This is a genomic window from Klebsiella sp. JB_Kp031 (assembly GCF_040064295.1).
In the GTDB taxonomy this organism is placed as follows: Bacteria; Pseudomonadota; Gammaproteobacteria; order Enterobacterales; family Enterobacteriaceae; genus Klebsiella; species Klebsiella quasipneumoniae.
Genome location: NZ_JBEAJW010000001.1, coordinates 1 through 57,671 on the forward strand (window position 1 = coordinate 1; position 57,671 = coordinate 57,671).

Sequence of the window (57,671 nt, forward strand, 5' to 3'; positions counted from 1 at the left end):
TCGGGTGGCGCTTCGCTTACCCGACCTACGATTCGTGCGACCTGCCGTTAATTTACCCACTTGCGGCGACTGAAACTGCCAGTTTTCCCCCTATCCCTATGTATGAAGGGCCGGAGTGAGGCTCGGTTTTCCCCCTCTCCCTGTGGGAGAGGGCCGGGGTGAGGGCAACAGAGCGCACCCTGTCCCGCTCACCCGGCGCCTTAGCCCGATGCGCCGTTGCTTTGTCGGGTGGCGCTTCGCTTACCCGACCTACGATTCGTGCGACCTGCCGTTAATTTATTCACCAGCCTTGCTGAAACTGCCGGGGCTGGCGGCCTCAAAATCGCTGAGACGTTCCCGGAAGGCCGGGGGTACAGGGGGCGGCGGCGACTGGCCGCCCCCTGTGCGCTCCTTGCGCCATGATTGACATAACGCAGAAGAAATATTGGGAGCGCAATCTGCCCGGAATTAACACAGAAGCTGTAGCCCTGCCAGACGCAGCGCGAACAGGGAAATATTCAGTTGTGACGTTATTTCGCCGGGTGGCGGCTGCGCCTTACCCGGCCTACGGGATCCACACACAGGATCATACCCCGTAGGCCCGTGCAAACGCAGCGCCGCCGGGCAACAGTATCCGGCCCCCTCCCCTACTTCGCCAGGCTGGCAAAGCGGGCGAATACCGCATCAAAAATCGCCAGCCCCTGCGCCACCTGCTCAGCAGTAATGGTGCACGGCGGCACCACGTGAATGCGGTTCTCCACCACAAAGACCAGCAGCCCGGCCTCGGTCAGGGCCCCTTTGATCGCGGCCATGTCGGCGGCGGTCAACGGCGTTTTTTGTTTACGGCTGCTTACCAGCTCCAGCGCCTGGAACAGGCCGCGACCGCGCACCTCGCCGATAATGGCGTGCTTCTCCGCCAGCGCCTCGAGGCCGGGTCGCAGCACCTCATTGCCGATATAGGCCGCGTTCTCAACCACCTTCTCCTCTTTCATCGCGTCGATGGTGGCGACAATCGCCGCCATCGCCAGCGGATGGCCGGAGTAGGTCAGCCCCCCTGCAAAGAAGTGGTCGTCAAAGTAGCGGGCAATCGGCTCGCTAATCAGCACCCCGCCCGCCGGCACGTAGCCGGCGTTAACCCCCTTGGCAAAGGTCACCAGATCCGGCACCACGCCATCCTGTTCGAAGGCGAACCAGCTGCCGGTGCGGCCAAAGCCGGCCATCACCTCATCGAGGATCAGCACGATGCCAAACTCGTCGGCCAGAGCGCGCACGCCCTGCATATAGCCTGCCGGCGGCACGAGGATCCCGGCGGTGCCGGGGATGGACTCCAGCAGGATCGCCGCGATGGCCGTCGGCCCCTCGCATTCAATGATCCGCCGCAGATGCGCCAGCGCGCGCTGGCACTCCTCTTCCTCAGTCGCGGCGTTGAACTCGCTGCGGTAAAGGTAGGGGTTGAAGAAGTGTATATGGCCGCGGGAGAACTCATTCGGCACCCGGCGCCAGTCGCCGGTGGCGGCGATCGCGCTGCCGGTGTTGCCATGGTAGGAACGATAGGCCGAGAGCACCTTGTCGCGCCCGGTATAGAGCCGCGCCATGCGAATCGCGTTCTCATTGGCATCCGCCCCGGCGTTGGTGAAGAACACCTTGCTGAAGCCCGCCGGTGCCAGGTCGACGATGCGCTTCGCCGCTTCGCCGCGGGCAAGGTTGGCGGTGGCGGGCGCGATGGTGACCAGGGTCTCCAGCTGCGCCTTCATGGCCGCCAGCACCCGGGGATGTTGATAGCCTATGTTGACGTTCACCAGCTGGCTGCTGAAGTCGAGCCAGGTATTCCCCTCATAATCCCACAGCTCGCAGCCTTGCGCCCCGGCGATGACCAGCGGGTTGAGATTGCCCTGCATCGACCATGAATGAAACACATAGGCGCGATCCAATTGCCGAACTTCGTCATTGCTTACCGCGACCTCGTTGTGAATTGCCAGCTTCATACCCTGCCCTCTCTCATGTCGTAGTGGTTGGCTTCATCATTGGCCGCGGCCGCGCAAATCGGATAGAGCCAGTGCGCGCAAAACGATGTGACACGGTGTCACATCCCCGCCCGTCGTCTGGCCCTGTGCCTTGCCGTCCGGCGTTTTTATAGTGAAGAGACAACCGCACAGGAGAATGAGATGGCAACGAGCAACGTAGTGTTTATCACCGGGGCGACCTCGGGTTTTGGCGAAGCGGCAGCGCAGGTGTTTGCCGACGCGGGCTGGTCGCTGGTGTTGAGCGGGCGCCGCTATCCGCGACTGAAGGCCTTACAGGACAGCCTCGCCGCTAAGGTGCCGGTGCATATTATTGAGCTTGACGTTCGTGACAGCGAGGCAGTGGCTGCCGCCGTGGCGTCGCTGCCCGCCGATTTCGCCGATGTCACCACCCTGATCAACAACGCCGGGCTGGCGCTGTCGCCGCTGCCGGCGCAGGAGGTGGCGCTGGAGGACTGGAAAACGATGATCGACACCAACGTCACCGGTCTGGTGACGGTCACCCACGCCCTGCTGCCGACGCTGATTCGCCATGGCGCCGGAGCGAGCATTATCAATATCGGCTCGATCGCCGGACAGTGGCCCTATCCCGGCAGCCATGTCTATGGCGCCAGCAAGGCCTTCGTGAAACAGTTCAGCTATAACCTGCGCTGCGATCTGCTTGGCACCGGCGTGCGAGTCACCGATCTGGCGCCGGGGATTGCCGAGACCGAATTTACCCTGGTGCGCACTAAGGGCGACCAGGCGGCATCGGATAAACTCTATCGCGGCACCACGCCGCTGAGCGCGCGCGATATCGCCGAGCAGATGTTTTATATCGCCACGCTGCCGGCGCATATGAACATTAACCGGGTAGAGGTGATGCCGGTGCGTCAGGCGTGGCAGCCGTTCGCCATCGATCGGGATTAAGAGAAGCCCGACGCTTCCCCTGCCGCGTTGCCGGCAGGGGGGACAGGCCGGTCTAGCGGCTGCTTTGCAGAAACTGCCTGACGCGTTCGGAGTCAGGTTGCGTGAAGAACTTCTCCGGCGGCGCCTTCTCAATCAGCAGCCCCTTCTCCAGAAACACCACCTCATTGGACACCTGGCGGGCAAAATCCATCTCGTGGGTCACCACCACCATGGTGTAGCCCTCGGCGGCAAGGGCTTTCATCACTCCTAACACCTCGTTCACCAGCTCCGGATCCAGCGCCGAGGTCGGTTCATCGAAGAGGATGACTTCTGGCGACATCGCCAGCGAACGGGCGATCGCCACCCGCTGCTTCTGCCCGCCGGAGAGGGTGATCGGGTAGACATCGGCTTTGTGCGCCATGCCGACTTTCTCCAGCTGCCGCATAGCCATGGCCTTAGCCTCGTCTCGTTTCATGCCCTTAACGCGCAGCAGCGCCTCACTGACGTTTTGCTGCACGGTCAGATGCGGCCACAGGTTAAAACTCTGAAACACCATCCCCACCCGCTCGCGGATTTTGGCCAGCTGGCGGTGCGACATCGCCCGGCCGCGCTGTTCATCAATCCCCAGCCGCTGACCGCCGATATGAATTTCACCGCGGTCCGGCTGTTCCAGCCAGTTCATACAGCGCAGCAGGGTGGATTTTCCCGACCCGGACGAGCCGAGAATACTCACCACGGTCCCCTTCTCCACCGTCAGGTTAATATCCCGCAGGACTTCCACATTATCGAACTGCTTGGAGACGTTTTTGACGCTTACGGCAATAGACTCAGGCATGGCTCATTCCTCGTTTGGCTCCCCAGGCGGTCAGGCGCTTAATCAGCAGTTCCAGCAGAATGCTGATCGCCCAGTAAAGCCCAATGGCGACGATAAAGGCGTTAAACGGAATAAAATAGGTCGCCTGGACGCTGTTGGCGGCGGCGGTGATCTCCTGAACGGTAATAATGCTCAGGAAAGCGGTGTCCTTCAGGCAGATAATCAGCTGATTGCCGATCAGCGGTAAGGCGGAAGAGACGATATTGGGTAAAATAATCCGCCGAAAAATGGCATAGCGAGAAAAGCCCTGAGCAATCGCCGCTTCAATATACCCGCCGGAAAATACCCGCCGCTGGCTGCGCAATATTTCAAAGAAGTAGGCGCCATGATAAATAATCAGGGCCAATAAACCGGCGGTCCACGGCTCCATGCTAATACCGAGCTGCGGCAGTCCGTAATACAGCAGATAGGCGAGGATCAAAAAAGGGATCGCGCGCATCAGGCTGACAAAGCCAATGATAACCCGGTTAAGGACTTTCTTTTGATATTCACTCAAATAGCACAGCGCAATACCGATAATAAGGGCCGCCAGGGCGGCGGTAATAAACAGTTCGAGGGTCGCGAATAACCCGGCAATAAAGCTATCGCGTACCGACCAGATAACGCCCCACTGATTCATAATACCTCCCGTTGCTAGCGCGCCAGGCGCCTGGCTTTCCGTTCCGCGATCCCCTGCAGCTTCAACAAACAGCCGATGATCGCCACATACAGCAGGCCGGCGGCAAGGATCGGCGACAGCGGCTCGTAGGTGACCGAGGAGATACGGTTGGTCACCCGGGTAAGATCCACCACGCCAATCACGGCGATCGCCGGGCTACCTTTGATCAAAAACGACATCTCATTGACCAGCGCCGGCAGGCTCTCGATCCACATCTGCGGCAGCATGATGTAGCGGAAGTAGGTCCAGCGGCGCATTCCCACCGACTCCGCCGCCTCCCGCTGTTCGCGCGGAAAGGTACGGAAGGCGTTGCGCCAGATCTCAGCGTTAAACGCCGACGTGTTGAGCGTCAGCGCCACAATCGCGGCCACGTTCTTGTCGAGGTTAATACCCATCGTGGGCAGCGAAAGAAACAGAAACAGCACCAGCGTCACCAGCGGCGTCGCGCGGGCCAGGCTGATATAGACCACCAGCAGCTGGTCGATAACCGGCAGACGCAACATCCGCACCAGGGCGATCAGCAGCCCCGCCACCACCCCGAAGGCGATAGCGATGGCCGAAATCCAGAGGGTCGTCCATGCGCCTTCGATTAATAACTGCCAGGAAATTGCATCCATGAGGCCCTCCTTCTCAGCAACAGGCGGCGGTCGCCCGCCGCGGAACATTACAGACCGGCAAGCTTATGAAACTGTTCCGGGCTGGTGATCGCCTCGGTGGGCAGGTTGTCATAGGTTTCGCCGAACCATTTTTTCTGCAGCTCGGCGAGCTTGCCGGTCTCCTTCATGTGGTTCATAAACTTGGTCATATAGGCCAGCAGCTGCGGCGAGTTTTTCGGGATCGGCCACGCCATATAGCCCGGTCCGGAGACGGCCAGCCCTTTGGCGAAGACCTTCGGTTTGGCTTTCGCCAGGTCGTTTACCGAGATAACCACGTTAATCACGTAATCCAGCCGCTTATTCGCCAGGTCGGCGTAGGCCTCCGGATAGGAGGGGTACTCCACCACCGGTCCCAGCTTGCCGCCGGTCTTCTCCAGCATCGCCTTCAGCTCCGGCAAACGCGCCAGCAGCGCGCTGCCTGCCTGCACGCCCACTTTTTTGCCGCTGAGATCGGCAATGGTATTTAGCGAGGTATCGCCAGCGCGTTTGACGAAATAGTGCTGCGCGGAGGCCCATGGTGGGGTGAAATCAAAGACTTTCAGCCGCTCATCGGTAATAACCGCCCCGGTTAAGGCCATATCGTATTGTCCGGTGGAGACAGCCGCTAATAATCCGGTCCACGGTAATATGCTCTGGTCGACATGAAATTTGGCGTATTTACGTAACTCCTCAAGCATATCTTTGTTAAAGCCATCGGCCTGGCCATTATTCATAAAGTTAAACGGCGCATAATCATCTTCCGTCGCCACTTTCAGGGTGCCGGATTTTTCTATTTCCGGCAGATCGGCCGCGACGGCGTGATAAGAAAAAGCAACCGTTAATACAGCGCTCAGACATATTGATGCCAATGATTTTTTCATTATTTCACCCCTGATGGATTGGCCAGACGGGTTCATTCCAGAACGCGAAAAGGTTTATGCAAAATAGAGGCCGGGAGGTTCCGGTCCACGGCGGCTGAATGCGTTTTTAATGTGGGAGCGTTTTGCAATTCCGTATAGAGCCAGATGGGCCGCATCGCTGTGTCAGATGGCGGAAGGGTGGTATGGAATTTGCTGAGCTTAGCGGGTGGTCGCGATGCGTTATTGCCAGAGGAGCCCCGTATGATCCGTCACCTGTTACACGTTGATTTTGAGCCTGGCCGCGGTTTGCAGGAACAGGTGCGAGAGACGCTGGTGAATGCCATTCTCAGCGGGATCTTCGCCGCCGACACCCCGCTCCCCTCCTGCCGCCAGCTGGCCAGCCAGCTGCGCGTCTCGCGCAACACCACCGCCCTGGTGTTCGAAAGCCTGGTCAACGAGGGCTACCTGATTAGCCGCCCGCGAAGTGGTTACTACCTGCACCCCGACTATCACGATGCTTCGCCGCCCGCGGTCGAGAGTGCACCGCAGCGCGAAGCGGCTGCACCACGCTGGGGCGACCGGCTGCAGATGACCCCCAGCCAGCAGGAGTCGATCCTCAAACCGGCGGGCTGGATGCACTACCGCTACCCGTTTATCTACGGCCAGCCCGATACCCGGCAGTTCCCGCTGGCCACCTGGCGCTCGGCGGCGAACTGGCTGCACGGCGGGGTGCGCGACCCGGCGTGGGTCATCGACCATATTGACCAGGATGTGCCGATGCTCATCGAGCAGATCCGCACCCGGGTGCTGCCCAAGCGCGGCATTGTCGCCGCCCCGGACGAAATTCTCATTACCCTGGGCTCGCAAAACGCCCTCTACCTGCTGACCCGGCTGCTGCTCTCCTCCACCACCCGCATTGGCGTCGAAAACCCCTGCTTTCGCGAAGCCATCAACACCTTTCTGCTCGCCGACGCCGAGGTGGTGCCGCACCCGGTGGATGAAGAGGGGATCGTGCTTAACGAACGTCCCTGCGATTACTACTATGTCACCCCCGGCCACCAGGTGCCCACCGGGGTGGCAATGAGCAGCGCGCGCCGCCGCCAGCTGCTGGATCATGCCGCCCGCCATGACGCGGTGATCATTGAAGATGATTATGACTCGGAAAGTAACTTTACCCTCAACCCGCTGCCGGCGCTGAAGGCCAGCGACCGCAGCGGCCGGGTGGTGTATGTCAGCAGCCTGTCAAAGGCGCTATCGCCGGGGCTGCGGCTGGGATTTATGGTCGCCGACCCGGACCTGATCGACGAGGCGCGCGCCCTGCGCCGGTTGGTCTATCGCCATCCGCCGACCAACATTCAGTACCAGATGGCCCATTTCCTCGCCCAGGGACATTATGAAACCCATCTGCGGCGCTACCACTACGACTCCGCCCAGCGCTGGGAGCGTCTACACGCCGCCCTGCAGCGCTATCTGCCGTCCTGTCGCGCGCTGGCGGGGAGCGAACACGCTAATGCCTTCTGGCTGCAGACCCCGGCGCAGATCAACACCCAGCAGCTCACCTGGCGCGCCGCCCACGCCGGCGTGCTGATTGAGCCCGGGGCGCGCCATTTTCTCAGCGCCGCGCCGCCGGATAACTACTTTCGCATGGGTTTCCACGCCATTAACCCCGACGCCATCGCCCAGGGGGTGGAGGTCCTGCGCGGCCAGCTGGAGCAGATGGGTTAGCGAAATTGTTCGTACTCAACGGCATCGCGCACGCTGAGCATCGCCGGGCGCAGACTGTCGAAAGGCACCGATCCGAGCGCAACGCGCAGCGCCTGTGGAATCGTGGCGGAGACGCAGAACGGCTCGGCGGTCGACACCGAAATACGCCGTTCCATCAGCGCGTTCGCCAGCCGATCGGCCCGGCTCTCTTCCCCCAGAGGCAGCCAGACGAAGTACGAATCGGGATGACTGACGACGGGAAGCCCACAAAGCACCTCGCGGGCCACCTGCTGCCGCTGTCGCGCATCCTGGCGTTTCTGTGTTTCAAAGCGGGCCACCGTGCCATCTTCAATCCAGGCGCAAATCAGCGAACTTATCAGCGTCGGCGTATTCCACGTCGTGGCCCGGATGGCGCGCTCAATCTCCGGCCGATAGCGCGGCGGAGAAATCACCACCCCCACGCGCAGCCCGGTGGCGATATTTTTCGAAAATCCGGTGACATACACCGTTCTTTCCGGCGCATAGCTGACCACCGGCGGCGGCGGGCGGCTCACCAGCCTGGCGTAAGCCGCATCTTCAATAATCAGCAGATCGTGCTGGCGCGCGAGGTCGGCCAGCGCCTGCCGCTGCCCGGCGTTGAGCACCCAGCCCAGCGGATTGTGCAGCGTCGGCATGGTATACACCGCCCGCACTCGCCGCTGCTGGCACAGCGCATGAAGCACCTGCAGGTCCGGCCCCTCGGCCCCACAGGGGATGGCCGCCAGCTCCAGATGATAGAGCGCCGCCAGAACCTTGAAGCCCGAATAGGTCAGAGCATCAACCGCCACCACATCGCCCGGACGTAACAGCCCCATAACGGTCACCGCCAGCCCGTGCTGTGCGCCGTTAACGATCAGGACATTTTCCGCGGCCGGCGCAAAGTGTCGGCAGGTCAAATGGCGGGCGATAATGTCCCGCTCGGCGAGCCGCCCGGCGTGAGGCTGATAGCGCAGATGCGAATCAATATCGCCCGCCATCGCCAGCTGCCTGAGCGCCTCGCGCAGCGCATCGCCCTGCGCCGGCAGCGAAGGGTAGTTGAAGTTAAGATCCACGACGTCAGCGGCCACCACCTGCTGATCGACCCCATGCCCCGGCGGCAGCGCGAGGTCGCGCACGAAGGTGCCGCGGCCGGTTTCGCCGCTAACCAGCCCCATCTCTTCCAGTTCACGGTAGACGCGGGTGGCGGTGGCCAGCGAGAGGCGTTCATCGGCGGCAAGGGTACGGTGAGTTGGCAGACGGCTGCCGGCGGGCAGCTGCCCGCTGCGGATCGCCTGCGCGTATCGGTCGACAACGGCTTTGTATCGAGCTTTCATCGTGAAATGTATCTATGACAATAATTTGATTGTATCAGATTGGCCACATTACCATCGCCACTGACGATGCTCAAGCGGGCGCAGCCCAATCAGATAACGCGAGGTTAACGTGGTAGATTCAATATTGGATAAATCGGCGCCCGGTCCCTGGTCCGGATGGTTTCATGGTTTACTGGGGGTGATTATTTTTAGCGGTTCCCTGCCCGCGACGCGGCTGGCGGTGCAGGATATGGATCCGTTGTTATTGACCTTTCTGCGCGCCTCCATCGCCGGGCTGCTTGCCGTCGCCCTGCTGGTCGGCTTTCGCCAGAAACGCCCGCGCCTGGTGCAGCTTGTCCCCCTGATCATCATCTCATTAGGGGTGGTGATCGGCTTTCCCCTGCTCACGGCGCTGGCCCTGCAGCGCATCACCTCGGCGCATTCGATTGTGTTTATTGGTCTGCTGCCGCTGATGACCGCTATTTTTGGCGTGCTGCGCGGCGGCGAGCGTCCGCAGCGCGCTTTCTGGATCTTTTCGCTGCTGGGCAGTCTGCTGGTGATGGGATTCGCCCTGACGCAAAGCGCGGCGACGTCGCTCAGCGGCGATCTGCTGATGCTGGCGGCGGTTATCGCCTGCGGCCTCGGCTATGCGGAAGGGGCGAAGCTGACGCGGGAGCTCGGCGGCTGGCAGGTGATCTGCTGGGCGCTGGTGATTGCCCTGCCGTTGATGCTCCCCGCCTCGCTGATGGTTCAGCCTGCGTCCTGGCATGCCATATCGGCCTTATCCTGGGCCGCACTCGGCTATGTGTCGCTCTTCAGTATGCTGATCGGTTTTATCTTCTGGTACAAAGGGCTGGCCGCGGGCGGGATCGCCGCCGTCGGCCAGCTCCAGCTATTGCAGCCGTTCTTCGGGCTTGGCCTGTCGGCGGCGCTGTTGCACGAAACCGTCAGCCCCTTGATGCTGGCGGTTACCCTCGGCGTGGTGCTGTGCGTGGTGGGCTCGCGCAAATGTGGCCGCCGGCGGGTTAGCGCAGAGAGCAGGAGCAGTGATTGACCGCCCCTACATCCGCCGTCCCGGGTTTCGGCGGCGTAACCGCTGACCCGGGCTACCACATGACAAACGGCTGGAAACAGGTCGCCCCGCCGGGGAGGGCGACCGCCTACAGCGGCCGCGCGTACTGGAGCATCACCTGCAGCAGCACGTTGGCGCCGGCGGCGACGTGCTCCGGCGAGGCATACTCCATTTCGTTATGGCTGATCCCATCCTTGCAGGGGATAAAAATCATCCCGGTCGGCGCCAGGTAACTCATATACACTGCGTCATGCCCGGCGCCGGAGACGATCGGCCGCGCCGGGTAGCCCAGCCGCTGCGCGGCATCGGCAATGGCCTGCTGGCATTCGCCATCGAAGGGCGCCGCCGGATAGTGGCTCACCTGCTTCAGGGCCACCTGCAGACCGCTTTCCCGCTCAACCTCCGCGATAAACGCCCGCAGCTGGCGATCCATTTCATCCACCAGCGCATCGCTGAGATTGCGCATATCAATGGAGAAGGTGACCTCTCCGGGCACCACGTTGCGGCTGTTGGGCCACACCTGCACGCTGCCGACGGTGCCGCGTCCCTCTTCGCTGCGTCCGGCAATGGCTACCACCTCCTGCATAATGCGGGTCGCCACCTGCAGGGCATCCTGACGCAGGCGCATCGGCGTGGGCCCGGCATGCGACGCCTGACCGGTCACCACGCAGTCGTACCAGCGGATCCCCAGCACGCCCTGCACGATACCGATGGTTTTCGCTTCATCTTCGAGAATCGGCCCCTGCTCAATGTGCGCCTCAAAATAGGCGCCTACGGGATGCTCTCCCGGGGTCTGCTCGCCGATATAGCCGATCTGCGCCAGCGCCTCGCCGACGCTGACGCCCTCTTTATCCGTGACGGCCCAGGTCTCCTCCAGCGGGAAGACCCCGGCAAAGACCCCGGAGCCCATCATCACCGGCACAAAGCGCGACCCCTCTTCGTTGGTCCAGAACACCACCTCAATCGGCGCCTCGGTGGCAATCTGCAGATCGTTGAGCGTGCGCACCACCTCCAGCGCCGCCAGCACGCCGTAGTTGCCGTCAAATTTGCCGCCGGTGGGCTGGGTGTCGATATGGCTGCCAGAGACGATGGGCGGCAGGCTGGGGTTGCGCCCTTCCCGACGCATAAACACATTGCCGATTTTATCGATGGTGACGCTCATCCCGGCCTCCCGCGCCCAGCCAATCACCCGGTCCCGCCCCTGACGGTCGAGGTCGGTGAGGGTCAGACGGCGGCAGCCACCCTTCGGCGTGGCGCCGATCTGCGCGAGATCCATTAACGACGCCCACAGGCGGTCGCCATTGATGCGCCAGCCGGTGGTGTCGGTGGCGGGGGTAAAAAGTACATCACAGCTCATGGTGGTCTCCTGACATCAAGGTCGCCGCCAGCGCAACCGGCGGTGGGAAAAAAGGCATCAGCGCCTGGTCTTCATCGTGGTGTGTTGCCGCCGGTCAGACGGCCAGGGCCTGCGCGTTGGCGTCAATCGCCAGCTCGCGCCAGCGGTGGCAACTCACCGCATGGCGCTCCGCGACGGATTCCGTCGGCGGCAGGCTCTGCTCGCAGACCGGGCGACGGTGCGGGCAGCGCTCGGCAAAGGCGCAGCCGGGCGGCAAGCGCGCCAGATCCGGCGGCGCGCCGGGAATGCAGTGCAGGGCATCGCCTTTCTTAAGCCCCTCTTTCGGCCGGCTGCCCAGCAGCACCCGGGTATAAGGATGGCGTGGGTGGCGCAGGATCTCACTCATAGAAGCCTCCTCGACGATCCGCCCGGCGTACATCACCGCCACCCGGTCGGCGATCTCCACCGCGGCGCCGATGTCGTGGGTCACAAACACGATCGACAGCCCGCGCTGCTTTTGCTGCTCGCGCAGCAGGATCAGGATCTGGATTTGCACCGTGGCGTCGAGGGCGGTGGTCGGCTCATCCGCCAGCAGCAGCTGCGGGTTACAGGAGAGCGCGAGGGCGATCATCGCCCGCTGGCGCATCCCGCCGGACATCTCGTGCGGGTAAGCGTCCAGCCGCCGCTCGGGGCTGGGAATGCGCACCTGGCGCAGGGCCTCCAGTGCCCTGTCCCGGGCCGCCTGGCGCGACAGCCCTTCGTGGCGACGCAGCCCTTCAATAATCTGCTGCCCAACGGTGTAGACCGGGTCGAAGGCCAGTAGCGGCTCCTGAAAAATCATCGCGCAGCGCCCGCCGCGGTAGCGCCGCAGCTGGCTGGCGCTCATCGTCAGCACCGCGTCGTCACCCACCCGCAGGGTGCCGGAGAGCTCACTGCTCCCCGGCGGGTGCAGGCGCATCAGCGCCCGCAGGGTCACGCTCTTGCCGGAACCCGACTCGCCAATCAGCGCCATCACCTCCCCCTTTTGTACGTCAAAGGAGACCCCGTTGACCGCGTTGATGGTCTGCCCGTCGCGGCGAAAGACGACCCGCAGGTCGCGCACATGGACAAAGGCGTTATCCGACATGGCTGACCTCCTTAAGGGGGATGCTCTGATGCCAGAGCGAGGCCGGCTGCGCCATCAGGCAGGCGCTCTGGTGCCCCTCCCCGACCGCCTCCAGCCGCGGTTTCACTTCGGCGCAGACCGCCTTCGCATGCGGGCAGCGGGTGTGAAAGCGACAGCCGCTCGGCGGCGCGATGGGGCTGGGGGGATCGCCGCTCAGCGGCGAGGTCAGGGTGCGGTGTTCCGGGTCCATGGAGGGCATGGAGCTTAACAGCGCCCGGGTATAGGGGTGGGCGGAGGCGGTAAACAGCTGCTCCGCCGGGCCGATCTCTACCACTTCGCCAAGGTACATAACGAGGATCCGATCCGACAGCCAGCGAACCACGTGCAGATCGTGGCTGATAAACACATAGGTCAGCTCGAGGGTGCGTTTTAGCTCCTGCAGCAGCTGCAGCACCTGGGCTTCCACCGATTTATCCAGCGCCGACACCGCCTCATCAAGAATGACCAGCCGCGGCTTCATCGCCAGCGCGCGGGCGATATTCACCCGCTGCCGCTGGCCGCCGGAGAGCGCATGCGGGTAGCGGTCGGCAAAGCGCGCCGGTTCAAGGCCGACGTGCGCCAGCAGATAGCGGGCGTATTCGCTGGCCTCTCTGGCGCTGACGCCGTGGACGCGCTGGCCGAAGGCGATGCTCTCCTCCATGGTCATGCGCGGATTGAGCGAGGCATAGCTATCCTGGAAAACCATCTGCACCTGGCGACGGTAGGCTTTCATGGGCAGACGCGACGAGCCAACCTCCAGCCCGTCGAAGATCAGTTCGCCGCTGTCCTGGGTGAGCAGCTGCATCAGCAGTCGGGCGGTGGTCGATTTGCCGCAGCCCGACTCGCCGACCACCCCCAGGGTTTCACCTTTCATCACCGTGAAGCTGATATCGTCCACCGCCTGGACCACCTCCCGGCCTTTGCCGCCGCGGAAGTACTTCAGCAGATGATTGACCTTCAGCAGCGGCTGCGCCGGCCCGCCGAGATCGATATTGATAAAGGGTTGCATCGCTTACTCCTTAATCGCCATTGCCGCACGCAGGCGGTCCGCGAGGATATTGAACGAAATGGAGGTGATAAAAATCATCAGGCCCGGCAGGGCGGCCACCCACGGCTGGGTATAGATTGCCGTGCGCAGGGTATTGAGCATCAGCCCCCACTCGGGCTCCGGCGGCCGCACGCCGAGGCCGAGAAACGACAGGCCGGAGGCGAGGATCATGCACACCGAAATCAGCCCGGTGGAGAAGACGAAGATCGGCCCGAGCACGTTACCCAGCACCTGGACGCGGATAATGGTCAATGCGCTGGCGCCGGTGGCCCGGGCGGCGTCGATATAGTCCATATGCCGTACCTGGGCGGTCACGCTCTCGGCAATCCGCGCCACCTGCGGGACAAACACCAGGGTCAGCGACAGCAGCGCATTGCCGATGCCCGCCCCCAGCGCCCCCGACAGCGCAATCGCCAGCAGGACCGAGGGAAAGGCATAGAACACATCCACGGTGCGCATAATCACGGTATTGATTTTGCCGCCCATGTAGCCGGCGATGATCCCGATGGCGCCGCCGATAAAAAAGGCGAACACCACCGGGACAATCCCCATAAACAGCGACAGCCGGGTGCCGAGGATCAGTCGCGACAGCATGTCGCGCCCCAGCTCATCAGAGCCCAGCGGGAAGCCGTCGCTGCCGATGGGCTTCAGGCGCAGGAACATCGACGTTTGATAGGGGTCTTCGACGATAAGCCATGGCCCTAACAGCGCCAGGGCCAGCAGCAGGAGGATCACTACCCCCACCACCACGCCGCCGGGATCGCGCAGTAAGCGGCGCAGCACGCCGCGCCAGTAACCTTGCCGGGAAGCGTTGGCCGGCGCGGCCGGGACCGCTTTCGTCGTTGCCGTATCCACCATGGTCAGCTCCTCTTAATGCGCGGGTCGAGGGTGGTCTGCAGAATATCCACCAACAGGTTGAGCAACACGAAAAACAGCGCCAGCACCCAGATGGTGCCCTGCAGCAGGGGCAGGTCGCGCTGAAAAATGGCGGTGTTGAGCAGCAGCCCGGTCCCCGGCCAGGAGAAGACAGTCTCCACGAGGATCGAGCCGCCCATCAGATAGCCCACCTGCAGCCCCATCACCGCCAGCGCGGTTGGCGCGGCATTTTTCATGACGTGGACAAAGATGCGCGATTCGTTAAGGCCGCGGGCGCGCAGGCCAACGATAAACTCCTGGCTGAGGATATCGGCTACCTGCGAGCGCACGGTGCGGGCGATAATCCCGGTCGGGATCACCGACAGCGTGATGGCCGGCAGCAGCATGAACTGCAGGTGCGCCCAGTCCCATTGCCAGCCCACCTCGCCTATCGGCCCGCCGCCGGTGGCCGGCAGCAGCGCGAACTTGACGCTGCAGAGGATCACCAACAGCATCCCCAGCCAGTAATGCGGCACGCTGACGCCAAACACCGACAACACCGAGGCCAGACGGTCAATGACGCTGTTGCGAAAATAGCCGGCGACAAAGCCAAACAGGCTGCCGAGGACGAAGCCGATCGCCGTCGCCAGCAGCGCCAGGCGCAGGGAGTAAGCCACTGCGGTCATCACCTCGTCTATCACCGGGCGGCCGGTGGCGACCGACATACCGAGGTCGCCGTGCAGTGCCCGCCACAGCCAGTGGATAAACTGCAGAGGCAGCGGCTTATCAAAGCCGTAGGCCTGCATCAGCGTCTGGCGCAGCGCCTCCGAGGCGTCCGGCGGCATCACCGACACCAGCGGGTCGCCCGGCGCGATCTGCACCAGCATGAAACAGATCACCGCCACCCCAAGCATGGTGGGGATAGCCAGCAGAATGCGGTATAGCAGCGTATTGATCATCGGTTGCCCCTTTCGCGATTACTCTTTTTTGCTCACCAGGCTGAGGTCGATAAACCAGCTCTGCGGTTGCACCACTCCGGTCACCGCGGGCGAAATCGCGCGCGGCCCGACGTCGTGGGCGACAAACAGGAACGGCACCTGATCCACCAGCGCGGCGTGCAGATCGCCGGCGGCTTTATTCATCGCTTCCGGGGTAAAGGCGTGCTTGACGGCGGCGGCGAGTTTTTCCGTCTCCGGAGTGGCGAAGTAGCCCCAGTTAGTCGCCACCGGCGGAAACGCTTTGGCGGTCGAGAAGCGGATCAGGCCAAAATAGGGATCATTGACCGCGGCGCTGACGTTGATCGCGTCGATCCCTTTTGCCGAGGGATCCCGGGCGCCCAGGCGCCAGTTGGTGAACAGGGTGTTCCATTCCACCACTTTAATATCCACATTGAAGAAGCAGCTCTTCAGGCTCTGCTGGATATACTCGTTCATTGGCAAGGGCTGCATCTGCCCTGAGCCGGAGGCCGAGGTGGCCACCGTGACGTGCAGCGGCTTGCCGGCGCTGTATCCAGCCTCGGTCATCAGCTGACGGGCGGCGTCCGGGTCATATTTGATCTGGAAGGTGGGTTTGCCATGCCACGGGCTGTCGGCCTCGTAGACCCCGGTGGCCTCGGTCATGTAGCCGCCGAGGTAGCTCTTCAGCTCGGCGCGGTTCAGACACAGGTTGGCCGCTTTGCGCACCCGAATGTCCTGCCACGGCGATCCTTTTTCAAAGGAGAACTGCCAGGGCCACAGGTGCGGCTGGGTGTTGGCGTAAAGGTGAAAACCCTGAGACTTGATCTGATCGATGGCGTCCGGCGCCGGGGCTTCAATCCAGTCCACCTGCTTCGACAGCAGCGCCGCGGTGCGGGCGTTGGCCTCCGGCAAAGGGATCAGCACCACCTTATCCACCCGGGGAATGCGATCTTTGTTCCAGTAGTCGGGGTTTTTCGCGAGGATCAGCTGCTGCCGCGGCACCAGCTTCTCCAGTTTGAACGGGCCGCTGCCCACCGCATGGGCGGCGAAGACGGTCCACGCCTGTTTGCTGCGCGCGGCGCTATCCCCCGCGCTGGCCGGCACCGCGTCATACTGCTTCTGCCACGCCGTGGGCGAGACAATAAACAGGTTGGTGATGTTGTACGGCAGCAGCGCGTCCGGTTCCGAGGTGGTCAGCGCCACAGTGTGGTCGTCAATTTTCTCCGCGCCGGTGAGGGTCGGCATCCGCGACAGGGTGTTGCCGATCTGCCCCGGGGCGTACTGCGGCGCTGCTTTATTGAGCACCTTATCCACGTTCCAGACGATGGCGTCGGCGTTCACCTCCGTCCCATCATGAAACTTCACCCCCGGACGCAGGGTGAAAATCCAGCGGCTGGTGTTCTGCGGATCGATGTGCCACTCGGTCGCCAGCCCCGGCACCAGACCGCTGGGCTTTTCACCTTGCGACAGATCCCACTCCACCAGCGCGTCATACAGCGGGATGCCGGTAAAGCGGTTGCCCTCATAGCCCTGATCCGGCTGGCCGAGGGTTAACGGAATATCCGCGGCGGTCATGGCGATCCGCAGCGTGGAGGCGTTGGCAGGTAAGGCGGCGCCCGCCAGGGCCAGTGCGCCGCTCACCGCCACGGCGAGACGACCGGCACGCGAAAATAACGTTGTTTTGTGCATCACATGATCCCTGTTAAATAAAGTGTCACGAATTAACAGGCAAAATGCGTACCAGCTCTTGCGCGGGCGGAAATAGGCCGAAACCGACCGATAAAATAAGAAGGACTTATATTATCACCATGATAATTATGGGAAAATAATTGCACCTTATTCCGTCGCACCGCCAGCGGGAAATATGTTGCAGAATTGCACCAGTCGCTATATGGCAAATTTCAAATAATCACTCTGCGTCACTTTTTTATTCATCCCCGTCCTCCGCCGCGGCGTATTCTCCGTCGGGATCAATCCCTTCTATACTTCAGGGAACACATCGACCGGGAGAGACTATGCCTTTAGCCGATTTTCACCGCTCCGATCCTTTTACCCTCGGTATCGAACTGGAGCTGCAGGTGGTTAACCCGCCGGGTTACGACCTCAGCCAGGATGCCTCGACGCTGATTGCCGACGTCCAGCATGAGCTGACCGTGGGAGAAGCCAAGCACGATATCACCGAGAGCATGCTGGAGATCGCCACCGGGGTGTGCCGCGACATCAGCCATGCGCAAATCCAGCTCAGCGCCATCCAGCAGGCGGTCCAGCGCGCGGCGCTGCATAATCATCTGCAGATCTGCGGCGGGGGTTCCCACCCCTTTCATGCCTGGCAGCGCCAGCAGATCAGCGACAATCCGCGCTATGTCAAAACCGTCGAGCATTTTGGCTATCTGGCGCAGCAGGCGACGGTCTTTGGCCAGCATGTGCACGTCGGCTGCCAGAGCGGCGACGACGCCATCTATCTGCTGCACGGCTTGTCGCGCTTTGTGCCGCACTTCATCGCCCTCAACGCCGCCTCGCCGTGGTTCGACAGCACCGACAGCCGCTTCGCCTGTTCGCGCCTCAACCGCTTCTCCTCTTATCCCGACAACGGTCCGATGCCGTGGGTGGCCGACTGGCAGGGGTTTCGTCGCCTGTTCCGCCAGCTGAGCTACACCAGCATGATCGACAGCATGAAAGATCTGCACTGGGATATTCGCCCCAGCCCGCAGTTTGGGACCGTCGAGGTGCGGGTGATGGACACTCCCCTGACCCTCGCCCAGGCGATCCATATCGCCGGCTTTATACAGACCCTGGCCTGCTGGCTGTTGACGGAGCGCCCCTTTAAGCACCAGCCTGATGATTATCTGCTGTACCCTTTTAACCGCTATCAGGCCTGCCGCTACGGGCTGGACGGGACCCTTACCGACGTGCGCAGCGGGGAGCAGCGCAGCATCCGCCAGGAGATCCTGCAGCTCGCCGACCGGCTGGCTCCTTTCGCCCATCAGCTGAAGGCGACGGCGGCGCTGGAGGCGGTCGTTCGCCAGGCGAAATCGCCGCACAGCGAGGCGCAGCAGATGCGCGAGTTTATCGCCAACGGCGGTTCGCTTTCCGGGCTGGTGCAAAAACACTGTGAGATTTGGGCGGCATAAGACAGCGAGGCGGGTATACTCGGCGCAGACCATAGAAAGGATTGCCCATGTTATTACGCTGCCTGCTCCCCCTGGCGCTGCTGCCCCTGGCCGCCGTCGCCAGCGCCGCCTGTACCCTCACCGACCCGACGCTAACCCTGCAGAGCTATCGGGTGGATGCGCAGAAAGAGCGCATTGCAATGTACTGGCTGGATCGGCACGGTAAAGCCTGGGGTTCCCTGCGTTCGCTGCTGGCGGGTATCGATGGCGATGGCCGGGTGCAGATGGCGATGAACGGCGGCATTTACGATAAGGCCTACGCGCCGCTGGGGCTGTATATCGAAGACGGCAAACGCCTGACGCCGGTAAACCGCTCCGCCGGCGGCGGGAACTTCTTTATCCGCCCCGGCGGCGTATTCCTGGTGGAGAACGGCCGGGCAAAAATCGTGCCGCTGCCGGCGTACAAACGCTCTCCCGCCATCCGCTATGCGGTGCAGTCCGGCCCGATGCTGATTGAGAATGGCGTCATCAACTGGCGGCTGAAGCCCTCCGCCAGCTCGCGCAAACTGCGCAACGGGGTTGGCATCGATAAGCAAGGCCGGGTGGTGTTTATGCTCAGCGATCGCGAGACCAACTTCTATGATTTTGCCTGCTATGCGCAGTCAAAGCTTGGGGTGCGGCAGATGCTTTATCTCGACGGCACCCTGTCGAAGATGTACCGCAAAGGCGGCAGCGTGCCGTGGCAATATCATCCGTTCGTGACCATGATAACGGTGGAGAGGAAATAGCGGGCGCGTTTGGGGGCGGCCATTCCAGCCAGGAGAGTGAATAAATTAACGGCAGGCCGGGCAAGGTATTGCCGCCGTGCCCGATGTCCTTGCCCGGTGGCGCTGCGCTTACCGGGCCTACAGAGTCTGTTCGCTATGATATGGCCCCTGAAATCTACGGGCGTGCAGCAGGGCCGATTCCCGCTGAAATCGGCTAACCGGAGGTCGGCAGATAAGGCGGGGCTCACGCCCAAACGCAACGTGAACGCAAAACCCCCCCTCACCCTCCCCCTCTCCCTAAGGGAGAGGGGACCGCCCGGTAGTCGTTGCAGCCTGGAGTATCCCCGTTACCGACCGGTAACGCCGCGCTTACCCCCGCCGATGTGCCCACTCGCGCATACGCTGAAACAGAACATACAGCGAAGGAATAAACAGGATGCCAACCATCGTCGCCACCAGCATTCCGCTGAACACCGTGGTGCCGATGATCCGCCGGCTCTGCGCCCCGGCGCCGGTAGCGAGCATCATCGGCATGATGCCGATAATAAACGACACCGCGGTCATCATCACCGCGCGGAAGCGGCGGGTGGCGCCCTCGCGCGCGGCGTCGACTATCGACAATCCCTCTTCGCGCCGGCTGCGGGCAAACTCAACGATCAGAATCGCATTCTTCGCCGCCAGGGCGATCAGCAGCACCAGTCCTATCTGGACATACACATCGTTGGCATAGCCCGCCGTCCACAGCCAGAGCAGCGCTCCGCCGATGGCGAACAGCACCGAAAGCATGACGCTCGCCGGCAGCGTCCAGCTCTCATACTGCGCCACCAGGAACAGCCACGCCATCGCCACCGCCGCCAGCACGATCCACACCGCCTGATTGCCGGTCTGCTGCTCCTGCCAGGAGATGCCGCTCCAGGCGTAGTCATACCCCGGCGGCAGATGGGCCTGCAGAATCTGCTCCATAGCCGCCATCGCCGTACGGCTGCTGACCCCCTCGGCCGCTGAACCGCTCACCGACACGGACGGGAACTGGTTGTACTGCTGAATAAACGGCGCCCCCACCGTCGGCGTAATGGTGACCAGATTGCTCAGCCGCACCCGCTCGCCGTCGCGGCTGCGGACGTACAGCTCGCTAATCTGCTCAGCCCGCTCGCGCCACTGCATCTCATTTTGCATCACCACATGATAGACACGGTTGTTAAGGCTGAAATCACCGGCGCGCGTGCCGCCGAACGCCGTCTGCAGGCTGCTGAAGATCTGCGCCACCGGCACATCCAGCAGCGCCGCCCGATCGCGGTCGACCGTCAGGGTCAGCTGCGGCACGTTGCTGCTCCAGGTGGTAAACACCCGGCTCAGCTGCGGATGCTGGTTCGCCAGTTGAAGGATCTCCCGCGTCACCTGCTCCAGCTCCGCCGACGACTGACCGGCCTGCGCCAGGATGCGCAGGTCAAATCCCGAGGCATTGCCCAGGCCCGGCAGGGTCGGCGGCGCGAAGGTCATGATCGTCGCCTCCGGCAGCGACAGCAGCTGGCGCTGGATATCCGCCATCACCGTATCCAGCGGCGGCCGCTGATGCCAGTCCTTGAGCATCACTGAGATAAACCCGCCGTTAGCGGCGCTGGTGCCGTTGAGAATGTTAAAGCCGGACACCTGAATCACATCCTCCACCGCCGGATTAGCCGTCAGCAGCTTGCGCGCCTGGGCCATCACCGCTTCGGTGCGCTCCAGCGACGCCGCTTCCGGCAGCTGCACGCTGGCAAACAGGTAGCCCTGATCCTCCTGCGGCAGGAAGCCTTTCGGCATTGAGCTAAAGCTGAACGCCACCAGCGCGCCCGCCGCGACCGTCGCCGCCAGCGCCAGCCAGGGGCGGCGGTTCATCCAGCCAACCAGCCGGCCATAGCCGTCGCGGGTGCCGTCGAGGAGACGGTTAAACGCCCGCCACACCGCCGCCGGCCGGGCGGGACGCGGGCGCAGCAGTAGCGCGCAGAGGGCCGGGGTCAGGGTTAACGCCACCAGGCTCGACAGGGCCACCGCGGTGGAGAGCGTCACGGCAAACTGCCGGTACAGCTCGCCGACGATCCCCGGGAGCAGCGCCACCGGCACAAACACCGCCAGCAGCACCAGGGTCGTAGCGATCACCGGCCCGGCGATCTGCCGCAGCGCCTGGGCGGTGGCCTGCAGGCGATCCAGCCCTTCCGCCATTTTGGTTTCCACATTCTCCACCACCACAATGGCGTCATCCACCACCATCGTCAGGGCGAGAATGATCGCGAACAGGCTGAGGGTGTTGGCGCTGTAGCCCAGCAGATAGAGCACCGCAAAGGTGCCGATCAGTGACACCGGGATCGCCAGCACTACGATCAGCGTCGCCCGCCAGCTCTGCAGGAACAGCGACACCACCACGACCACCGCCAGCAGGGTCAGCGCCAGCGAGACGCCGATCTCTTTGATCGTCGCCGCCACAAAGCGGGTGGTATCGAACTTCACCTCCCAGGTGAGATCCGCCGGAAAGCGGGTATGCAGGCGGTTAAGCTCAGCGCGCACCGCGCTGGCGACCTGCAGGGCATTGGCGGTGGGCGTCGGGTAGATCCCCAGATAGGCCGACGCTTTACCGTTCAGCTGCGCGCCGGAGCTGTAGCTGCGGGCGCCCAGCTCGATGGTCGCCACGTCGGTGAGGCGCACCAGCTGTCCCTGCGCGCCGCGACGGAGGATAATCTCGCCAAAGCTGGCCGCCTCGTTCAGACGCCCCAGCCCGTTGATGGTCAGCGTCTGCTGCTGGCCGTTGAATACCGGCGGGGTGCCCACCTGCCCCGCCGCGCCCTGCACATTCTGCTCGCGCAGCGCCTGGGCAACGTCATCCGTGGTGATGTTGAGGGCGTTCATGCGGTCCGGACGCAGCCAGATGCGCATACTGTAATCCCGGGCGCCAAACATCTGCACCTCACCGACGCCGGGCAGGCGCGCCAGCGCCTCGCGCACCTGGGTGCTGGCGTAGTTACTGACAAACAGCGGCGACAGCGTGCCCAGCGGCGAATAAAGGCTTACCCCCATCAGCAGGTTGCTGGCGCGCTTGCGTACCTGGACCCCATTCTGCTGCACCTCCGCCGGGAGCTGCGCCAGCGCCTGCGACACCCGGTTTTGCACGTCGATCGCCGCCAGGTCGGCATCGGTGCCCGCCGCGAAGGTGATACTCAGGCGGTACGTTCCCTCATCCGAGCTGGTGGACTCCATATACAGCATATGATCGACGCCGTTGAGCTGGGTCTCCAGCGGGGCGGCGATAGCCTCCGCCACGTCTGACGCGCTGGCGCCTGGCCAGCTGGCGGTAACGTTCACCACCGGAGGCGTGATCGCCGGGTACTGCTCCACCGGGATCAGCTTCAGCGACACCGCGCCGACAAAGGTCAGCAGCAGCGCGATCACCATGGCAAATCGCGGACGACGGATAAAAAAGGTCAGCATCCCTTCTCCTTACTTAGTTCAGCACCTGTACCGCGGCGCCTTCGCGTAAACGCTGCGCGCCGTCGGTGATCACCTGCTCGCCCGCCTGCAGCCCTTTCTCAACCGCAAACTGCTGCCCCTGCTGCCCGGCGAGGGTCAGACGACGCTGCCCGGCGGTATGGTCCGGCTTCAGCACCCAGCTGAAAAAGCCCTGCGGATCCTGCTGCACGGCGGCGGCCGGGATCATCACCCGTGACTGCAGCTCCTGCGGACGGAACAGGATTGTTACGCTGCCGCCCGGCAGCAGACGGTGCTGCGGATTGGCGAACTCCGCCCGCACCGCCACGCTGCCGGTGCGGGCGTCAATCCGGTTATCGATGGAGGTCAACACCCCATCGCGCCGTTTGCCATCCACGTCAATCTGCGCCAGCCACGCCTGCTTCAGAGCGTGGATGTCGGCATGCTGGCCGGTTTTGCTGAAAAACGCGGCTTCGTCGAGGGCGAACGAGACCCGCACCGGATCCAGCTGCACAATGTCCACCAGCACTCCGCTGGATGGGTTAATCAGCGTCCCGACGTGAAAGGCGCTGTGGCCCACCCGTCCGGTCACCGGCGCCGCAATCCGGGTATAACTGAGCACAATCTGCTGGGCCTCGACGCGGGCTTTCGCCTGCTGCACGGCGGCGGCGGCGACGTCGCGCTGCATCCGGGCTGTGTCGACGTCGTTGCGGCTGATGGAGTGGTTGTTGATGAGTCGCTCGTAGCGAGTGAGCAGCTGTTGCGACTGGCGTAATGAGGCCTCTGCGCTTTTCAGCTCGGCCTGCGCCAGGGCCAGCGCCGCGCGGGGCTGTGCGTCGTCGAGGGTAAACAGCAGGTCGCCCTCGGTCACATACTGCCCGTCCTGGAAGTGGCGCTGAACAATCACCCCTTCGGTGCGCGCGCGAATGTCGACGGCGCGGATTGCCTCGACCCGTCCGGGGATGGCGCGTTCTTCAGCATGAGGAGCCAGTTCGGCCGTGGCGACGCGGACCGGCACCGCCGGCGCGGCGGTGGCCGTCAGGGCGCTGCTGGCCAGGGCGCTAGCCAGCAGCGCAAAGCGGAAGGTTTTAATCATAGGGGATCCTTGCGACAGTAACGCGCGCCTGCGGCGAGGCGCGCGAGATCGATCAGGCCGTTTTGCGGAACCGGCGCGTCAGACGCTTCTCGATTTCCACCACCAGGAACATGGCGATGCCGATGACCAGGGTGACAAACCAGTAGCGCAGCGGCAGCGCTTCCGTGCCAAACATGTTCTGCATCAGCGGGACATAGATAATCACCAGCTGCATCAGCAGCAGGACACCGGTCACCAGCCAGATGCCTTTGTTACGCAGCAGGCCCATGCTCAGGGAGAAGCTGTCGCTGCTGCGGCAGTTGATCATGTAGACCCACTGCGCCGTCACCAGCATCTGCAGCAGCACGGTGCGGATAAACTCCGGACTGTGACCGCGCGGTGCCAGCCAGGCCTCAAGGATAAAGGCGGCAATAGCAATCATAGACCCGACAAAAGCCACCCGCCACACGGCGAAACCATCCATCACGTGCTGGCCGGTTTTACGCGGCGGGCGGTTCATCACGTTGCGCTCCGCGGCCTCAAAGGCCAGGCCGAAGGAGAGCGTCGCCGACGTCGCCATGTTCATCCACAGGATCAGCACCGGGGTCAGCGGAATCATGTTCCCCGCCAGCAGGGCGATGATGATCAGCAGCCCCTGCGCCAGGTTGGTCGGCATGATGAAGAGGATGGTCTTCTTCAGGTTGTCATAGACCCGGCGCCCCTCTTTTACCGAGCTGGCGATGGTGGCGAAGTTATCATCGGTCAACACCATGTCAGCCGCCTCTTTGGTGACTTCGGTACCTTTGATACCCATCGCGATACCCACGTCGGCCTGGCGCAGCGCCGGCGCGTCGTTGACGCCGTCGCCGGTCATGCCGACCACTTCGCCGTTATCCTGCAGGGCTTTCACCAGGCGCAGCTTATGCTCCGGACTGGTGCGGGCAAAGATGTCGTACTCCACCGCCGCCTTCGCCAGCGCCGCATCGTCCATGTGCTCCAGCTGGTAGCCGGTCATGGCCTGGCTGCTGTTGGTGATCCCCAGCATCTGGCCGATGCTCATCGCCGTCTGCGGGTGGTCGCCGGTGATCATCTTCACGCGGATGCCGGCGGTCTGGCAGGCGTGGATAGCGTCAATGGCTTCCGGACGCGGCGGATCCATCATCCCGGCTATGCCGAGGAAAATCAGTCCCTCCTGCAGATCCTCATGGTTCAACGTGGTGGCATCAAGGCTGGCCGGCTTACAGGCCGCCGCCACCATGCGCAGTCCCTGACGGGCGAAGCGCGCCATCTCCTCTTCCCAGTACTGCGCCTCGAACGGCACCGCGCCCTGGCGGCTCATCTGCTCACGGCACATGCCGAAGATGACGTCCGGCGCACCGGTGATTAACACCCGGGCATCGCCATCGATGTGCTGCAGTGTGGACATATATTTGTACTGCGAGTCAAAGGGGATCTTGGCCACCAGACGGGCCTCCACCGCCGGGAGCTGCGCTTTCGCCGCCAGCACCTTCAGCGCCCCTTCGGTTGGCCCGCCGGTGATCCCCCACAGGCCGCGCTCATCCTGGATAAGCTGGCTGTCGTTGCACAGGTCGATGGTGCGCAGCCAGGTCTCCAGCACGGTACCCGGCTGAACCTGCACGGGCTCATCGCTCCCCTCAAGGAAGATCCGCCCCTGCGGCTCATAGCTGTCGCCTTCCACCCGGTAGCAGCAGTCGGCGGTGATGATCGCCTTGACGGTCATTTCGTTCATTGTCAGGGTGCCGGTTTTATCCGAGCAAACCACGGTCATGGCGCCGAGGGTTTCCACGGTCGGCAGCTTACGAATAATCGCCCGCTTGCGCGCCATCGTCTGCACGCCGAGCGACAGAATAATTGAAATGATCGCCGGCAGCCCCTCCGGTACCGCGGCCACCGCCAGGCTAATCAGCGACAGCAGCAGCTCGCCCATCGGGATATCCCGCAGCGCGAGGCTGAAGATAAACAGCGCCACCATCATGGCGAGGATAATGACGAAAATCGCTTTGCCGAGCTTATCCATTTGCACCAGCAGCGGGGTGCGGTGCTTCTCAATGCCCGCCATCATCTGGTTAATGTGGCCGAGTTCGGTCTGCGCGCCGGTGGCGGTCACCACGCCGACGCCGCCGCCGGCGCTGACGGTGGTCCCGGAGAAGACCATGTTCACCCGGTCGCCCAACGGCAGGTCGCCTTCCAGCGCGTCGGTGATTTTATCCACCACCGTCGACTCGCCGGTGAGGATCGCCTCTTCCACCCGCAGGTTGTGCGTTTCAATCAGCCGCATGTCCGCCGGCACGCGGTCGCCGGCGCGCAGGATAACGATATCTCCCGGAACCAGGTCGCGCGTCGGGATAGTCTCATGTTTGCCGTTACGCTGGACGCGGGCATCGCTGGAGAGCATGTTGCGGATCCCCTGCAGGGACTTTTCGGCGTTGCTCTCCTGGATATGGCCGATCAGGGCGTTAATCACCGTCACGCCGAGGATCACCAGGGTATCGACCCAGTGCCCCATGATGGCGGTCAGCGCCGCGGCGGCCAGCAGCACGTAAATCAGTACGTCGTTAAAGTGGGCAAGAAAGCGCAGCCAGGCCGGTTTCCCTTTCTTTTCCGGCAGCGCGTTCGGCCCACAGCTATTCAGGCGCTCGGCGGCGTCTGCGGAACTTAACCCAGCGGCCTGGCTTTTGGTCTGCGCCAGCACTGCGTCAACGGTCTGCTGCCAGACCTGCCGTGGCGCGGTGTCGCCCGAGGGCGTCGTAAACTTTGGGTTATTCATCTTGGTCAAATTACATTTTCCTTATAAATTCCGTGAGTCGGAAAGCCTGAAATCATTCCTGGCCAATGCAGTAAAAGGTGGCGAAAAAGCCGATAAAAATGTGAACCAATACAAGCCTAAATTTTTCGCAAAATAAAAAATATGTGGTAAGTTAATTCCACGAGACAACTATTACAGAATATTAATAAACCAAAACTAAACGAGGTTAAATATGTTTGGAATCTACCGCGGACGCCGTCTGGCGCTGTACATCTTGCTGGCCATCATCGCTGCCACGCTGGTGGGATATAGCACTTATAGTTTTGTAAAAGCGCTGGCATAATAATGACAGTAATTTACAGGAGACTGATTTTAATTTAATTACAAATTATTTCAGATTAATTAACATGGGAATAAAAGGCAGGCCATAATATTAAACAGAAGCGCATTAAGGCGAGTAAAATACAAAGCATATTGCGTTAGGGATTATTTTGCCGGACAATATGTTTTTTAACTGATGATTAACATGACATGAAACATCCGCTGGAAACGCTCCTCTCCGCCGCCGGGATCCTGCTCCTGGCTCTGCTCTCCTGTCTGCTGTTGCCCGCGCCGTCGCTGGGCCTGACGCTGGCGCAAAAGCTGGTTGAGACATTCCATATGATGGATCTCAACCAGCTTTATACGGTGTTGTTTTGTTTGTGGTTCTTAGCACTGGGCGCCATTGAGTATCTGGTGCTGCGCTGGGTGTGGCGTCGCTGGTTTTCGCTCGAACGCTAAACCAGGAAGGGCGCGCCTCAGTGGGCGCGACTGTGGTTCTCTTTACGGTAGGCGCCCGGCGGCAGATTGAAGGTCCGGGTGAAGACGCGGGTAAAGGTCTGTTGCGAATCGAAGCCATACTTCAGGCAGATATCGTAGACCCGCTGATCGGTGTCACGCAGATCGCGGGCGGCCAGCAGCAGCTTCCTTTCGCGAATATAGCGCCCCAGGCTCTCCCCTTTATACTGTAAAAACAGCCGTTGCAGATGCCATTTCGAATACCCGGCATGGCGAGCGATATCATCAATACGCAGCGGTTGATGCAGGTTGTCATCAATCCACTCGACGATAGTATCAATCACCTGAGCGGAAATCGTCATATGCTCTCTCCTCTGATACTGCACTGGCGCTTAGCGCCACCAGGCGTTAAATGATTGCGTCTTATCGGCGACCCACACCGGCTCGCCCTGCACAGGCGTCAGCAGACGCCAGGCCCTTCCTTCGCTGGCAGCCGCCAGCCGTTGATACGGTTCATCCCAGCTGTGTTTCGCCAAAACGAATCGTCCTGCATGCCCAGGCAGCACCGCGCGAGCGCGCAGGTCGTCGGCGGCCTGAGCTGTTTCATCCGGCATCATGTGAATATATTTCCAGTCCTGGTCATACTGCCCGTTCTCCATGATCGCCAGATCGACCGGACCAAATTCATCGCCTATCGCTTTAAAGTGCGGCCCATAGCCGCTGTCGCCGCTGTAATAAATCTTTTGCTGCGGGGTAACGAACAGAAAACTGGCCCACAGCGTCTGGTTGCGCTTCAGCCCACGGCCGGAAAAGTGCCGCGCCGGCAGGACGTGGACGGTGAGCTCGTCGTTAACCGGAATCGCCTGCTGCCAGTCCGCTTCGGTAATCAGCGCCCCGTCCATCCCCCAGTAACGCAGGTGCGAGCCAACCCCCAGCGGCGTAATGACCCGCTTAATTTTCGGCAGCAGAGCGCGGATGGTGGCGTAATCCAGATGGTCGTAATGATCGTGGGAGATGATCAGCAGATCGATCTCCGGCATCCCTTCCGCCCGCCACGGATAGTCGCCGGGGAAAGCTTTATTAATAAAGGAGAACGGCGCCGCGTAATCGCTGAACACCGGGTCGATCAGGATGCGTTTTCCCGCCAGCTGCAGATACCAGGAGGAGTGGCCGAGCCAGACCATCACGTCCTGCCCGAGGGGCAGCGTCGCCAGATCGGTCTTCACCAGCGGCAGCGGCTGCGCGGGACGGGCGTTTTCCCGTTTAGTCATCAGGAAATCCCACCATGCCGCCAGCATATTTTTTTGCCCGGTGAACCCCGGCGTGGGCAGCTGGTTATGGAACTGGCCATCCCGGTAGTGGGGGGACGCTTCCACCTGGCTAAGCTGTGCCCCCTGCGGCGCCTTACCAAAACCGGCATTGAGGACAAACGGCAATGTCGTTGCTGCTGCGAGTAACATGATGGCGACCACGCTGAAAGTGACACGGTTCATATCCTGACCAGACAAAAGCCCCCATCCCGGAGGCTTTATGATATAACTTGATTATGAGTGAGTACGCACTCATTATTAGGAATGTGATGAAAGTCGTCAAGACGATTTTCAATTTTTGCGTTCCGCCGTTGCAGCAACCAGGTCAGACGTGCAAAGATCGGCGGTTTGTTTAAACCTGCATGAGGAAAAAAGTAGTGGCTCGTCCAAAGAGTGAAGATAAAAAGCAAGCGTTACTGGAAGCTGCCACCGCGGCTTTCGCCCAGTCCGGCATCGCCGCCTCGACGTCGGCCATCGCCCGCAGCGCCGGTGTGGCCGAGGGGACGCTGTTTCGCTATTTCGCTACCAAGGATGAGTTGCTCAACGAACTGTACCTCGCCATTAAGCTGCGCCTGGTGCGCACCATGATCGCCGGGCTGGATCCGGACGAGAAGCGCCCGAAAGAGAACGCGCGCAATATCTGGAACAGCTATATCGACTGGGGCGTGCGCAACCCGATGGAGCACAAGGCGATCCGCCGAATGGCGCTCAGCGAGCGCATCACTGACGAAACCCGCCGCCAGGTGAAAGAGAGCTTTCCGGAGCTCAACGAAATGTGCCAGCTGTCGGTGAAAGAGATATTCCTCAGCGAGGCGTATCGCGCCTTTGGCGACGCCCTGTTTTTGTCGCTGGCGGAAACCACCATCGAATTCGCCAGCCACGATCCGCAGCGCGCCCGGGAGATTATCGCCCTCGGTTTTGAAGCCATGTGGAACGCCCTGCATGAGGCGGACGCCTAATGACGCCGGAAACGCTGCATCCCTGCGCTCACCGTATCGCCCTGACCTACCCGTTTACCGAACATTGCTGGCCCTTTGGGCCGGAGTACGATGTGTTTAAGGTCGACGGCCGCATCTTTATGATCACCATGACCATTCGCGGGCGGGCGCTGGTCAACCTGAAGGCCGAGCCGCAGAAGTCGCTGCTCAATCAGGAAATTTATCGCAGTATCGAACCCGGCTACCATATGAACAAGAAACACTGGATCACGGTGGTGCCGGGCGACGACATCAGCGAGGATCTGCTGGCCGAGCTGATTGACGATTCGTGGCACCAGGTGGTGAACAAGCTGAGCAAAAAGGCGCAGCAGCGCCTGCGTCCGCGCTGATTTTCAGCCAAACGCGATAAGTGTTATCGCATTTTTCACCCTTATCATTTTGCGATCTTCGCTGTACTCTTCCTCTCCTGAACGCACCGGTAAGGTGCTGTAAACTGTGAGGAAGAGTTATGGATATCGTATCGGTCGCTTTGAAGCGCTATTCCACCAAGGCCTTTGACGCCACGAAAAAGCTGACTGCCGGGGAAGCGGAACAGCTGAAAACGCTGCTGCAGTACAGCCCGTCAAGCACCAACTCCCAGCCGTGGCACTTTATCGTTGCCAGCACCGATGAAGGCAAAGCCCGCGTGGCGAAAGCCGCCAGCGGTACCTACGTGTTCAACGAACGTAAAATTCTTGACGCCTCGCACGTGGTGGTGTTCTGCGCGAAAACCGCGATGGACGACGCCTGGCTGCAGCGCGTCGTGGATCAGGAAGAGGTCGATGGCCGTTTCGCCACTCCTGACGCAAAAGCCGCTAACCACAAGGGTCGCACCTTCTTTGCCGATATGCACCGCAAAGAGCTGAAAGATGACGATCAGTGGATGGCGAAGCAGGTGTATCTCAACGTCGGCAATTTCCTGCTGGGCGTAGCGGCGATGGGCCTCGACGCCGTGCCGATCGAAGGGGTTGATTTTGCGATCCTCGATGAGGAGTTTGACCTGAAAGCCAAGGGCTACACCAGCCTGGTGGTGGTCCCGGTTGGCCACCATAGCGTGGAAGATTTCAACGCTACCCTGCCGAAGTCGCGTCTGCCGCAGTCGACGACCATTACCGAGATTTAATTCCCTTCTGCCGGGAACGCCCGGGCCATGGCGCAGCAGCGTCTCGCCCGGGACTTTCTTCCCCCACTCTTTCCCCTCTTTTTCTGCCGTTTGTGCCAGGTTTCTGGCGCTAATGAGCCCGCTTGTGCCAGGAATAACGCCTTTAGTGTGAACCAGCTGGTTTAATTAATTGATAAATAATATTTTTTATTTCTGGCACGCCCTTTGCTCTTAACAGATACCGCTATCTGGATGAAGGAGAAACCGGGTGAAACATATCTATGTGGCCAGCCACGGCCATTTTGCTCGCGGACTGGTGAACAGTTTGTCGCTGCTGATTGGCGATGAACACGGCGTTATCCCGGTCTGCGCCTATGACGAAGATATCGTGACCACCGAACAGCTGGAGCAAACCCTGGAGCATCTCATCGTCCAGGCGAATGGTGATGAAGTGGTGATCTTCACCGACCTGCTTGGCGGCAGTATTAACAATAGCGCCGTGAGCGTCTTGATGCGACATCGCAACGTTTTCGTGGTCGCCGGCATCAATCTGACTCTGCTGCTGGAGTTTCTGCTGTGCGAAGAAGCCACTACCGAGGCCGCGATTATCTACGCCACCAGCGCGGCGCGTGAATCCATTGTTTTCATCAATCCTCTAATAACACAACCATCCTCTGACCCACAGGGAGAATCTCATGATTAAACTCGTGCGCATTGATTATCGGCTGCTGCACGGCCAGGTGGTTTTTGCCTGGACCCGAGCGCTGGATATCGACCATATCATCGTCGCCAACGCCAAAGCCGCGGCGGATGCCTTCATTACGATGTCGCTTAACCTGGCAAAGCCAGCGGGCGTCACGCTGGACATCGCCACCGTTGAACAGGCGGCGGAAAAGCTTAACAGCGGCAAGTTGGATCATAAAAAAGTCATGGTGGTCCTTGGCAATACTGCGGAAACCCTCGCGCTAGTGGAAAAAATCCCGGAAATTAGCGCAATTAATTACGGTGGTCTGCCACAGAAGGAAGGGGCAAGACAATTCGGCAAGGCCATCTATCTGACCGACGAGGAAATCGCCCATAGCAGAGCGCTAAAAGAAAAAGGCATTCGGCTGGAGATGCGTCAGGTACCCGCCCACTCGGCTGAACTCCTTAACGACCAACTTTAACTTCGGAGGTCACTATGTTGCTCACCGCAACGTTACTCGGCCTGATCGCCGCCCTGGGAATACTTGATGGCCGCCTGCTTGGGGTATCAATGATCGATCGACCGCTGGTGATGTGCGCCCTCACCGGTCTGGTCTGCGGTAATTTGCATGAGGGGATTCTGATTGGCGCTACGCTGGAGCTTATTTTCCTCGGCAACGTCGCCATCGGCGCCGCGCACCCGCCAGATATCGTGACCGGCTCCGTATTGGCCACCGCGTTTTCGATCATGTCCGGCCGCGGTCCGGAGGCTGCGCTCACCATCGCCATCCCTGTCTCAATGCTGGCGCAGACGCTGGGCATCCTGGTGCGCGTGGTGAACGCCCGCTTTGGTCATCTGGCGGATCGCTATGCGGCACAGGGTAATACACGAATGGTCGGCCTGATGCACCTCGCCGGTCCGACGCTACTCTATTTTTTAAACGGATTTCTACCGGTTTTTTTTGCCATTCTGCTTGGTTCTTCGGCGGTAAGCTGGTTCCTGGAGGCCATTCCACCGGTGATAACCAACGGATTGATCGTCGCCAGTAAGATCCTGCCAGCGCTCGGCTTCGCCCTGCTGATCAGCATGATGCTCAGCAGCAAACTGATGCCGTACCTCGGTCTGGGATTTCTGATAGCGGCATATACCAAACTGGATATCATCGCCATTGCGCTGTTCGCTGTGGTGTTGGCATTTATCATCAGCCAGTTCCTTAATCTTAAGCAGCAGGAGAGCTAATCATGAGCGAAATGACGCAAACTGTGACTGGCGCTACCCAGCCGCAAAGCGATGACGCAAGCCGCATCACCGCCCGCGATTTACGCAGCGTGTTCTGGCGCTCCTTTACGCTACAGGGCTCGTGGAACTTCGAGCGCCAGCAGCATATGGGCTACGCCTTCGCCATGTCGCCAGCCCTGAAGCGTATCTATCAGGACCCAACGGAGCTGGGGCGCGCCCTGCAGCGTCATCTGGTGCTGTTTAACACCACGCCCCATCTCTCGACCTTTATCTTCGGCCTGTCGATTGCCATGGAAGAAGAGAACCAGCGTAACCCCGAATTTAATGAGGAGTCGATAAACGCGATTAAAACCAGCCTGATGGGACCGCTGGCGGGCATCGGCGACTCCATTTTCTGGGGATCATTAAAGGTTATCGCCGCCGGGATGGGTATCTATTTCGCCCAGCAGGGCAGCCTGCTGGGACCGATACTGGCGCTGTTAGTTTATAACCTGCCGCATCTTTTGTGCCGCTGGTATGGCCTGAAGCTCGGCTACCGGGCGGGTACGACCTGGCTGATGAGAATTTACCAAAGCGGCCTTATGGACCGGGTGACCTATATCGCATCAATTGTTGGCCTCATGGTCGTCGGCGCGATGACCGCCAGCATGATAGATATCACCACCCCGCTCAGCTTTACCGCCGGGCAGACCACCATGAAGGCGCAGGAGTTTATTGACAAAATTCTTCCTTCGCTGCTGCCGCTGCTTTTCACCCTCGGGATGTACAAGTTGATCCGTAAGGGAGTCAATATTAACTGGATCCTGCTAGGAACCGTCGCGTTTGGCATGGCGGCCAGCGCGCTAGGCCTGCTTTAAGAAGAGGAATATCCCCATGCACGTAGAAGACTATATGAATGAAACACCCGCCTGTCTGCTCGCTATGCTGACGCAGACGCGGGAAGATCTCTGGCAGGCGGCGAAAGCGCTAACGGAGCGCGGCATCACGCGTATTATCCTGACCGGCTCCGGTACCTCTTATCACGGCGCGCTGACCGCCCGCTCGTTTATGCAGCAGTGGTGCGGGCTACCCGTTGATGTCTACTGGCCTTTTCTGCTGGATGATTCGGCGCTGACCCTCAGCGACAAAGCGCTGGTCATCGGCATTTCTCAGGGAGGCGGCAGCCTCTCTACCCTCGCCGCAATGGAACGCGCCCGGGCAGCCGGGCATCTCACCGCTTCCATGGCCGGGGAAGCGCCAGCCGTTATCGACCGGGCGGCAGATTTGGTCTTAACAGTACCCTGTGGAGAAGAGCGGGCTGGCGCTAAAACCAAAGGGTATCACTGCACCATACTTAATCTGATGCTGCTGGCGCTTGCTGTCGCCAGTCGCCAGCGGCGCCTGAGCGATGAGGAGCGCAAAGCGCTACTCATCCGCATGGATACCACGTTTAATCATTTGCCGACGCTCATTGAGGCCTCGCAGGCGTGGGTTCTCAATCATGCCCGACCGCTTATCGACAGCGCGGACATTCGCCTGACCGGTCCGGCAAGGCTGTTTGGCACCGTTCAGGAAGGTGCGCTAAAGATGCTTGAAACGCTACGCTGTCCGGTTGCCGGTTATGAATTTGAGGAGTTCATCCACGGGATCTATAACGCCTTCGACGAGCGCTCTACCCTGATCATGCTCGATCCGTTTCCCGATGAGCGTCAGGATCGCCTGGCGGAAATACTTGGCGGCTGGACTCAGCATATTTATCGCATTGGTCCACAAGTCGAAAATAACGGCAAAAATATGCCCTTCGCATTTATTAACGATCCCGACTTTGCGGTCTTTGAATATATCATTCCGTTACAAATGGTTTGTGCCCGACTGCCACCAGTGAAGGGCATCGATCCCGCGATACCGAAGGATCCGCAGTTCCACCAGAAAATGAAAAGTAAACAACCCAATTAATTGACGCATAGTAAAAGTTATCCGCTATTCAGCGGAGGACCCGTTACATCTCAAGGAGACCAATATGTCTATAGCTCATAAAAACGCACATACTATTATTCGCGATATTTTATCTAAGCAGCACATTGAGCGCGTATGGTTTGTTGGCTGCGGTGGTTCATTAACCGGTTTCTGGCCGGGGAAATATTTTCTCGATTGTGAAGCTAAAAAGCTGGCCGTCGGCTATGTTACCAGTAATGAATTTGTCCACGCGACGCCGAACGCGTTAGGTAAAAACAGCGTAGTGATCCTCGCCTCGCAGCAGGGCAACACCGCTGAAACGGTGGAAGCCGCCCGCATCGCGCGTCAGAAAGGCGCCGCCACTATTGGACTGGTATATACCCCCGGCACGCCGCTGTGCGAACACAGCGATTACACTATTGAATACTGCTGGGCGCGCTATCCCGAAACCGTCGATCCGACGCAGCAAAAAGCGGCATACAGCCTGTGGCTGGCGCTGGAAGTGCTTGCGCAAACTGAGGGATACGCCCATTACGATGAGATGGTCAGCGCCTTTGCCAGTTTTGAATCCGTGGTACGCGGCGCTCAGCAGCAGGTTCAGGCGGATGCGCGCCATTTTGCCGAAGCCTGGAAGAGCGAAAAGGTCATCTACATGATGGGCAGCGGCCCCTCATTCGGCGCCGCGCATCAGGAGTCCATCTGTATTCTGCTGGAGATGCAGTGGATTAACTCCGCGAGCATCCATAGCGGCGAGTATTTCCACGGTCCCTTTGAGATTACCGAAGCGGGAACGCCGTTTATTTTATTAAAAAGCAGCGGCCGCACACGCCCGCTGGATGACCGCGCGATCCGCTTTATCGAACGTTACCAGGGAAAACTGCAGATTATTGACGTGGAAAAGGTGGGAATCGACACACTGCACGCCAGCGTGCGCGAATATTTCTGCGGCCTGCTGCACAACTGCGTGCTGGATGTTTACAACCTGGCGCTGGCCACCGCCCGCAACCACCCGCTGACCACCCGCCGCTATATGTGGAAAGTCGAATATTGATTCGCTAACCGCCTGCCAGCCCCGGCGTAATTCTCCGGGGCTGCGTTGAGAATTACCAGCTAAAATCTTCAATACGCAATTCAAAAATATCGTGAATATAGCCAATTTCCGCTACCGGTAGCGCCACGTTATAGAGTATTTTCAGACGCTGAAACGAGTGATTCACCATGGCAATAAATTCGCCATGCTGGCGGGTAAATTGCTCAATATCTTTATAATGGCTAATTTCATTACGCATTACCAGACGCTCAATCATACAGCTGAGATGCACATATAAACTGATAATTAAGTTATTATTAAAATGAAAACCAAGCGTATTTTGCCACTCAGCGATAATGGTTTCGATATGGCCCATGGTTTTTCCGGCATTCAGTATCGTCAGAGAGTTGACAACGTTATGCAGCGAAAACTCACGAACCATATTTTTATTAATCAGCGCAATTTGCTTTTCATTAAGATAGCCACTTAAGAGCTGACTCAGATGTCGATGCCCCTGCTCGCCAAGTAGTTCCTCAATGCCAACCCAGGGCACTCCGGCCAGCTGCGGGTCGTGGGTACCCACGACCGCAATAACTTCATACTGGTGGAGCAACGATACCGCCGTACGACTGTTTTTTAAGCGCGTATACTCGCAGGCGATGATGTTAATATCAAAATCGTTGAGCAGGCTCTTCTCCATCAGATTTTTAAATTTAAATGCGGTACCGATACCTGTAATACAGGTCACCAGCAGCGCACGCTCTTTTTTTTCTGCGGGCCAGAACACATCCCAACGCGACTGATTAAGCGGCACGATCTCTTCGGCGATTTGTTCGATGTTTTTTCCCAGCGCGATCTCGCTGGCAACGTTCAGCGCCATGCGGGTCGTGACGTTATCCACCACCACCAGCGGGCCGTGAATCACCGACAAAAGCGCATCGGCAATCTCCTTGGTGTAGCCCATATCAATAAGCACCATCACACCCGCACGCGTGTCCGTATGCTGGAGATAATCAACCACGGCGCGACTGACATCGTTAAACGCCACCTCCATCGGCATATCCATGGCCTGGTAGATCTTCTCGCCAATCAGGCGGTTGGCAACGCCGGCAATGCTGCTGGCGGTCGAATAACCGTGGGCGATTATCAGCGCTTTCACTTTTCCGCCGCTGGTCGCATCAATCGCATTGCTGACGATAGCGGCAACCGCCAGGCGGTCAAGCGTATCGATGAGCAGATCGTATTTATTATTGACGACATCCAGTAGTTTCTCCGCGATACGCTGCGCCAGCCCCGCCGAGGAGTCCAGCCAGCGCTGCATCACCAGACGCACGGGCTCAGCAACGCTACGCGGCGCCAGAGGGAGGCTGGTGAGGTAGCGGCCGGTAAGATAAGCGAATTCGACATTTAGCTGAAGGTCATAATTGACAGCGATTGCTTTGCCCACATCTTCAATAAAGCGCAGCCGTTTGTCCTGCAGAGAGACCGTACTCTCCTGATTCATCAGCGCATCAAGATAGAGCGTCACGTTCTGATAAATAAGCTTTTCAAAGGTCCGCACGCTAATATTATCCTGAGCCAACTCCTCGCACAGGCTACAAATATTTTCCGTTAGCCGTTGGTATTCATGGTGACGACCAGAAAAAAGAGGCTGCGCGTCGCCATCGCGGTAAATCATAACCCGCTCGCTATTTTGCTGAAGGGAAAAAGGCGCATCCGCCAGTAATCGGTCGGGCAGCAAACCCGCTTTTATGTGTAAAAGACCGCTATCACGTTCGCCAAATGTCCAGGCGCTGGCGCAAATATTGCGAATCAAATTTTCCAGCCCACCGACATTTCCTTCAAGCGTTTCACGCATGAGCTGGCTGACGATTTCGCCATCCAGCGCCAGATCGTGGTTCAAACGCTGGGCTTCACGGCGGAAAAAGTGGTGGATAAACGCCAGCCGCTCGAATTGGCCGCGTTCAGCGATCGGCAGAATTTTTACAATTACCGGAATACGGCGAATAAAGGTCGCCAGGAAGTGTTTTTCCAAATCCTCGGTTGAAGCAAAAATTAGCCGCACCGTGGCGCTGCGCTCATCGGTGCTCTCCCCCAGCCGGCGCCAGCTACCGTTATCCATAAAATGAAACAGCTTTTCCTGACCTTCGGGCGGCAGCCGATGAACCTCATCGATAAACAACACCCCACCGTTGCTGGTCTCGATAAGACCAGGAACGGCTTTATCGGCGCCGGTAAAGGCCCCCTTCGCATGACCAAATAACTTCGAGGTCAGTAGTTCTGGATTATTCGCGTACTCGGCGCAGTTAAATACGGTAAAAGGCGCATCGGCAGGTAAAATGCCTTCATCTATTGCGTAGTGCCAGAGCTGGCGAGCTAGAAAGCTTTTCCCAGTGCCAGTAGGGCCCCGCAGCAGCAGCGGCAGACCTGCGCCAGGGTAGCTGATGGCAGCCTTGCACTGGCGCAATGCTTCCTGCAGGCTGCCCTGCGCGCCAATCAGCTGCGCCAGACTATCCTGACGCTCCGCGCACAGCACCTGAATGGAAGCGTATTCGCCGTGCCGAACCGCCAGGCGGTGATGATCGCGCAGAACGGTAACGGGTAAAAACAGCACCGGGCGACCATTCACTTTGACCACCCGCTGCTCGCGATGGAGATTATTCAGATGATGGCTGATGATGCTGCGTTTTTGCTTCAAGCTATCGGCAATGGCCATAGCGTTAAACTCGCCCAGCGCTTCCGCCGTCAGCGCTCGCCCGGCGATCCGTTGTTCTAGCTGGCGAAAAATCGACTCCTTGTTCATCTCGCTCCCCTGTCAAAAGCGTAAAATTCGCTTATACGACAATTCGCGCAGGACGTCGCTGCCGTCAGCCACACTTCTTTAAAAGCGCTTAATTTTTCATGGCTTAACGTTCCCCGCGTGCCAGATGCGCTCGGCATAGCGGCCAATCACCGCCAGCGAGACGGCAAGGATCAGGAAAAACAGCACTTTGTGCATCCCGTTCCAGAAAAACTCAAAGAAGCGGGTATAGAGATTGATCGCCAGGAAGGTTAACCCAAAGCCGCGCAGCATTGCGTCATCGGTTTTCAGGCTGATAAAAATGCAGACGCCGGCCGCCGCGGCAAACAGCAGCCCCCACGGCAGGAGTCGCGCCTGGCTTACGTTGTACCAGCTGTCAGCGTCGTAATTGCCGAAAATCGACAGGATCCACAGCGCAATAAACAGGTACGTGAGGCCCATCGCCTTGCTGACGGTAAACAGCTGACGCTGGCGAAGCAAGGACTGCGCGCCGTAGCAGAGCGCCAGCAGCGCGCCGCCGAACAGGACGAAGCGAATCGGGTAGTTCATGCCCAGCCAGTAGGCGCCCCACCCCGAGACATAGCCGGTTTCTGCGCCAAACCAGTTGCCCAGCGCCAGCAGAAAAAAAAGCCACACCAGCCCGGAGCGGGCTACATAGCCGATAGCGCCGTAAATCATGCATCCGGCCAGAAACAGCGGCGCGATATGGCCGCTGCCGTTATCCAGCCGTTCACCCAACTGCCATAGCGCCAACGCGGTAAAGACGACGCCCAGAAACAAAATCGCCTCGGTGCTGTAGTGCCACTGCGTCTCCCGCTGCTGGCGGCGAAAACCCCAGCCGTAGCAGGCGACTGCCAGCAGTGCAGGCAGCAGGATCCGCGTCAGCGCCGAGTGGCTGAACAGGCTCAGCAGCCACGCCACCAGTTCGCTGTCGGCAAACAGACTGCCCAGAGCAATCAGCACGCAGGCCAGCGCGGTCCAGAAGGCATAGCGGCTCAGGCGCCGCCAGTCGAAGGGGGAGACGCGCAGCGTGTGCGCCAGCCGCTGACTGTCCGCCGGGGTTAACTCCCCGCTGGCCTGCCAGGCATTCAGCGCGCGCTGAATAATGCGCTGCTCTTTTCGGGTTACGTTCATAGGCATTCCTTGAGACTGATGACAAACCTGTTTTCGCTAATATGCTCGCCTTTTTGCCGGGTGGCGGCGTACGCCTTACCCGGCCTACAAACCCAAATCACCGCGGGTCCTGGGGCTGCTGAAACTGCCGGTGCTGGCGGCCTCAACATCGCTGAGACGTTCCCGGCAGGCCGGGGCAGCCCGCATGGATGCGGGCTGAGGGCCGTGTTTTGCATGGACGCTGCCTCGGCCCGACCCGAAGCCTGCAGGGATAAGTCGAAGGCACCACGAAGTGGCGATGTTGCTGGCCGGAGCCCGGGGGTACAGGGGGCGGCGGCGACTGGCCGCCCCCTGTGCGCTCCCTGCGTCATGAGAGATATAACGCAGAAGACTAACCGGGAGCGCAATGTGCGCTGAAGTCGCAGATAACATAAAAGACTTCCCTGCAGTGCTTTCCCTCACCCTGCCCCTCTCCCGGAGGGAGAGGGAACCGTCCAGCAGCCCGGCCGGGCAATACCCGAAGATGGCACATTCTCAACCATCTGAGTCCTTGTCATGAATGTTGGTCCAGCCACGTCAGCGCCTGCTCGCCCGCCTCGTCCATCGGCAGGTAGACCAGCAGACGCGAACCATTGCGCGGCGCCGAATACCAGTACATCTGCTGCAGGCTGAATCGCCCGAGCTGCGGGTGGTTAAAATGTTTAATCTGGTTTTCCACGCCGCGCACCTCGTAGCGCTGATGCCACAGCGCTTCAAACTCCGACGAGGCGGCGAAAAAGCGCGCCAGTTTGTTTTCCCATGCCGGATCGCCACGGTGCTCGGCCATCGCGGCGCGGAAATAGGAGACAAAAGTCGGCAGCACATCGCGATTTTCAATCCGGCTGCGCCAGGTCTCATGGGTCAGATACAGATAAATGCAGTTGCGATCTTCTTCCGCAAGGGTGGCGAAATCGACACCCATCAGGCGGCAGAAGCTGTCGTTCCAGGCCACAATATCAAAGTTCGGTTTTTGAATGCTGGCCGGCTGCGGCATCAGGCTGTCCAGCATGCGGCGGGTGCCGGGGCTGATGCCTTCGCACGCCGTCACCTGGGTGGCTTCCGGCGGGGTCAGCCCGGCGAGCACGAACAGATGCCGGGTCTCCAGCGGACTGCACTGCAGGGCATTCGCCACCCCCACCAGCACTGCCTCCGACGGATTCACCTCCCGCCCCTGCTCCAGCCAGGTGTACCAGGTAACGCCGACGTCGGCGAGCATCGCTACCTCTTCCCGGCGCAGACCCGGCGTGCGTCGGCGGCCCACCCGGGGTAACCCCAGGCGCTGCGGATCGAGGCTTTCACGGCGGGCGCGCAGAAACGCCCCCAGCTGTTTGCGCCGATCGTCCGGCACGGCGAACGTCGACTCCCGTTGCGGCATCGTGGTCATCACCCCTCCAGCATGGTAGTTCCAGTACCAGTATAGACAGGAACTGGTACCCGTTTAATTTATCGGTAATGCTACGTCGGTCTGCTGAATGACGCAATGGAGATTCCCATGAAAACGTCTGCTGTTTCACCCGGCCGCGCCGGTCTGTTGCTGCTGCTGGGCGGCCAGATGCTGCCGCTTATTGATACCTCGATCACCAATGTGGCGCTGGACGCCATCACCCATACCCTGGCGGCCAGCGCCACGCAGCTGGAACTTATCGTCGCGCTCTACGGTGTCGCCTTTGCCGTCTGCCTGGCGATGGGCAGTAAGCTTGGCGATAACTATGGCCGCCGGCGCCTGTTTATGTGGGGCGTCGCGCTCTTTGGCATTGCTTCCCTGCTGTGCGGCATAGCGAACAGCATCAGCGCCCTGCTGGCCGCCCGCACTCTGCAGGGCGCCGGTGCGGCGCTGATTGTGCCGCAGATCCTCGCCACCCTGCACGTCACCCTCAAAGGCCCGGCCCACGCCCGGGCTATCAGCCTGTATGGCGGGATCGGCGGGATCGCCTTTATTGTCGGACAGATGGGCGGCGGCTGGCTGGTATCGGCGGACATCGCCGGACTGGGCTGGCGCAACGCCTTTTTTATCAATGTGCCGATCTGCCTGCTGGTGCTGGCCCTGAGCCGCCGCTATGTGCCGGAAACCCGTCGTGAGGCGCCGTCGCGGATTGACTGGCAGGGCACGCTGTACCTCGCCCTCATCCTCTGCTGCCTGCTGTTCCCGATGGCCCTCGGTCCGGAGCTGCGCTGGCCGCTGTGGCTGCAGCTGATGCTGGTGTCGGTCCTGCCGCTGCTGTTCGCCATGCGTCAGAGCGCCCTGCGCCAGCAGCAGCGCGGCGATCATCCCCTGCTGCCGCCGCGTCTGCTGCAGTTGACCAGCATCCGCTTCGGGATGGCCATCGCCCTGCTGTTTTTCAGCGCCTGGTCCGGCTTTATGTTCTGCATGGCGCTGACCATGCAGGAGGGGCTGGGGATGGCGCCGTGGCAGTCCGGCAATAGCTTTATCGCCCTCGGCGTGGCCTATTTTATTTCGGCGCTGTATGCCCCGCGGCTTATCGCCCGCTACAGCATGGGGCGGATCCTGCTGACCGGTCTGGCGGTGCAGATCGCCGGTCTACTGCTGCTGTGCGCCACCTTCTCCCGCTTCGGGATCGCCACCACCGCCCTGACGCTGGTCCCCGCCACGGCGCTGATCGGCTACGGCCAGGCGCTGATCGTCAACAGCTTTTACCGGATTGGTATGCGCGATATCAGCGCCAGCGACGCCGGGGCCGGGAGCGCCATCCTCAGTACCCTGCAGCAGGCGACTCTCGGCCTTGGGCCGGCTATCCTCGGCTCGCTGTTCCTGGCGCTGGCCCGTCGCGGCGGCGGAAACTATCCGCAGGCGCTGATTGATTTTCTGCTGGTCGAGGTGGCTATGATGCTGTTGCTGGCGGCCATCGCGCTGTGGCTGCGTCATCATCTCAACCGACAGCCGGCGACGGTAGCGTCGTAATACCGGCGGCGGTGATTTGCATAATCGTTATCCAGCGGTCATCATACCCGCTGGATATTCAGGAGACGTTATGCAGGAATTAATATCGCAAATTGCCGCCTTAGGAATCGAAATAACTCCCACCCGCTCGCTGATGATTATCTTCGGCATTATCTTGTTCACCGCCGTCGTCGTGCATCTGATATTGCATAAAGTGGTGCTTCGCGCTTTTGAAAAACGGGCATTGGCCAGCAGCCATCTGTGGCTGCAAATCATCACGCAGAATAAACTCTTTCACCGACTGGCCTTTACCCTGCAGGGGATCATCGTCAACGTGCAGGCGGTGCTGTGGCTGCAAAAAGGCAGCGAGGCCGCGGAAATATTAACCACCGTGGCTCAGCTATGGGTGATGATATATGCCATGCTGTCCTTCTTCTCACTGCTGGATGTGATCTTAAAGCTGGCGCAGAAATTTCCCGCCGCCTCTCAGCTGCCGCTGAAGGGGATATTCCAGGGAATTAAGCTGGTGACGGCGATTATTATCGGCATCCTGATTATTTCCCTGCTGATAGGCCAGTCGCCAGCGATCCTGATTAGCGGGCTCGGCGCCATGGCCGCGGTGCTCATGCTGGTATTTAAAGATCCGATCCTTGGCCTGGTGGCCGGTATCCAGCTCTCGGCCAACGATATGCTCAAGCTTGGCGACTGGCTGGAGATGCCGAAATACGGCGCCGACGGCGCGGTGATCGATATCGGCCTCACTACGGTCAAGGTACGTAACTGGGATAATACCATCACCACCATTCCGACCTGGTCGCTGGTCTCCGACTCGTTTAAAAACTGGAGCGGCATGTCGGCCTCCGGCGGCCGCCGCATTAAGCGCAGCCTCAACATCGACACCACCAGCATTCATTTCCTCGATGAACAGGAGCAGCAGCGCTTGATCCGGGCGAAGTTGCTTAAACCCTATATGGATTCGCGCCACGAGGAGATTAGCGCCTGGAACCAGCAGTATGCCGGGGAACAGTCGGTTCTCAATGAGCGGCGAATGACCAATGTCGGCACCTTCCGCGCCTATCTGCAGGAGTATTTACGTCATCATCCGCGCATCCGCCAGGATATGACCCTGATGGTGCGCCAGCTGGCGCCGGATGCCAACGGCTTGCCGATCGAGATCTATTGCTTCACCAACACCGTGGTGTGGGCGGAATATGAGGGGATCCAGGCGGATATTTTCGATCATGTCTTCGCCGTGGTGGAGGAGTTTGGCTTACGCATTCATCAGACGCCCACCGGCAACGACATTCGCGCGCTGGCGGACGCCTTCTCCCGCTGACCTCAGGCGCTGGCGCGGGCTATCACGCGCCAGTCCATCATCACCCGCTCGACGGCAGCGTCGGGATCGTCGATGCGTTTCATTAACAGATCCACCGCCGTGCGGCCGATCGCCCGGGAGGGCTGTTCGACGGTGGTCAGCTGCGGGGAGACCACTTCCGCCAGCTCGGTGCCGTCGAAGCCGATCACCGCGATATCCTCCGGCACCCGCAGTCCAGCCTGGTCAATCGCCCGTAGCGCCCCGGCGGCAAGGGAGTCCGAAACGGCAAACACCGCGTCGGGCTTCTCGTCTTGCGACAGCAGCTGCTCCATCGCCCGTTTACCGGCCGCCGCGCTAAGATCCTGCGCGTAGGTCACCTGCTGATACGCCAGACCGTGCACGTGCAGCACGCTTTTATAGCCGCGCTCGCGCAGGCGGGCGTAGCGATAGCTGAGGTCGTGATTAATGAGCGCGATGCGACGGCGGCCGGCGTCGGCCAGCCGGGACACCGCCCCCTGGGCCGCCTCGACGTCGTTAATCCCGACGCAGGAGATGCTGCCGGTGTCGGCATACTCCGCGCACTGCACCCAGGGTGCATCGCCAATCATGGTGGTCAGTTCCGGCAGGCTGGAGAGCGCGTTCATGGTAATAATGCCGTCGACCATTTTGCCGGAGAGCAGCTGCAGGCCCGAGGTCGAGCGGGCCAGATCCGACCCGGAATTACACAGCAAAATGCGGTAGCCGTTCTTCTCCGCCTCTTCTTCTATCCCTTTCACCACCTCGGCGCAAAAAGGATTAGCGATATTAGACACCATCACCAGGATCATATTGCTGCGGGCGGTTCGCAGCTGACGCGCCAGCAGGTTCGGCTGATAGTTGCTCTCTTTGATCGCCTGCAGCACGCGCTCACGGTTTTTGGCTTTTACCGTATCGCTGTTGTTCAGCACCCGCGACACCGTGGCCACCGAAACGCCGGCCAGACGAGCAATTTTCTGAATAGACATAAACCCTGCACTTCCTGCGGTAGAGGTGGATCCTGCAGGCTATCATAAATGAGCTCTGGTTGGCCTGCCAGCCTGGCGCGAAAGCGTGGCTCAGTGAGACAGCGTCTCGGGACACTATTAATAATCAGGGCTTCTCTCCCGCCCCGATAACGCGCATCCTTTTGCCGTTTCATATTCTCATTAGCGCAGGAGGCGCAACAGACCGCCTGCGCCCCATTTGTGCTTTTATGATTAAGGATGATATCCCCATGAGGCTCTCCACCGCGATTCTCGCCCTCAGCTGTGCCCTGGCAACGATCACCGGCTGCACCTCGTCAAAATCGTCACCGGAACGCCACGCCTACGCGTTCGTCGCCCACCGCTCCGATTTTGTCGGCGGCAACTTCACCGTCAACCGTCAGGAAAATTACCGTTTAAACCTGCCGACCTTCACGGCGATGTACGCCCGCGGCCAGCAGGATAAAGCCGCTGGCATGAGCGAAAGCGACGCCCGCCGCACCGCGGAGGCCATCAAACAGCAGGCGGCGCAGGGCACCCGCACCGAGCACGCCTTTACCGGCAACGCCAGCGACAAATGGGATAATGCAATGGAAAATAAAGATGCCGTCCTGTTCGGCAACGAACTCTCCGGTGCCTATCTCGACGGCTATCTTGGGGTGAAATAATCCTTCGCTCCCCCGCCCTCAGCGTTCGACGCTCACCCAGCGCTGCTGCTGATGGCTTTTGACGATCGCTTCGATGATGTACATCACATCGGCGCCGTCGTCGAAAGCGGCGAAGCGTCGGGCCCCGGCCTCCGGCATCTTCCCGGCGCGCACCGCCTGATAAAAATGCCCCATCATATTCTTAAAGGCGTCCGGCCAGCCCTCAATATGGCCGCCGGGGTAATGGGCGCTGTCAGCGATCTCCGGCCACAGCAGGCTGGGGTCGTCGCTGAGCCGCCGATCCGGCTGCTCGCGGTGGCCGATCCACAGCCGCTGGGGCACTTCCTGATCCCAGGCCAGAGAACAGCGGCTGCCGTTAACCTCCACCGCCAGACGGTTTTTCCGCCCGGCGCTCACCTGAGAAACCATAAAGCTGCCTTTGCTGCCATCGTCAAAACGCAACAGCACCGAGCCAAAGTCCTCGGTATCGACAGGCCGGGTTTCATATCCCTGCGCCTCGTGAACGGCGCTGAAGGTCGTTTTGCCATTGACCGGCGCTTTACGCGTCGGCCAGACGATAGACAGATCCGCCATCACCTCGACAATCCGCCGACCGGTCATAAACTGCACGGTATCGCACCAGTGGGAGCCGATGTCAGCCACCGTCCGCGATGCGCCGCCCTGCGCCGAATCAACCCGCCAGTTGTAATCGGTCTCCAGCAGCATCCAGTCCTGTAAATAGCCGCCGTGCGCCGCGAAGATCCTGCCGACCTCGCCATGGCGGATCATCGCCGCCGCCTGCTGGACCATGGCGAACTGGCGATAGACGAAGCTGACGCCATGCACCACGCCGGCCCGGGCGGCAAGCGTCACCAGCTCCCGCGCCTCCTCCGCCGTCATACACAGCGGTTTTTCGGAGAAGACGTGCAGCCCGGCGGCGAGGATCTGCCGGTTAATCTGGGCATGCAGATGGTTCGGCGTACAGTTATGCACCACCTGTAGCCCCGGATGGGTCAGCAGCGCTGCCACGCTGTCGTAGGCATGGGCAATATTCAACGCTTGCGCCTTGCGCTGCGCCGCCTCAAGGCTGCTGTCGCACAGCGCCACCACCTCGATATCCCCCAGCCGCCGCAGCGCCTCCAGATGCGCCGGGCCAATAAACCCAGCCCCAATAATCGCAACCTGAATCATGTTATTCCCTCCCACCGGCGGCAAAGTCATCGAAGGCCCGTCCGGCAACGGGAATGATATGGCGACGAATAAACTCGCTGCCCTCGCGCGCGCCGGTCTCGGCATCCTTCAGGCAGCACTCCCACTCCAGCACCGCCCAGCCGTCAAAATCATATTCGGTCAGCTTACTGAACACCCCTTTGAAGTCGATCTGCCCGTCGCCGGGAGAGCGGAAACGGCCAGCCCGCTGCTGCCAGGGCTGATAGCCGCCGTAGACACCATTGCGCCCGTTGCGGCGAAATTCGGCGTCCTTGACGTGAAACGCTTTAATACGCGCATGATAGATATCGATATAGGTCAGGTAATCCATTTGCTGCAGATGCAGGTGGCTCGGGTCATAGAGCATATTGCAGCGCGGATGGTTATCCACCCGCGCGAGAAAACGCTCAAAGGTCACGCCATCGTGCAGGTCTTCGCCGGGGTGGATCTCGTAGCAGACATCGACCCCCTGCTCGTCGAAGAGGTCCAGCAGCGGCCGCCAGCGCCGGGCCAGCTCGGCAAAGGCCTCATCCAGAAGCGACTGATTATGCGGCGGCCACGGATAAAAAAAGGGCCATGCCAGCGCCCCGGAAAAGGTCGCATGCGCCTGCAGCCCCAGGCGGCCGGAGGCCACCGCCGCCTGGCGCACTTTCTCCACCGCCCAGCGCTGGCGCGCCTGCGGATCGCCGTGCAGCGCCGCCGGGGCGAAGGCGTCAAACGCCGCGTCATACGCCGGATGCACCGCCACCAGCTGCCCTTCAAGATGAGTGGACAGCTCGCTGATGACCAGCCCATGCTCCGCCAGGGTGCCGCGGACCTCGTCGCAGTAGGTCTGGCTCGCCGCCGCCCGCTCGACATCGAAAATCGCCGGGTGGTTGCAGGGGATCTGCAATGCCTTGTACCCCAGGCCGGCGGCCCACTGCGCCATCCCCGCCAGGGTGTTGAACGGCGCCTGCGGGCCGATAAACTGCGCCAGAAAAATGCCCGGTCCCTTGATCGTTTTCATACCCCCTCCTGTAAAATTAGTGCGGCTCTTTCTCGTTGTACTGGAAAGAGAAAAGGAAAATCAGCGCGATAACCGCGGCGGCCACCGCCGGGATCCACCAGAAGGTCACCCAGGCCTGCGGCACGCTCTGGCCGGCCACCAGATGGTTATACAGCGCGCCGGAGATCTGCGAGCCCAGCAGCATGCCGATCCCGTAGGTGAACATCACAATCATGCTCTGCGCCTGGCCTTTGACCTTCTCGCCCGCCACGCGGTCGGTGTAGATAAAGCCGACGACAAAGAAAAAGTCATAGCACACGCCGTGCAGCAAAATACCCAGATAGAGCAGGAAGCGCCCCTCTTCGCTGACCCCGAGGGCGAAAAAGGCATAGCGAACAAACCACGCCGCCATGCCGATAAGCAGCATGTATTTCACCCCGAGGCGACGGAACAGCAGCGGGATCACCAGCATAAAGACGATCTCTGACATCTGGCCGAAGGACATCGCGGTGCTGACATCCTTAACGCCGGCATCCGCCAGATACGACGCGGTATAGGCGTAATAGGTGCCTAACGGCACGGAAATTAAGGTGGCGCAGAGGGAGAAAATCAGGAAATGGCGGGTTTTCAGCAGCGCGAAGGCGTCCGCGCACAGCAGATCGCGAAACTGAACCGGCATGCCTTTGGCCGGCGCCGGGGTGTGAGGCAGCGTCAGGCTGTAGATCGCCAGCGCCACCGAACAGAGCGCCGCCACGGTGAAGATGCCGGTGGTGTCAGAGATGCCGGTCACCCCGATGCAGATCCCGGCGATAATCCAGCCGATGGTGCCGAACACGCGGACCACCGGAAAGGTTTTATCGACGTTAGCCAGGCTGTGGAAGGCGATATTGTTGGTCAGCGCCAGGGTCGGCATATAGCACAGCGTATAGCCGAACAGCAGGCCAATCAGCAGCGCGCCGTTCTGCGCCACCAGCGCCTGGGGGACAAACCACAGGATCGCCGCCCCGGCCAGGTGCATCACCGCCATCACCTTCTGCGAGGCGAAAAAGCGATCCACCAGCATCCCCAGCACAAAGGGGGACAGGATGGAGGCGATCGGCCCGGCGGAGAACGCATCGCCGATCAGCAATGACATCTCATAGCGGGTCATCACCAGCCCCAGGGTCACCGACCAGCTGCCCCAGATAAAGAACTGCATAAACATCATTAACGACAGCCGCGGCACCAGAAAACGGTGGCTCACGCGGACACTTTCCCGACCTTCTGTTGTTGTGACCATGTTGCTCGCCCTCATAAAAGTAATCGATTACAAAATCGCTCAAAACAAAAGTAATCGATTACAAAAAGAAGATCGCCAGGCAAATGCCTCACCTGCGAAGAGGATCACAATAAAAAGCCAGGCAGCCCCGCCGTCCGGCGGGGCATCTCGCTTACGCCGGGCGGCGCAGCAGTTTGAAGGCGATGAACAGAAACAGGATCCACACCGGCAGCAGGATCGCCGACAGGCGCATCCCGTCGATAGTGCACATCAGCGCCAGAATCAGCCCAAGGAAAGCAATGCAGAAGTAGTTGCTGGCGGGCGCCAGCAGCGCTTTAAACTTCGATTCACGCCCTTTGCGGCGCTGGGCGGCGCGGAACTTCAGGTGCGCCATACAGATCATGATCCAGTTCAGCAGCAGCGTCGCCACCACCAGGGCCATCAGCAGTCCCAGCGCTTCATGCGGCAGCAGGTAGTTCAGCACCACCACCAGTGAGGTGATAATCCCCGAGAGCAGCAGAGAGTTCACCGGCACGCCGCGCTTGCTGACGCGGGCGAGGAACGTCGGCGCATTGCCCTGCACCGACAAGCCGAACAGCATCCGGCTGTTGGAGTACACGCCGCTGTTATACACCGACAGCGAGGCCACCAGAATGACGAAGTTCAGCGCGGAGGCCACCAGGTTGCTGTCGAGATGATGGAAAATCATCACGAACGGGCTACTGTCGGATTTGACCTCCACCCACGGGTAGAGCGCCAGCAGCACCACCAGCGAACCGATATAGAACAGCAGGATACGATAAACCACCTGGTTGACCGCTTTTGGAATGCTCTTTTCCGGGTTTTGCGCTTCAGCGGCGGTGATGCCGATAAGCTCCAGCCCGCCGAAGGAGAACATGATCACCGCCAGCGACAGGATAAGACCGTGCCAGCCGGTGGCGAGGAAGCCGCCGTGTTTCCACAGGTTGTCGAACCCGGCTTTGCTGCCGCCGTGGCCGCCAAACAGCATCCACAGGCCAAAGGCAATCATGCCGATAATCGCCAGCACTTTTATCAGCGCAAACCAGAACTCCGCTTCGCCATACAGGCGCACGTTGACGAGATTGACGGCGTTAATAATAAGGAAGAAGGCCGCCGCCCAGATCCAGGTCGGGACGTCGGGCAGCCAGTACTGCATGTAGATCCCGGCGGCGGTCAGCTCCGCCATTCCCACCAGCACGAACATCACCCAGTAGTTCCAGCCGGAAAGGAAGCCGGCGAACGGGCCCCAGTATTTGTAGGCAAAGTGGGCAAAGGAGCCGGATACCGGCTCTTCCACCACCATTTCGCCCAGCTGGCGCATGATCAGAAAAGCGACAATCCCGGCAACGGCGTAACCCAGTAATACCGCCGGACCGGCCATCTGGATAGCGGGACCAATGCCGAGAAACAGCCCGGTGCCAATCGCGCCGCCAAGGGCGATAAGTTGAATGTGTCGGTTCTGTAAACCGCGATGAAGCGTCGGGCCGCTCTCTTCTACGGCATCCGACGACGTTGACGCGTCTTTCACGTCGTTCCCCTGTGTGTTTTTGCGAAGGGGCACCTTTTATCACTTAGGGGGGATTGTCGCAAGTTGCGAGGGGCGAGCGTCAGCCGCCCGCCCCGCTTTTTTTAGCGTCAGAAGTCGTAGCTCATTGAGACGCGAACGGTACGCGGATCGCCTTCGAACAGGTAAGTACCGGTATCGTCAATGCCGGACCAGTACTTCTCGTTGGTCACGTTGGTCACCCCGACGCGCCAGGTCATTTCGTTCTGGTCGGCGTTCAGACGCATACGATAGCGCAGGCCTAAATCCAGGGTGGTGTAGCTATCCAGCTTTTTGGTGTTGGCCGCATCGGCATACTGCGGACCGCTATGATTCACACGCGCGGTCGCGGTCAAGCCTTCCACCGGCTTGATGTCATACTCGGCGCCGAGCACCGCGTAGAAGTTTGCCACCCCGATGGCATCTTTACCGTCGGTTGCGCCTTCAGCGGTTTTAGTCTGTTTTGCATCCAGCCAGACGGTACTGGCGTTAAGACGCAGTCCCAGCATCGGCTCGCCAAAGACGTTCATCTCTACGCCGCGGTTACGCTGCTCGCCGTCGAGGCCGTAATTGCCAGCGGTATCGGAAATGGCGTTCGGTTTTTTGATTTCAAACAGCGCCAGCGATCCGCCGATCGTACCGTAGTCGATCTTGACGCCCACTTCGTCCTGCTTCGAGTGCGCGATACCGGTGCTCTCACCGGCATTGGCCGCCGTCGTCGGCGCCACGGAACCCGGCTGCAGCGCTTCGGTATGGTTAGCATACAACGACAGCGACTCCCACGGTTTGTACACCAGGCCAAACGTCGGCATCCAGCGGCTTTGGGTATAACGCGAGGAAGTATCTTCCAGTCCGGTGGCGTTGCTGTAGTTGCGCACGACCACTTTCTGATGGCGAGCGGCGGCGGTAAACAGCACTTTATCGTTAAAGAAGCCGAGGGTATCGCTCAGCAACCAGCCCTGCGTACGACTGCGTGAGGTGACCAGCGGATCGTGGTAGTTACCGCCAAAATAGGCGTTATCCGGCATGGCCACATCGCGGTTGTCATAGATATTGGTGGTCGGATTCTTCGCCGACATCCGCCAGGCGGTGGCATCGGTATGCACCTGCGCCGCATAGCCGAGGTTCACCTTATGCGAAATCGCGCCGGTATTAAAATCGCCGCGAACCCCGCCCATGCCGCTTATCGCGTCGATGATGCGGTTAGTATCCAGGCGGCCAACCGTGGCATCGCCGTTTTTATTGAGCAGCTTCGGCGCGCTGTAGGTGCCAATTTCATGCGAATGCTGGCCGCCAAGGGCGCTGTATACCGTCCAGCTATCGGTCAGGTCATATTCTGCCTTCGCCATGCCGAATTCGCTTTCGATATCGCTATAGCCCCACTTCTGGCTGTAGTTTTTGCTGTTGTCCGGCAGCGCCGGGACGAAATCCACGCCGCTGATATTGACGCCCATCGTACCGCCGTGGAACGTTTTCTTCTGGTAGCCGAAATCCAGCGAGGAGCGGAAACGGTCGCCACGGTAATCAAGTCCCAGCGAAGCCAGCGTGGTACGGCGTTTATCGTTATCGATAGCGCCTTCACCCTCGCGATGCACCAGGTTGACCCGGGCGCCGAACTGGTTGTTGTCGCCGAAACGCCGCCCAAGGTCGAGGGTGCCGCCCACCTGAGAATCAGAGGTATAGTCGACGCCAACGCGCGCGGTCGGCAGATCTTCCGCCCGTTTCGGCTCAAGGTTAATCATCCCGCCGACGCCGCTGCTGGCCGCACCGTTAAGCAGGCTATTGGCCCCTTTAAAGATTTCAACGCGCTCCAGCATCTGGGTGTCCATCACCTGACGCGGCACCACGCCCGCCAGGCCGCCAATGGTCATATCGTCGCCATCGAGCTTAAACCCGCGGATTCGATAGGTCTCGGCGAAGTTGCCGTAGCCCTGTACGGCCTGCACGCCAGCGTCGTTACTGACAACATCGGCGATGGTTTTCGCCTGCTGATCCTGAATCAGTTTCGAGGTATAGCCGATAACGTTAAAAGGAACGTCCATCGCCTTTTGTTCGCCAAGCATCCCCAGACGACCGCCGTGAGCGATCTGCCCGTCGAGGAATGCCGGAACCACCAGGTCGCCGCCGGATTTAAAATCGCTGGTTTCGTTAGCCTCGACGATCAGAGTCTCTTCGCCAGGCTGCTTCGCGGCCACTGCCGCCTGGCTGGCGGCGCCGATGGCTAAGACCAGCAGCGTTTTACGCAGCGGGAAGGATGAATAGAGCGTGGTGTGCATAATTTGCCCCGTGGATGAGGATAAATGAATCAAAGGTCCCGTCGCCGGACCCGTTATTTTTATTGCGCGTTCAGATCAATGCGTACGACGCTGTCCGGGCCTTTTGTGGAGTGGTCTTTATTGAAGGGCTGTTTGACGGTGACAAACAGCGTCTGACCATCGGCGGAAAGCAGCATACTGTTAGGATTGGCCGGTAACGCCCAGCTTTTCTTCAGCGTGTAGCGGCTGGCGTCAAGGCTGATGACCTTGCCGGATTCTCGCTGTGAAATATAAATTTCCTGGCGTTTCTTATTGAACTGCACCGCCAGCGAATCGCCGACGTCGAGCTGTTTAAGCAGCTTGCCGCTGTGGATATCCAGCACCAGCGTGGTTTTCGCTTTCGAGTTATCGGTCACGAACAGGCGGCCGGTGTCGCTATCTTCAGCCATATTAAGGAGCAGCGCTGGCTTGTCGCCCAGTGGCTTCCAGCGCTGTTCAATGCGCTGGTTATCTGGGTTGATCACCAGAATTTCACCGCTGCCGTTAGCGGCGTATACGCGCCCGGTTTGTGCGGAGTAGTGCAGGCCGGTCATCCATTTACCGGTATTTGTAATGCGTGTTTTCAGCTTCAGGGAGGTGGCATCAACCACCCAGATTTGCGCCGGGTCGGCGACCGCGCCAACGTAGAGAGTATTGTTCAGCAACAGCAGCTGACGCGCCCCATAAGGGCGTCCTTTTTCATTGCGCTCGCTGAACAGCAGGCGGTTTTTGACCTTGCCGGTAGCGGTATCGATAGCGCTGATGCCGCCGTCCAGCGAATTGCTGACATAAAGCGTTTTACCATCCGCAGAGAGCTGCAAAGCGAAGTTTTTCAGATCGGTATGCGTCAGGCCGATGGTGTTGAGGGTTTGCGGATCCAGTGTATAAACCGCCCCACCCTGCACATGTTTAAAGCCTTCGGCGCTGGCGACGTACAGCGCATCACCCTGCGGGCTTAGCGCCATCTCGTACAGTCCTTCCGCTAGCTGGCGCTGCAGCGGTTGCGCCACGTTAGGGGCTGGAGAGTCGATAACCAGTTGGGAAACGGCAGAGGAATGATGCGTCGCGCAGCCGCTTAACGCCGCGCTGATGGCCAGCATCAACGCCGGAAGTGTGTATTTCATTGGATCAACCCTATAAAAAATCAATGACCCGATGGACGCGCAGCGGCCGATATTGTGTGTTTCCAGCCTGCTGTCTTTACGTCACCCTACGCCTTCGCGACTCTTTGTGAACGACTCACTGGCGCAGCTCGAACCTTGCCTGACATGCAAATAAAAAAGAGAATGAGAACTATACGCATTATCCAATATCAGACAAGCCCTGGCGGGCAAAAAAGATAATCTGCTAATTTTTTTTACGGCAATGGCGGATAACGGTGGGAAGAAAGGATCCGCGAAAGGAAAAAGAGTCCCGGAAGCGAGGCAGTGCCCCCTCCCGGTTCAGGGCCAAAAGGCGCAGGATGTGTCGCCCATCTGGCACAAAACGACAAATGCCTGCGCTATTTCGCTGAGCGGCGGTTAATAGCGCACCATCACCGACTTCAGCTCCGTGTAGTCATCGATAAACGCGCTGCCGAATTCGCGCCCGATGCCCGAGCCCTTCATGCCGCCGAACGGTACCGCCGGGTCGAGGAAAGTATGCATATTGACCCACACGATGCCGGCCTCAATGGCCTCCGAGTAGCGCAGCGCCAGGCGAATATTATCCGACCAGACGCTGGCCGCCAGGCCATACGGCGAGGCATTGATCCGCGCCAGCGCCTCGTCTTCACTGTGATAACCGATAAAACTGCACACCGGGCCGAAGGTCTCCTCGCGCATCAGGGTGCTCTCTTCGCTGCGCACTTTAACCGCCGTCGGCTGCAGGAAATAGCCCTCCCCCGGCAGGGCTTCACCGCCGCAGACGATGGTATCGCCCTCGTCGCGCGCGGTCTGAATGAGCCGCAACACTTTGTCATACTGCTGGCGGTTGGCCAGCGGCCCCATCAGCGTGCGCTCATCCAGCGGCGATCCCGGCGCGAAGGCGCTGAGCTTATCTTTCAGCAGCGCCAGCACCGCATCCAGTTTACCCTGCGGCAGATAAAAGCGCTCCGCGGCGGCGCAAATCTGCCCCTGGTTCAGGTAGCCGGCTTCCAGAATGCCGTTGACCATCGCCTCCGGCGTCAGATCATCCAGGAACAGCGCGGCGTTTTTGCCCCCCAGCTCAAGGGTCACCCGTTTACCTGACGCACTGGCCGACCGCTGGACTTTCTCGCCAGTGGCCACCGAGCCGGTGAAGCTCACCTTGGCGCAGGCCGGATGGGTAATCAGCCGCTGAGCAATCTCGCCGCCGGCGCCGTTGACCACGTTTATCACCCCGTCCGGAATACCCACCGCTTTCGCCAGCTCCGCCACGCGCAGCAGCGTCAGCGGCGTATACTCGCTCGGCTTGAGAACAATGGTGCAGCCGCAGACCAGGGCCGCCGCCAGCTTCCAGACGGCAATCATGATGGAGAAGTTCCACGGCACGATGCCCACCACTACCCCCAGCGGCTGACGGCGAGTGAAGGCGGTATATTTCTCCCCGGCCATCGACGGCAGCGACACATTCAGGGTTTCGCCGGTGACTTTCCCCGCCCAGCCGGCGAAGTAGCGCAGGAAAGCGACCGATTGATCCAGCTCGAGCATGCGCGCCAGCGTGATGGTCTTGCCGGAGCAGAGACTTTCCAGCTGCGCCAGCGCTTCGCGATGCTCAGCCAGGGCATCCGCCAGCTTCAGCAGCAAGGTTCCGCGCGCCAGCGTCGGCATTTCGCGCCACTGATTAAACGCCTGGCGGGCACTCTCTACCGCGCGATCCGCCTGGTCGCTATCCGCCGCGGTGACCTCGGCGATCGCCCGCCCGGTGGCAGGGTTGATCACCGCAAACGGCGCGCCGCGGCCCGCCTCTCGCTCACCGGCGATAAACTGCCCGTGCGGCTGGCGTAAAAAGGCGGTCACTTCCGCCAGTAAGGTTATCTCGCTCATCGTCAGTACCCGTTTTTTCAGCAACGTTGGCCCATCACAGCACGGCTTCCCGCCGCCGCCTATCGTTCTAAAGAACGTCATTCTTCCGGACGATATTCAACGCCCGCGCGGCGTGCTGTGATGAGGCACTTGAGCGAGGCAAGACCACAGGGTAACGCGATGAACATCAAAATCGATGCGCTGAACTACTACGGCGCGACGAAGAAATACCACCTCCATTTTCCGGTGCTGCGGGAAGATATTGAAGCCGACGTGGTGATTATCGGCGGCGGCTTCTCCGGTATTAACACCGCCCTTGAGCTGGCGGAACAGGGCATCACCAACGTGGTGGTGCTGGAAGCGCGCCATCTCGGCTATGGCGGCACCGGGCGCAATGGCGGCCAGGTGATGGCCGGTATCGGTCACGACATCGAAGCGGTGAAAAAGCACGTCGGCAAAGAAGGGCTGGAAACGCTGTTTAAAATAGCCAACCTTGGCGCGGGCATCATTCGCGAACGCATCCGCAAATATAATATCGACGCCGATTTCGTCCCCGGCTATGGCTATCTCGCTTATAACCAGCGGCAACTGAAAACGCTGCGCCAGTGGGAGAAGGAGTTTAAGGCTGCCACCCCGGATGAAGAGATCGAGCTGTATACCGGGAAAGAGGTGCAGCAGGTGGTGGGCTCCGAGGTCTACTGCGGCGCGCTGAAACATATGGGCGGCGGCCAGATCCATTCGCTCAATATGCTCCTCGGCTCGGCGCAGGCCGCCCATTCGCTGGGAGTGAAGATCTTCGAATCCTCGCCGGTGGTGGAGGTGAATTACGGCAAACAGGTGCGGGTACGTACCGCGATGGGCAGCGTCAAAGCCGCCAAACTGCTGTGGGCCTGCGACAGCTTCCTCAACAATATGGAGCCGGAGATCTACAACAAAACGCTGGTCACCTACTCCTATCAGGTATCGACCGAGCCGCTCTACGATGAATTGATCGAGCGCATCAGCCCGCTGCGCGGCGCCTTCAGCGATATTCGCCCGGTGATTAACTACTACCGCGTCACCCGGGAAAACCGCCTGCTGTTCGGCAGCGCCACCCGCTTTGTGGAGTATACGCCGAACGATTTCGCCGCCTGGAACCGCACCCTGCTGGCGGAGGTCTTCCCCTATTTGAAGGATGTGAAGATCGATTTCGCCTGGGGAGGGCCAATGGCCTGTAGCGCCAACCTGTTCCCGCAGATCGGCACGCTACGCGATCACAACAACGTCTTTTACGTCCAGGGGTACTCCGGCTTCGGCGTCACCCCATCGCACATCGTGTGCAAAATCCTCGCCGAAGGGATCAACGGCGGTTCAGACCGCTATCGTCTGCTGAGCAGCATCCCCCACGCGACCATCCACGGCCGTGACAGCCTGCGCCTGCTGCTGGTCACCGCCGGAAAATTGATGCATCAAACCGCCGGTTTCTGGAAAGGCCGGAGTTAACCAGGAGAACGCTATGCACGCTTTTAAACTTAAACACCCGGTGCCCGACCTGCAGCCAATCGGCAGCGTCAGCCTGCTCGGCGCGACGCCGACCGCCGGCGACCCGCAGGTGGCCGGGGCGATGATCTACGGCGAGCCGCAGGATGCCTTTACCTGCGGACTGTTTTCGTCCACTGAGGGGAGCTTTACCATGACCTATCCGTTTACCGAACACGCCACCGTGCTGGAAGGCGAAGTAGAGCTGACCGTCGCCGGCGGTGAACCGCAGCGCTTTGCGCCAGGCGATAGCTGGTTTGTTAAACAGGGCACCGAAGTGGAGTGGAAAATCCTGACGCCGCGCTTTGTGAAGCACTACCTGGCGAACGTCGAGACGCGCTAACGCGCTGATACTGCCCGGCGGCGCAGGGGGGGGACCCGGAGGCGACGCATTGCGCCTTCTCCGGGCTACCAAATCGCACAGCGCTGTAGCCCCGGTAAGCGGCAGCGC

At 60.3% G+C, this 57,671-nt stretch carries 48 protein-coding genes; 20 read left to right on the forward strand and 28 right to left on the reverse strand.

From position 1 onward, the window contains the following. Positions 1–626 precede the first annotated feature (626 nt). Positions 627–1,964 (reverse strand): aspartate aminotransferase family protein, encoded by a 1,338-nt coding sequence (locus ABLV64_RS00005; protein WP_288466948.1) that lies wholly within the window; start codon positions 1,962–1,964, stop codon positions 627–629. 180 nt (positions 1,965–2,144) lie between these two features. Between ABLV64_RS00005 and ABLV64_RS00010 the strand changes: the two genes are divergently transcribed. Beyond that, positions 2,145–2,909 (forward strand): SDR family NAD(P)-dependent oxidoreductase, encoded by a 765-nt coding sequence (locus tag ABLV64_RS00010; RefSeq protein WP_004885636.1) that lies wholly within the window; start codon positions 2,145–2,147, stop codon positions 2,907–2,909. A gap of 52 nt (positions 2,910–2,961) precedes the next feature. Here ABLV64_RS00010 and ABLV64_RS00015 read toward each other — a convergent pair whose 3' ends face one another. From ABLV64_RS00015 to ABLV64_RS00030, 4 genes are read right to left on the reverse strand one after another with little or no spacing between them, the layout of a single operon-like run. Continuing rightward, positions 2,962–3,723, reverse strand: coding sequence for an amino acid ABC transporter ATP-binding protein (locus ABLV64_RS00015; RefSeq protein WP_004885633.1), 762 nt, complete (start codon positions 3,721–3,723; stop codon positions 2,962–2,964). Next, complete coding sequence (locus ABLV64_RS00020) at positions 3,716–4,381, reverse strand: ABC transporter permease subunit (RefSeq protein WP_004885631.1); 666 nt, start codon at positions 4,379–4,381, stop codon at positions 3,716–3,718. Before ABLV64_RS00020 ends, ABLV64_RS00015 begins: the two co-directional genes overlap by 8 nt. A 14-nt stretch (positions 4,382–4,395) precedes the next feature. After that, positions 4,396–5,037, reverse strand: a complete 642-nt coding sequence (locus tag ABLV64_RS00025) for an amino acid ABC transporter permease (RefSeq protein ID WP_002893187.1) — start codon at positions 5,035–5,037, stop codon at positions 4,396–4,398. 47 nt (positions 5,038–5,084) lie between these two features. Beyond that, a complete protein-coding gene (locus ABLV64_RS00030) occupies positions 5,085–5,936 on the reverse strand; it encodes a transporter substrate-binding domain-containing protein (protein WP_023319919.1) in 852 nt (283 codons plus the stop codon). Positions 5,937–6,176: 240 nt separating this feature from the next. Between ABLV64_RS00030 and ABLV64_RS00035 the strand changes: the two genes are divergently transcribed. Beyond that, on the forward strand, positions 6,177–7,640 hold the full coding sequence (locus ABLV64_RS00035) for a PLP-dependent aminotransferase family protein (RefSeq protein WP_048323295.1): 1,464 nt from the start codon (positions 6,177–6,179) through the stop codon (positions 7,638–7,640). Here ABLV64_RS00035 and ABLV64_RS00040 read toward each other — a convergent pair. Next, positions 7,637–8,971 (reverse strand): PLP-dependent aminotransferase family protein, encoded by a 1,335-nt coding sequence (locus tag ABLV64_RS00040; protein ID WP_064150524.1) that lies wholly within the window; start codon positions 8,969–8,971, stop codon positions 7,637–7,639. The genes ABLV64_RS00035 and ABLV64_RS00040 overlap by 4 nt on opposite strands. 124 nt (positions 8,972–9,095) lie before the next feature. On the opposite strand from ABLV64_RS00040, the gene ABLV64_RS00045 reads away from it, so the two are divergent. Next, positions 9,096–10,004, forward strand: coding sequence for a DMT family transporter (locus ABLV64_RS00045; RefSeq protein WP_004885616.1), 909 nt, complete (start codon positions 9,096–9,098; stop codon positions 10,002–10,004). 106 nt (positions 10,005–10,110) lie between these two features. Here the strand turns inward: ABLV64_RS00045 and ABLV64_RS00050 are convergent, their stop codons facing one another. The 6 genes from ABLV64_RS00050 to ABLV64_RS00075 form a co-directional block, all read right to left on the reverse strand. Next, entirely contained in the window at positions 10,111–11,379 is a 1,269-nt protein-coding gene (locus ABLV64_RS00050; protein WP_032455679.1) for a Zn-dependent hydrolase, read from the reverse strand. A gap of 94 nt (positions 11,380–11,473) precedes the next feature. Next, complete coding sequence (locus tag ABLV64_RS00055; protein WP_017899022.1) at positions 11,474–12,484, reverse strand: ABC transporter ATP-binding protein; 1,011 nt, start codon at positions 12,482–12,484, stop codon at positions 11,474–11,476. After that, positions 12,474–13,511 (reverse strand): ABC transporter ATP-binding protein, encoded by a 1,038-nt coding sequence (locus ABLV64_RS00060; protein WP_017899021.1) that lies wholly within the window; start codon positions 13,509–13,511, stop codon positions 12,474–12,476. Before ABLV64_RS00060 ends, ABLV64_RS00055 begins: the two co-directional genes overlap by 11 nt. 3 nt (positions 13,512–13,514) lie before the next feature. Beyond that, positions 13,515–14,408: an ABC transporter permease gene (locus tag ABLV64_RS00065; RefSeq protein ID WP_004202507.1), complete on the reverse strand. Its 894-nt coding sequence runs from the start codon at positions 14,406–14,408 to the stop codon at positions 13,515–13,517. Positions 14,409–14,410: 2 nt separating this feature from the next. After that, positions 14,411–15,364 carry an ABC transporter permease gene (locus tag ABLV64_RS00070; RefSeq protein ID WP_004202505.1) on the reverse strand — a complete coding sequence of 318 codons (954 nt, stop codon included), beginning with the start codon at positions 15,362–15,364 and terminating at the stop codon, positions 14,411–14,413. Positions 15,365–15,382: 18 nt separating this feature from the next. Continuing rightward, positions 15,383–17,050, reverse strand: coding sequence for an ABC transporter substrate-binding protein (locus ABLV64_RS00075; protein ID WP_017899018.1), 1,668 nt, complete (start codon positions 17,048–17,050; stop codon positions 15,383–15,385). A gap of 326 nt (positions 17,051–17,376) precedes the next feature. Between ABLV64_RS00075 and ABLV64_RS00080 the strand changes: the two genes are divergently transcribed. Next, positions 17,377–18,492, forward strand: a complete 1,116-nt coding sequence (locus ABLV64_RS00080) for a YbdK family carboxylate-amine ligase (RefSeq protein WP_348843415.1) — start codon at positions 17,377–17,379, stop codon at positions 18,490–18,492. Between the two features lie 47 nt (positions 18,493–18,539). Beyond that, a complete protein-coding gene (locus ABLV64_RS00085; protein WP_004202500.1) occupies positions 18,540–19,259 on the forward strand; it encodes a phosphodiester glycosidase family protein in 720 nt (239 codons plus the stop codon). A 348-nt stretch (positions 19,260–19,607) separates the two neighbouring features. On the opposite strand, the gene ABLV64_RS00090 is transcribed toward ABLV64_RS00085, so the two are convergent. From ABLV64_RS00090 to ABLV64_RS00100, 3 genes are read right to left on the reverse strand one after another with little or no spacing between them, the layout of a single operon-like run. Further along, complete coding sequence (locus ABLV64_RS00090) at positions 19,608–22,700, reverse strand: efflux RND transporter permease subunit (protein WP_222689977.1); 3,093 nt, start codon at positions 22,698–22,700, stop codon at positions 19,608–19,610. A 13-nt stretch (positions 22,701–22,713) separates the two neighbouring features. Next, positions 22,714–23,793 (reverse strand): efflux RND transporter periplasmic adaptor subunit, encoded by a 1,080-nt coding sequence (locus ABLV64_RS00095; RefSeq protein WP_004202498.1) that lies wholly within the window; start codon positions 23,791–23,793, stop codon positions 22,714–22,716. Between the two features lie 52 nt (positions 23,794–23,845). Then, positions 23,846–26,569: a cation-transporting P-type ATPase gene (locus ABLV64_RS00100; protein WP_017899015.1), complete on the reverse strand. Its 2,724-nt coding sequence runs from the start codon at positions 26,567–26,569 to the stop codon at positions 23,846–23,848. Between the two features lie 501 nt (positions 26,570–27,070). Here ABLV64_RS00100 and ABLV64_RS00105 point away from each other — a divergent pair. After that, complete coding sequence (locus ABLV64_RS00105; protein ID WP_002893037.1) at positions 27,071–27,319, forward strand: DUF1158 domain-containing protein; 249 nt, start codon at positions 27,071–27,073, stop codon at positions 27,317–27,319. Positions 27,320–27,336: 17 nt separating this feature from the next. Here the strand turns inward: ABLV64_RS00105 and ABLV64_RS00110 are convergent, their stop codons facing one another. Further along, complete coding sequence (locus ABLV64_RS00110; RefSeq protein ID WP_004202492.1) at positions 27,337–27,678, reverse strand: RamA family antibiotic efflux transcriptional regulator; 342 nt, start codon at positions 27,676–27,678, stop codon at positions 27,337–27,339. A gap of 30 nt (positions 27,679–27,708) precedes the next feature. Beyond that, positions 27,709–28,824 (reverse strand): MBL fold metallo-hydrolase, encoded by a 1,116-nt coding sequence (locus ABLV64_RS00115; RefSeq protein ID WP_025999133.1) that lies wholly within the window; start codon positions 28,822–28,824, stop codon positions 27,709–27,711. 179 nt (positions 28,825–29,003) lie between these two features. Here ABLV64_RS00115 and ABLV64_RS00120 point away from each other — a divergent pair, with 179 nt between their 5' ends. The 9 genes from ABLV64_RS00120 to ABLV64_RS00160 all read left to right on the forward strand — a co-directional run bounded on the left by ABLV64_RS00120 (position 29,004) and on the right by ABLV64_RS00160 (position 35,615). After that, positions 29,004–29,585: a TetR/AcrR family transcriptional regulator gene (locus ABLV64_RS00120; protein WP_017899014.1), complete on the forward strand. Its 582-nt coding sequence runs from the start codon at positions 29,004–29,006 to the stop codon at positions 29,583–29,585. After that, complete coding sequence (locus tag ABLV64_RS00125) at positions 29,585–29,953, forward strand: MmcQ/YjbR family DNA-binding protein (RefSeq protein WP_004202487.1); 369 nt, start codon at positions 29,585–29,587, stop codon at positions 29,951–29,953. The genes ABLV64_RS00120 and ABLV64_RS00125 overlap by 1 nt, the downstream gene beginning before the upstream one ends. Before the next feature lie 119 nt (positions 29,954–30,072). Next, positions 30,073–30,726, forward strand: a complete 654-nt coding sequence (nfsB, locus tag ABLV64_RS00130) for an oxygen-insensitive NAD(P)H nitroreductase (RefSeq protein ID WP_131079893.1) — start codon at positions 30,073–30,075, stop codon at positions 30,724–30,726. A gap of 247 nt (positions 30,727–30,973) precedes the next feature. Next, positions 30,974–31,408: a PTS sugar transporter subunit IIA gene (locus ABLV64_RS00135; RefSeq protein ID WP_002893017.1), complete on the forward strand. Its 435-nt coding sequence runs from the start codon at positions 30,974–30,976 to the stop codon at positions 31,406–31,408. Then, on the forward strand, positions 31,401–31,871 hold the full coding sequence (locus tag ABLV64_RS00140) for a PTS sugar transporter subunit IIB (protein WP_004202482.1): 471 nt from the start codon (positions 31,401–31,403) through the stop codon (positions 31,869–31,871). Before ABLV64_RS00135 ends, ABLV64_RS00140 begins: the two co-directional genes overlap by 8 nt. Before the next feature lie 14 nt (positions 31,872–31,885). Next, a complete protein-coding gene (locus ABLV64_RS00145; RefSeq protein ID WP_004183295.1) occupies positions 31,886–32,629 on the forward strand; it encodes a PTS mannose/fructose/sorbose/N-acetylgalactosamine transporter subunit IIC in 744 nt (247 codons plus the stop codon). A 2-nt stretch (positions 32,630–32,631) separates the two neighbouring features. Next, complete coding sequence (locus tag ABLV64_RS00150; protein WP_348843414.1) at positions 32,632–33,486, forward strand: PTS system mannose/fructose/sorbose family transporter subunit IID; 855 nt, start codon at positions 32,632–32,634, stop codon at positions 33,484–33,486. Between the two features lie 16 nt (positions 33,487–33,502). Next, positions 33,503–34,564, forward strand: a complete 1,062-nt coding sequence (locus ABLV64_RS00155) for an SIS domain-containing protein (protein ID WP_032455674.1) — start codon at positions 33,503–33,505, stop codon at positions 34,562–34,564. A gap of 64 nt (positions 34,565–34,628) precedes the next feature. Next, positions 34,629–35,615: an SIS domain-containing protein gene (locus ABLV64_RS00160; protein WP_004202478.1), complete on the forward strand. Its 987-nt coding sequence runs from the start codon at positions 34,629–34,631 to the stop codon at positions 35,613–35,615. 52 nt (positions 35,616–35,667) lie between these two features. Here the strand turns inward: ABLV64_RS00160 and ABLV64_RS00165 are convergent, their stop codons facing one another. The 3 genes from ABLV64_RS00165 to ABLV64_RS00175 all read right to left on the reverse strand — a co-directional run bounded on the left by ABLV64_RS00165 (position 35,668) and on the right by ABLV64_RS00175 (position 40,930). Next, entirely contained in the window at positions 35,668–38,397 is a 2,730-nt protein-coding gene (locus tag ABLV64_RS00165) for a sigma-54-dependent transcriptional regulator (RefSeq protein ID WP_348843413.1), read from the reverse strand. Positions 38,398–38,493: 96 nt separating this feature from the next. Continuing rightward, on the reverse strand, positions 38,494–39,528 hold the full coding sequence (locus ABLV64_RS00170; protein WP_049004319.1) for a hypothetical protein: 1,035 nt from the start codon (positions 39,526–39,528) through the stop codon (positions 38,494–38,496). 532 nt (positions 39,529–40,060) lie between these two features. Next, complete coding sequence (locus ABLV64_RS00175; protein ID WP_004202474.1) at positions 40,061–40,930, reverse strand: helix-turn-helix transcriptional regulator; 870 nt, start codon at positions 40,928–40,930, stop codon at positions 40,061–40,063. Positions 40,931–41,038: 108 nt separating this feature from the next. Here ABLV64_RS00175 and ABLV64_RS00180 point away from each other — a divergent pair, with 108 nt between their 5' ends. Together ABLV64_RS00180 and ABLV64_RS00185 are read left to right on the forward strand one after the other, a co-directional pair. Next, positions 41,039–42,466, forward strand: coding sequence for an MFS transporter (locus ABLV64_RS00180; RefSeq protein ID WP_323109178.1), 1,428 nt, complete (start codon positions 41,039–41,041; stop codon positions 42,464–42,466). 70 nt (positions 42,467–42,536) lie between these two features. Next, a complete protein-coding gene (locus ABLV64_RS00185) occupies positions 42,537–43,781 on the forward strand; it encodes a mechanosensitive ion channel family protein (protein ID WP_180249751.1) in 1,245 nt (414 codons plus the stop codon). A 2-nt stretch (positions 43,782–43,783) separates the two neighbouring features. Here ABLV64_RS00185 and ABLV64_RS00190 read toward each other — a convergent pair whose 3' ends face one another. Next, positions 43,784–44,764 (reverse strand): LacI family DNA-binding transcriptional regulator, encoded by a 981-nt coding sequence (locus ABLV64_RS00190; protein WP_004202470.1) that lies wholly within the window; start codon positions 44,762–44,764, stop codon positions 43,784–43,786. Between the two features lie 248 nt (positions 44,765–45,012). On the opposite strand from ABLV64_RS00190, the gene ABLV64_RS00195 reads away from it, so the two are divergent. After that, positions 45,013–45,429 carry an Exc2 family lipoprotein gene (locus ABLV64_RS00195; RefSeq protein WP_004202462.1) on the forward strand — a complete coding sequence of 139 codons (417 nt, stop codon included), beginning with the start codon at positions 45,013–45,015 and terminating at the stop codon, positions 45,427–45,429. A gap of 18 nt (positions 45,430–45,447) precedes the next feature. On the opposite strand, the gene ABLV64_RS00200 is transcribed toward ABLV64_RS00195, so the two are convergent. The 7 genes from ABLV64_RS00200 to ABLV64_RS00230 all read right to left on the reverse strand — a co-directional run bounded on the left by ABLV64_RS00200 (position 45,448) and on the right by ABLV64_RS00230 (position 55,723). Next, a complete protein-coding gene (locus ABLV64_RS00200; RefSeq protein WP_004202461.1) occupies positions 45,448–46,599 on the reverse strand; it encodes a Gfo/Idh/MocA family oxidoreductase in 1,152 nt (383 codons plus the stop codon). Between the two features lies 1 nt (position 46,600). Continuing rightward, the gene (locus tag ABLV64_RS00205; RefSeq protein WP_004202459.1) at positions 46,601–47,623 is read right to left on the reverse strand and encodes a sugar phosphate isomerase/epimerase; all 1,023 of its coding nucleotides are present in this window, start codon (positions 47,621–47,623) and stop codon (positions 46,601–46,603) included. 16 nt (positions 47,624–47,639) lie between these two features. After that, positions 47,640–48,845, reverse strand: coding sequence for an MFS transporter (locus ABLV64_RS00210; protein WP_025999301.1), 1,206 nt, complete (start codon positions 48,843–48,845; stop codon positions 47,640–47,642). A gap of 187 nt (positions 48,846–49,032) precedes the next feature. After that, positions 49,033–50,409: a phenylalanine transporter gene (gene pheP / locus ABLV64_RS00215; protein ID WP_032455670.1), complete on the reverse strand. Its 1,377-nt coding sequence runs from the start codon at positions 50,407–50,409 to the stop codon at positions 49,033–49,035. Positions 50,410–50,516: 107 nt separating this feature from the next. Beyond that, positions 50,517–52,700, reverse strand: a complete 2,184-nt coding sequence (locus ABLV64_RS00220) for a TonB-dependent siderophore receptor (protein ID WP_032455669.1) — start codon at positions 52,698–52,700, stop codon at positions 50,517–50,519. 59 nt (positions 52,701–52,759) lie between these two features. Next, entirely contained in the window at positions 52,760–53,842 is a 1,083-nt protein-coding gene (locus tag ABLV64_RS00225; RefSeq protein WP_109938142.1) for a YncE family protein, read from the reverse strand. Between the two features lie 396 nt (positions 53,843–54,238). Next, entirely contained in the window at positions 54,239–55,723 is a 1,485-nt protein-coding gene (locus ABLV64_RS00230) for an aldehyde dehydrogenase family protein (protein ID WP_049004398.1), read from the reverse strand. Between the two features lie 159 nt (positions 55,724–55,882). On the opposite strand from ABLV64_RS00230, the gene ABLV64_RS00235 reads away from it, so the two are divergent. Together ABLV64_RS00235 and ABLV64_RS00240 are read left to right on the forward strand one after the other, a co-directional pair. Continuing rightward, a complete protein-coding gene (locus tag ABLV64_RS00235; protein WP_348843412.1) occupies positions 55,883–57,184 on the forward strand; it encodes an FAD-binding oxidoreductase in 1,302 nt (433 codons plus the stop codon). 13 nt (positions 57,185–57,197) lie between these two features. Further along, positions 57,198–57,563 carry a cupin domain-containing protein gene (locus ABLV64_RS00240; RefSeq protein ID WP_002892824.1) on the forward strand — a complete coding sequence of 122 codons (366 nt, stop codon included), beginning with the start codon at positions 57,198–57,200 and terminating at the stop codon, positions 57,561–57,563. Positions 57,564–57,671 lie beyond the last annotated feature (108 nt).

Bases quoted from the DNA above. Each gene is read 5' to 3' on its own strand.
- ABLV64_RS00050 (WP_032455679.1), bottom strand. From the start codon at position 11,379: ATGAGCTGTGATGTACTTTTTACCCCCGCCACCGACACCACCGGCTGG.
- ABLV64_RS00225 (WP_109938142.1), bottom strand. From the start codon at position 53,842: ATGAAATACACACTTCCGGCGTTGATGCTGGCCATCAGCGCGGCGTTA.
- ABLV64_RS00065 (WP_004202507.1), bottom strand. From the start codon at position 14,408: ATGGTGGATACGGCAACGACGAAAGCGGTCCCGGCCGCGCCGGCCAAC.
- ABLV64_RS00025 (WP_002893187.1), bottom strand. From the start codon at position 5,037: ATGGATGCAATTTCCTGGCAGTTATTAATCGAAGGCGCATGGACGACC.
- ABLV64_RS00095 (WP_004202498.1), bottom strand. From the start codon at position 23,793: ATGATTAAAACCTTCCGCTTTGCGCTGCTGGCTAGCGCCCTGGCCAGC.
- ABLV64_RS00170 (WP_049004319.1), bottom strand. From the start codon at position 39,528: ATGAACGTAACCCGAAAAGAGCAGCGCATTATTCAGCGCGCGCTGAAT.
- ABLV64_RS00085 (WP_004202500.1), top strand. From the start codon at position 18,540: ATGTTATTACGCTGCCTGCTCCCCCTGGCGCTGCTGCCCCTGGCCGCC.
- ABLV64_RS00180 (WP_323109178.1), top strand. From the start codon at position 41,039: ATGAAAACGTCTGCTGTTTCACCCGGCCGCGCCGGTCTGTTGCTGCTG.
- ABLV64_RS00035 (WP_048323295.1), top strand. From the start codon at position 6,177: ATGATCCGTCACCTGTTACACGTTGATTTTGAGCCTGGCCGCGGTTTG.
- ABLV64_RS00230 (WP_049004398.1), bottom strand. From the start codon at position 55,723: ATGAGCGAGATAACCTTACTGGCGGAAGTGACCGCCTTTTTACGCCAG.
- ABLV64_RS00235 (WP_348843412.1), top strand. From the start codon at position 55,883: ATGAACATCAAAATCGATGCGCTGAACTACTACGGCGCGACGAAGAAA.
- ABLV64_RS00020 (WP_004885631.1), bottom strand. From the start codon at position 4,381: ATGAATCAGTGGGGCGTTATCTGGTCGGTACGCGATAGCTTTATTGCC.
- ABLV64_RS00105 (WP_002893037.1), top strand. From the start codon at position 27,071: ATGAAACATCCGCTGGAAACGCTCCTCTCCGCCGCCGGGATCCTGCTC.
- ABLV64_RS00015 (WP_004885633.1), bottom strand. From the start codon at position 3,723: ATGCCTGAGTCTATTGCCGTAAGCGTCAAAAACGTCTCCAAGCAGTTC.
- ABLV64_RS00010 (WP_004885636.1), top strand. From the start codon at position 2,145: ATGGCAACGAGCAACGTAGTGTTTATCACCGGGGCGACCTCGGGTTTT.
- nfsB (WP_131079893.1), top strand. From the start codon at position 30,073: ATGGATATCGTATCGGTCGCTTTGAAGCGCTATTCCACCAAGGCCTTT.
- ABLV64_RS00080 (WP_348843415.1), top strand. From the start codon at position 17,377: ATGCCTTTAGCCGATTTTCACCGCTCCGATCCTTTTACCCTCGGTATC.
- ABLV64_RS00175 (WP_004202474.1), bottom strand. From the start codon at position 40,930: ATGACCACGATGCCGCAACGGGAGTCGACGTTCGCCGTGCCGGACGAT.
- ABLV64_RS00030 (WP_023319919.1), bottom strand. From the start codon at position 5,936: ATGAAAAAATCATTGGCATCAATATGTCTGAGCGCTGTATTAACGGTT.
- ABLV64_RS00240 (WP_002892824.1), top strand. From the start codon at position 57,198: ATGCACGCTTTTAAACTTAAACACCCGGTGCCCGACCTGCAGCCAATC.
- ABLV64_RS00155 (WP_032455674.1), top strand. From the start codon at position 33,503: ATGCACGTAGAAGACTATATGAATGAAACACCCGCCTGTCTGCTCGCT.
- ABLV64_RS00165 (WP_348843413.1), bottom strand. From the start codon at position 38,397: ATGAACAAGGAGTCGATTTTTCGCCAGCTAGAACAACGGATCGCCGGG.
- ABLV64_RS00190 (WP_004202470.1), bottom strand. From the start codon at position 44,764: ATGTCTATTCAGAAAATTGCTCGTCTGGCCGGCGTTTCGGTGGCCACG.
- ABLV64_RS00185 (WP_180249751.1), top strand. From the start codon at position 42,537: ATGCAGGAATTAATATCGCAAATTGCCGCCTTAGGAATCGAAATAACT.
- ABLV64_RS00055 (WP_017899022.1), bottom strand. From the start codon at position 12,484: ATGTCGGATAACGCCTTTGTCCATGTGCGCGACCTGCGGGTCGTCTTT.
- ABLV64_RS00220 (WP_032455669.1), bottom strand. From the start codon at position 52,700: ATGCACACCACGCTCTATTCATCCTTCCCGCTGCGTAAAACGCTGCTG.
- ABLV64_RS00145 (WP_004183295.1), top strand. From the start codon at position 31,886: ATGTTGCTCACCGCAACGTTACTCGGCCTGATCGCCGCCCTGGGAATA.
- ABLV64_RS00200 (WP_004202461.1), bottom strand. From the start codon at position 46,599: ATGATTCAGGTTGCGATTATTGGGGCTGGGTTTATTGGCCCGGCGCAT.
- ABLV64_RS00140 (WP_004202482.1), top strand. From the start codon at position 31,401: ATGATTAAACTCGTGCGCATTGATTATCGGCTGCTGCACGGCCAGGTG.
- ABLV64_RS00070 (WP_004202505.1), bottom strand. From the start codon at position 15,364: ATGATCAATACGCTGCTATACCGCATTCTGCTGGCTATCCCCACCATG.
- ABLV64_RS00075 (WP_017899018.1), bottom strand. From the start codon at position 17,050: ATGCACAAAACAACGTTATTTTCGCGTGCCGGTCGTCTCGCCGTGGCG.
- ABLV64_RS00060 (WP_017899021.1), bottom strand. From the start codon at position 13,511: ATGCAACCCTTTATCAATATCGATCTCGGCGGGCCGGCGCAGCCGCTG.
- ABLV64_RS00150 (WP_348843414.1), top strand. From the start codon at position 32,632: ATGAGCGAAATGACGCAAACTGTGACTGGCGCTACCCAGCCGCAAAGC.
- ABLV64_RS00040 (WP_064150524.1), bottom strand. From the start codon at position 8,971: ATGAAAGCTCGATACAAAGCCGTTGTCGACCGATACGCGCAGGCGATC.
- ABLV64_RS00090 (WP_222689977.1), bottom strand. From the start codon at position 22,700: ATGCTGACCTTTTTTATCCGTCGTCCGCGATTTGCCATGGTGATCGCG.
- ABLV64_RS00005 (WP_288466948.1), bottom strand. From the start codon at position 1,964: ATGAAGCTGGCAATTCACAACGAGGTCGCGGTAAGCAATGACGAAGTT.
- ABLV64_RS00110 (WP_004202492.1), bottom strand. From the start codon at position 27,678: ATGACGATTTCCGCTCAGGTGATTGATACTATCGTCGAGTGGATTGAT.
- ABLV64_RS00195 (WP_004202462.1), top strand. From the start codon at position 45,013: ATGAGGCTCTCCACCGCGATTCTCGCCCTCAGCTGTGCCCTGGCAACG.
- ABLV64_RS00205 (WP_004202459.1), bottom strand. From the start codon at position 47,623: ATGAAAACGATCAAGGGACCGGGCATTTTTCTGGCGCAGTTTATCGGC.
- ABLV64_RS00160 (WP_004202478.1), top strand. From the start codon at position 34,629: ATGTCTATAGCTCATAAAAACGCACATACTATTATTCGCGATATTTTA.
- ABLV64_RS00125 (WP_004202487.1), top strand. From the start codon at position 29,585: ATGACGCCGGAAACGCTGCATCCCTGCGCTCACCGTATCGCCCTGACC.